53 protein-coding genes and 1 tRNA gene (1 of these 54 running past the window's edge) are annotated in these 56,226 nt (G+C 69.9%); 17 read left to right on the forward strand and 37 right to left on the reverse strand.

What is annotated here, in order from left to right; all coding sequences use genetic code 11:
• On the forward strand, positions 1 to 826 hold the final stretch of the coding sequence (locus tag ACH4RG_RS16570) for a galactose oxidase-like domain-containing protein (RefSeq protein WP_397917046.1). The gene continues 1,112 nt to the left of window position 1, outside the view; 826 of the gene's 1,938 nt are visible here — the last part of the coding sequence; its start codon lies off the left edge, out of view; it ends in the stop codon at positions 824 to 826.
• A gap of 74 nt (positions 827 to 900) precedes the next feature.
• On the opposite strand, the gene ACH4RG_RS16575 is transcribed toward ACH4RG_RS16570, so the two are convergent.
• The 14 genes from ACH4RG_RS16575 to ACH4RG_RS16640 form a co-directional block, all read right to left on the reverse strand.
• On the reverse strand, positions 901 to 1,947 hold the full coding sequence (locus ACH4RG_RS16575) for a glycoside hydrolase family 6 protein (protein ID WP_397917247.1): 1,047 nt from the start codon (positions 1,945 to 1,947) through the stop codon (positions 901 to 903).
• 407 nt (positions 1,948 to 2,354) lie between these two features.
• On the reverse strand, positions 2,355 to 3,080 hold the full coding sequence (locus tag ACH4RG_RS16580) for a class F sortase (protein ID WP_397927971.1): 726 nt from the start codon (positions 3,078 to 3,080) through the stop codon (positions 2,355 to 2,357).
• A 1-nt stretch (position 3,081) separates the two neighbouring features.
• Positions 3,082 to 3,648 (reverse strand): hypothetical protein, encoded by a 567-nt coding sequence (locus ACH4RG_RS16585; RefSeq protein ID WP_397917048.1) that lies wholly within the window; start codon positions 3,646 to 3,648, stop codon positions 3,082 to 3,084.
• A 165-nt stretch (positions 3,649 to 3,813) separates the two neighbouring features.
• Positions 3,814 to 4,659 carry an HAD-IIA family hydrolase gene (locus ACH4RG_RS16590; protein ID WP_397917049.1) on the reverse strand — a complete coding sequence of 282 codons (846 nt, stop codon included), beginning with the start codon at positions 4,657 to 4,659 and terminating at the stop codon, positions 3,814 to 3,816.
• 74 nt (positions 4,660 to 4,733) lie between these two features.
• The gene (locus ACH4RG_RS16595; protein WP_397917050.1) at positions 4,734 to 6,284 is read right to left on the reverse strand and encodes an alkaline phosphatase family protein; all 1,551 of its coding nucleotides are present in this window, start codon (positions 6,282 to 6,284) and stop codon (positions 4,734 to 4,736) included.
• A 225-nt stretch (positions 6,285 to 6,509) separates the two neighbouring features.
• Entirely contained in the window at positions 6,510 to 7,583 is a 1,074-nt protein-coding gene (locus tag ACH4RG_RS16600) for a 2-aminoethylphosphonate ABC transporter substrate-binding protein (protein WP_398539715.1), read from the reverse strand.
• Positions 7,584 to 7,616: 33 nt separating this feature from the next.
• A complete protein-coding gene (locus ACH4RG_RS16605; protein WP_397927969.1) occupies positions 7,617 to 8,414 on the reverse strand; it encodes an ABC transporter permease in 798 nt (265 codons plus the stop codon).
• A complete protein-coding gene (locus tag ACH4RG_RS16610; protein ID WP_398539716.1) occupies positions 8,401 to 9,306 on the reverse strand; it encodes a 2-aminoethylphosphonate ABC transporter permease subunit in 906 nt (301 codons plus the stop codon). The genes ACH4RG_RS16605 and ACH4RG_RS16610 overlap by 14 nt, the downstream gene beginning before the upstream one ends.
• Positions 9,299 to 10,495, reverse strand: a complete 1,197-nt coding sequence (locus ACH4RG_RS16615; protein ID WP_397917054.1) for an ABC transporter ATP-binding protein — start codon at positions 10,493 to 10,495, stop codon at positions 9,299 to 9,301. Before ACH4RG_RS16615 ends, ACH4RG_RS16610 begins: the two co-directional genes overlap by 8 nt.
• Positions 10,492 to 11,256, reverse strand: coding sequence for a phosphonatase-like hydrolase (locus ACH4RG_RS16620; RefSeq protein WP_398539717.1), 765 nt, complete (start codon positions 11,254 to 11,256; stop codon positions 10,492 to 10,494). The genes ACH4RG_RS16615 and ACH4RG_RS16620 overlap by 4 nt, the downstream gene beginning before the upstream one ends.
• A gap of 5 nt (positions 11,257 to 11,261) precedes the next feature.
• Positions 11,262 to 12,386 carry a TIGR03364 family FAD-dependent oxidoreductase gene (locus ACH4RG_RS16625; protein ID WP_398160526.1) on the reverse strand — a complete coding sequence of 375 codons (1,125 nt, stop codon included), beginning with the start codon at positions 12,384 to 12,386 and terminating at the stop codon, positions 11,262 to 11,264.
• A gap of 177 nt (positions 12,387 to 12,563) precedes the next feature.
• Positions 12,564 to 13,334, reverse strand: a complete 771-nt coding sequence (locus ACH4RG_RS16630) for a GntR family transcriptional regulator (RefSeq protein ID WP_397917057.1) — start codon at positions 13,332 to 13,334, stop codon at positions 12,564 to 12,566.
• A 127-nt stretch (positions 13,335 to 13,461) separates the two neighbouring features.
• Positions 13,462 to 14,820: a peptidase gene (locus ACH4RG_RS16635; protein ID WP_398539718.1), complete on the reverse strand. Its 1,359-nt coding sequence runs from the start codon at positions 14,818 to 14,820 to the stop codon at positions 13,462 to 13,464.
• Between the two features lie 293 nt (positions 14,821 to 15,113).
• A complete protein-coding gene (locus ACH4RG_RS16640; protein ID WP_398160522.1) occupies positions 15,114 to 16,235 on the reverse strand; it encodes an ROK family protein in 1,122 nt (373 codons plus the stop codon).
• Between the two features lie 73 nt (positions 16,236 to 16,308).
• On the opposite strand from ACH4RG_RS16640, the gene ACH4RG_RS16645 reads away from it, so the two are divergent.
• Together ACH4RG_RS16645 and ACH4RG_RS16650 are read left to right on the forward strand one after the other, a co-directional pair.
• The gene (locus tag ACH4RG_RS16645) at positions 16,309 to 17,448 is read left to right on the forward strand and encodes a Gfo/Idh/MocA family oxidoreductase (RefSeq protein WP_397917060.1); all 1,140 of its coding nucleotides are present in this window, start codon (positions 16,309 to 16,311) and stop codon (positions 17,446 to 17,448) included.
• Positions 17,445 to 17,924 (forward strand): heme-degrading domain-containing protein, encoded by a 480-nt coding sequence (locus ACH4RG_RS16650; RefSeq protein ID WP_397927960.1) that lies wholly within the window; start codon positions 17,445 to 17,447, stop codon positions 17,922 to 17,924. The genes ACH4RG_RS16645 and ACH4RG_RS16650 overlap by 4 nt, the downstream gene beginning before the upstream one ends.
• Positions 17,925 to 17,979: 55 nt before the next feature.
• Here ACH4RG_RS16650 and ACH4RG_RS16655 read toward each other — a convergent pair whose 3' ends face one another.
• From ACH4RG_RS16655 to ACH4RG_RS16680, 6 genes are all read right to left on the reverse strand, one after another.
• Positions 17,980 to 18,840: a fumarylacetoacetate hydrolase family protein gene (locus ACH4RG_RS16655; protein ID WP_397917062.1), complete on the reverse strand. Its 861-nt coding sequence runs from the start codon at positions 18,838 to 18,840 to the stop codon at positions 17,980 to 17,982.
• Positions 18,841 to 18,977: 137 nt separating this feature from the next.
• Positions 18,978 to 19,748, reverse strand: coding sequence for a YidC/Oxa1 family membrane protein insertase (locus tag ACH4RG_RS16660; protein WP_398539719.1), 771 nt, complete (start codon positions 19,746 to 19,748; stop codon positions 18,978 to 18,980).
• Positions 19,749 to 19,924: 176 nt separating this feature from the next.
• Positions 19,925 to 20,257, reverse strand: coding sequence for a DUF6412 domain-containing protein (locus ACH4RG_RS16665; protein WP_397917064.1), 333 nt, complete (start codon positions 20,255 to 20,257; stop codon positions 19,925 to 19,927).
• An 82-nt stretch (positions 20,258 to 20,339) separates the two neighbouring features.
• Positions 20,340 to 21,947 (reverse strand): sodium:solute symporter, encoded by a 1,608-nt coding sequence (locus tag ACH4RG_RS16670; protein WP_398539788.1) that lies wholly within the window; start codon positions 21,945 to 21,947, stop codon positions 20,340 to 20,342.
• 2 nt (positions 21,948 to 21,949) lie between these two features.
• Complete coding sequence (locus ACH4RG_RS16675) at positions 21,950 to 22,183, reverse strand: DUF3311 domain-containing protein (RefSeq protein ID WP_398539720.1); 234 nt, start codon at positions 22,181 to 22,183, stop codon at positions 21,950 to 21,952.
• A gap of 35 nt (positions 22,184 to 22,218) precedes the next feature.
• Positions 22,219 to 23,013 (reverse strand): class E sortase, encoded by a 795-nt coding sequence (locus ACH4RG_RS16680; protein WP_398539721.1) that lies wholly within the window; start codon positions 23,011 to 23,013, stop codon positions 22,219 to 22,221.
• A gap of 549 nt (positions 23,014 to 23,562) precedes the next feature.
• Here ACH4RG_RS16680 and ACH4RG_RS16685 point away from each other — a divergent pair.
• The 4 genes from ACH4RG_RS16685 (at position 23,563) to ACH4RG_RS16700 (ending at position 29,826) form a co-directional block, all read left to right on the forward strand.
• On the forward strand, positions 23,563 to 24,567 hold the full coding sequence (locus ACH4RG_RS16685) for an SEC-C domain-containing protein (protein ID WP_398160514.1): 1,005 nt from the start codon (positions 23,563 to 23,565) through the stop codon (positions 24,565 to 24,567).
• Between the two features lie 210 nt (positions 24,568 to 24,777).
• Positions 24,778 to 26,307: an ATP-binding protein gene (locus ACH4RG_RS16690; protein WP_397917067.1), complete on the forward strand. Its 1,530-nt coding sequence runs from the start codon at positions 24,778 to 24,780 to the stop codon at positions 26,305 to 26,307.
• A gap of 49 nt (positions 26,308 to 26,356) precedes the next feature.
• The gene (locus ACH4RG_RS16695; protein ID WP_398539722.1) at positions 26,357 to 29,311 is read left to right on the forward strand and encodes a Z1 domain-containing protein; all 2,955 of its coding nucleotides are present in this window, start codon (positions 26,357 to 26,359) and stop codon (positions 29,309 to 29,311) included.
• Between the two features lie 56 nt (positions 29,312 to 29,367).
• Positions 29,368 to 29,826, forward strand: coding sequence for a very short patch repair endonuclease (locus ACH4RG_RS16700; RefSeq protein WP_398539723.1), 459 nt, complete (start codon positions 29,368 to 29,370; stop codon positions 29,824 to 29,826).
• Here ACH4RG_RS16700 and ACH4RG_RS16705 read toward each other — a convergent pair.
• Both ACH4RG_RS16705 and ACH4RG_RS16710 read right to left on the reverse strand, forming a co-directional pair.
• Positions 29,761 to 31,059: a DNA cytosine methyltransferase gene (locus tag ACH4RG_RS16705; protein WP_398539724.1), complete on the reverse strand. Its 1,299-nt coding sequence runs from the start codon at positions 31,057 to 31,059 to the stop codon at positions 29,761 to 29,763. The genes ACH4RG_RS16700 and ACH4RG_RS16705 overlap by 66 nt on opposite strands.
• A 98-nt stretch (positions 31,060 to 31,157) precedes the next feature.
• Positions 31,158 to 31,865, reverse strand: a complete 708-nt coding sequence (locus ACH4RG_RS16710) for an HNH endonuclease (RefSeq protein WP_398539725.1) — start codon at positions 31,863 to 31,865, stop codon at positions 31,158 to 31,160.
• Positions 31,866 to 32,008: 143 nt separating this feature from the next.
• Between ACH4RG_RS16710 and ACH4RG_RS16715 the strand changes: the two genes are divergently transcribed.
• Positions 32,009 to 33,103, forward strand: a complete 1,095-nt coding sequence (locus ACH4RG_RS16715) for a DNA cytosine methyltransferase (RefSeq protein WP_398539726.1) — start codon at positions 32,009 to 32,011, stop codon at positions 33,101 to 33,103.
• On the opposite strand, the gene ACH4RG_RS16720 is transcribed toward ACH4RG_RS16715, so the two are convergent.
• The 4 genes from ACH4RG_RS16720 to ACH4RG_RS16735 form a co-directional block, all read right to left on the reverse strand.
• On the reverse strand, positions 32,989 to 33,762 hold the full coding sequence (locus ACH4RG_RS16720) for a protein NO VEIN domain-containing protein (RefSeq protein ID WP_398539727.1): 774 nt from the start codon (positions 33,760 to 33,762) through the stop codon (positions 32,989 to 32,991). The two genes, ACH4RG_RS16715 and ACH4RG_RS16720, sit on opposite strands and share 115 nt — an antisense overlap.
• Positions 33,737 to 35,572, reverse strand: coding sequence for a DEAD/DEAH box helicase (locus tag ACH4RG_RS16725; RefSeq protein ID WP_398539728.1), 1,836 nt, complete (start codon positions 35,570 to 35,572; stop codon positions 33,737 to 33,739). The genes ACH4RG_RS16720 and ACH4RG_RS16725 overlap by 26 nt, the downstream gene beginning before the upstream one ends.
• Positions 35,569 to 36,996, reverse strand: a complete 1,428-nt coding sequence (locus ACH4RG_RS16730) for a transcriptional regulator (protein WP_398539729.1) — start codon at positions 36,994 to 36,996, stop codon at positions 35,569 to 35,571. The genes ACH4RG_RS16725 and ACH4RG_RS16730 overlap by 4 nt, the downstream gene beginning before the upstream one ends.
• A 92-nt stretch (positions 36,997 to 37,088) precedes the next feature.
• Complete coding sequence (locus ACH4RG_RS16735; protein WP_398539730.1) at positions 37,089 to 37,760, reverse strand: hypothetical protein; 672 nt, start codon at positions 37,758 to 37,760, stop codon at positions 37,089 to 37,091.
• 233 nt (positions 37,761 to 37,993) lie between these two features.
• Between ACH4RG_RS16735 and ACH4RG_RS16740 the strand changes: the two genes are divergently transcribed.
• Positions 37,994 to 38,809, forward strand: coding sequence for a helix-turn-helix domain-containing protein (locus ACH4RG_RS16740; protein WP_398539731.1), 816 nt, complete (start codon positions 37,994 to 37,996; stop codon positions 38,807 to 38,809).
• A gap of 18 nt (positions 38,810 to 38,827) precedes the next feature.
• Here the strand turns inward: ACH4RG_RS16740 and ACH4RG_RS16745 are convergent, their stop codons facing one another.
• Entirely contained in the window at positions 38,828 to 39,415 is a 588-nt protein-coding gene (locus ACH4RG_RS16745; RefSeq protein WP_398539732.1) for an ATP-binding protein, read from the reverse strand.
• A gap of 252 nt (positions 39,416 to 39,667) precedes the next feature.
• Between ACH4RG_RS16745 and ACH4RG_RS16750 the strand changes: the two genes are divergently transcribed.
• Together ACH4RG_RS16750 and ACH4RG_RS16755 are read left to right on the forward strand one after the other, a co-directional pair.
• Positions 39,668 to 40,516: a helix-turn-helix domain-containing protein gene (locus ACH4RG_RS16750; RefSeq protein ID WP_398539733.1), complete on the forward strand. Its 849-nt coding sequence runs from the start codon at positions 39,668 to 39,670 to the stop codon at positions 40,514 to 40,516.
• Between the two features lie 3 nt (positions 40,517 to 40,519).
• Positions 40,520 to 40,729 (forward strand): DUF397 domain-containing protein, encoded by a 210-nt coding sequence (locus ACH4RG_RS16755; RefSeq protein ID WP_398539734.1) that lies wholly within the window; start codon positions 40,520 to 40,522, stop codon positions 40,727 to 40,729.
• Between the two features lie 81 nt (positions 40,730 to 40,810).
• Here the strand turns inward: ACH4RG_RS16755 and ACH4RG_RS16760 are convergent, their stop codons facing one another.
• Positions 40,811 to 41,584 (reverse strand): DUF6879 family protein, encoded by a 774-nt coding sequence (locus tag ACH4RG_RS16760; protein ID WP_398539735.1) that lies wholly within the window; start codon positions 41,582 to 41,584, stop codon positions 40,811 to 40,813.
• 260 nt (positions 41,585 to 41,844) lie between these two features.
• Positions 41,845 to 43,215: a hypothetical protein gene (locus ACH4RG_RS16765; RefSeq protein WP_398539789.1), complete on the reverse strand. Its 1,371-nt coding sequence runs from the start codon at positions 43,213 to 43,215 to the stop codon at positions 41,845 to 41,847.
• 791 nt (positions 43,216 to 44,006) lie between these two features.
• Between ACH4RG_RS16765 and ACH4RG_RS16770 the strand changes: the two genes are divergently transcribed.
• The 3 genes from ACH4RG_RS16770 to ACH4RG_RS16780 all read left to right on the forward strand — a co-directional run bounded on the left by ACH4RG_RS16770 (position 44,007) and on the right by ACH4RG_RS16780 (position 45,731).
• Positions 44,007 to 44,249, forward strand: coding sequence for a DUF397 domain-containing protein (locus ACH4RG_RS16770; protein ID WP_398539736.1), 243 nt, complete (start codon positions 44,007 to 44,009; stop codon positions 44,247 to 44,249).
• Positions 44,250 to 44,427: 178 nt separating this feature from the next.
• Positions 44,428 to 44,790, forward strand: coding sequence for a hypothetical protein (locus ACH4RG_RS16775; protein ID WP_398160506.1), 363 nt, complete (start codon positions 44,428 to 44,430; stop codon positions 44,788 to 44,790).
• Positions 44,791 to 44,831: 41 nt separating this feature from the next.
• Entirely contained in the window at positions 44,832 to 45,731 is a 900-nt protein-coding gene (locus ACH4RG_RS16780) for a JmjC domain-containing protein (RefSeq protein WP_398539737.1), read from the forward strand.
• A gap of 86 nt (positions 45,732 to 45,817) precedes the next feature.
• On the opposite strand, the gene ACH4RG_RS16785 is transcribed toward ACH4RG_RS16780, so the two are convergent.
• The 3 genes from ACH4RG_RS16785 to ACH4RG_RS16795 all read right to left on the reverse strand — a co-directional run bounded on the left by ACH4RG_RS16785 (position 45,818) and on the right by ACH4RG_RS16795 (position 48,724).
• Complete coding sequence (locus ACH4RG_RS16785; protein ID WP_398539738.1) at positions 45,818 to 46,351, reverse strand: hypothetical protein; 534 nt, start codon at positions 46,349 to 46,351, stop codon at positions 45,818 to 45,820.
• Between the two features lie 103 nt (positions 46,352 to 46,454).
• The gene (locus ACH4RG_RS16790; RefSeq protein WP_398539739.1) at positions 46,455 to 48,260 is read right to left on the reverse strand and encodes an alpha/beta hydrolase; all 1,806 of its coding nucleotides are present in this window, start codon (positions 48,258 to 48,260) and stop codon (positions 46,455 to 46,457) included.
• 8 nt (positions 48,261 to 48,268) lie between these two features.
• Positions 48,269 to 48,724, reverse strand: a complete 456-nt coding sequence (locus ACH4RG_RS16795) for a hypothetical protein (RefSeq protein WP_398160498.1) — start codon at positions 48,722 to 48,724, stop codon at positions 48,269 to 48,271.
• A 207-nt stretch (positions 48,725 to 48,931) separates the two neighbouring features.
• Between ACH4RG_RS16795 and ACH4RG_RS16800 the strand changes: the two genes are divergently transcribed.
• A complete protein-coding gene (locus ACH4RG_RS16800; protein WP_398539740.1) occupies positions 48,932 to 49,918 on the forward strand; it encodes an endonuclease/exonuclease/phosphatase family protein in 987 nt (328 codons plus the stop codon).
• A 1,385-nt stretch (positions 49,919 to 51,303) separates the two neighbouring features.
• Here the strand turns inward: ACH4RG_RS16800 and ACH4RG_RS16805 are convergent.
• Together ACH4RG_RS16805 and ACH4RG_RS16810 are read right to left on the reverse strand one after the other, a co-directional pair.
• Positions 51,304 to 51,945, reverse strand: a complete 642-nt coding sequence (locus tag ACH4RG_RS16805) for a nucleotidyltransferase domain-containing protein (protein ID WP_398160494.1) — start codon at positions 51,943 to 51,945, stop codon at positions 51,304 to 51,306.
• Between the two features lie 12 nt (positions 51,946 to 51,957).
• Positions 51,958 to 52,122, reverse strand: a complete 165-nt coding sequence (locus ACH4RG_RS16810) for a hypothetical protein (RefSeq protein WP_397927940.1) — start codon at positions 52,120 to 52,122, stop codon at positions 51,958 to 51,960.
• Between the two features lie 79 nt (positions 52,123 to 52,201).
• On the opposite strand from ACH4RG_RS16810, the gene ACH4RG_RS16815 reads away from it, so the two are divergent.
• Positions 52,202 to 52,275, forward strand: a tRNA-Ala gene (locus ACH4RG_RS16815).
• A gap of 82 nt (positions 52,276 to 52,357) precedes the next feature.
• On the opposite strand, the gene ACH4RG_RS16820 is transcribed toward ACH4RG_RS16815, so the two are convergent.
• Positions 52,358 to 53,353 carry a phosphotransferase family protein gene (locus ACH4RG_RS16820; protein WP_398539741.1) on the reverse strand — a complete coding sequence of 332 codons (996 nt, stop codon included), beginning with the start codon at positions 53,351 to 53,353 and terminating at the stop codon, positions 52,358 to 52,360.
• A 179-nt stretch (positions 53,354 to 53,532) separates the two neighbouring features.
• Between ACH4RG_RS16820 and ACH4RG_RS16825 the strand changes: the two genes are divergently transcribed.
• A complete protein-coding gene (locus tag ACH4RG_RS16825; RefSeq protein WP_398160490.1) occupies positions 53,533 to 54,414 on the forward strand; it encodes an excalibur calcium-binding domain-containing protein in 882 nt (293 codons plus the stop codon).
• A 187-nt stretch (positions 54,415 to 54,601) separates the two neighbouring features.
• On the opposite strand, the gene ACH4RG_RS16830 is transcribed toward ACH4RG_RS16825, so the two are convergent.
• Positions 54,602 to 55,369: a sulfite exporter TauE/SafE family protein gene (locus ACH4RG_RS16830; protein WP_397917087.1), complete on the reverse strand. Its 768-nt coding sequence runs from the start codon at positions 55,367 to 55,369 to the stop codon at positions 54,602 to 54,604.
• A gap of 276 nt (positions 55,370 to 55,645) precedes the next feature.
• Positions 55,646 to 56,101, reverse strand: a complete 456-nt coding sequence (locus ACH4RG_RS16835; RefSeq protein ID WP_398160488.1) for a hypothetical protein — start codon at positions 56,099 to 56,101, stop codon at positions 55,646 to 55,648.
• Between the last annotated feature and the right edge of the window lie 125 nt (positions 56,102 to 56,226).

The following is a 56,226-nucleotide window of genomic DNA, read 5'->3' on the forward strand; positions in this document are numbered from 1 at the left end:
CCTGTCGACGAACAAGTTCAAGAAGATCCCCGGGCTGAGCGACCCGGACCAGATGGAGACCTCCGCGACCGTGCGGCTGCCCCCGGCCCAGGACGAGAAGTTCATGGTGATCGGCGGCGGCGGGGTCGGCGAGTCGGAGAAGTCCAGTGAGAAGTCCCGGCTGGTCGACCTCCAGAAGAAGAACCCCGAGTTCACCGACGGGGCGTCCCTCTCCGAAGGCACCCGCTATCCCAGCGCCTCGCTGCTGCCCGATGACTCCCTGCTGGTCACCGGCGGCTCCAGCGACTACCGGGGGCGCGGCGGCTCGGACGTGCTCCAGGCCCGGCTGTACGACGCGAAGAGCGATACCTACAAGAAGGTCGCGGACCCGGCAGTCGGCCGGAACTACCACTCGGGCTCCCTGCTGCTGCCGGACGGCCGGGTCATGATCTTCGGCTCGGACTCGCTCTACTCGGACAAGGCCAACACCCGGCCCGGCGTCTTCGAGCAGCGCATCGAGATCTACACCCCGCCCTACCTCTACCGGGACTCCAGGCCGGAGCTGACGGCCGGACCCAAGAAGATCGAGCGCGGCGGTACGGGCCTGTTCACCACCCAGCACGCCTCCTCGATCGCCTCGGCGAAGCTGATGCGGCCGTCGGCGGTCACCCATGTCACCGACACCGACCAGCGCACCATCGCGCTGGACCTGAAGAAGTCGAAGGACGGGATCACCGTCACCGTGCCGGAGAACCGGGCGCTGGTGCCGTCCGGTTGGTACATGCTGTTCGTCACCGACGACCAGGGCACCCCGTCGGAGGGCATGTGGGTGGAGGTGCCCGAGTAGGGGCGGGTACACACGACGAAGGCCGTGCCCGGGAGGAACGGCTCCTCCCGGGCACGGCCTTCGTCGTGTCCCGGCTACTTCGTGGCGCCGGCCAGGCCCAGTGCGTACTCCGGCCACCAGGCGCCGGCCTTCGGGCCGCCCTTGCAGTCGCCGTCCGACTCGCCGGGCCGCTTGATCCACAGGTAGGCGTCGACCTGTTCGTCGCCGGTCCGCGTGGTCGGGACCTCGCCCAGCGCGCGGCCCGGGGGGTTGCACCAGCTCTCGGCGGGGTCGCCGCCCGTGTAGGGGCCGTTGCCGTTGCGGCTGGTGTCGATGACGAAGGGCTTGTTGCCGATCTTCTCCGACAGCTTCTTGCCGAACTCCGTGGATACGGCCGTCGTCTGGAAGTTGGAGACGTTCAGCGAGAAGCCGTCCGCCTCGGCGATCCCGGCCCGCTGGAGCGGCTGGTACAGGGCGTCGGGCGACTGCCAGCCCGCGTTGCCCGCGTCCAGGTAGACCTTGGTGGCGGGCTGCTGCTTCAGCCGCTGGATCGCTCCCTTGAGGAGGTCGTAGCGCTCCTCGTGGAACTCCTGCGGGGTGCAGCCGTCGACCAGGTGGAGCAGGGCGTCCGGCTCCAGGATCACGGTGGCGCCGCGGTCCCCGATGCCCTTGGCGACGCCGTCCAGCCAGGCCCGGTAGGCGTTGCCGTCGGAGGCGCCGCCCTTGGAGAACTGGCCGCAGTCGCGGTGCGGGATGTTGTAGAGGACCAGCAGGGCGTCCCGGTCTACGGCGGCCGCCGCCTCGGTGACGCCCTTGACCTCGGCCTCGGGGTTGTCCGGGCCGATCCACTCGCCGACCGGCTGCCGCGCGATCTTCCGGATCAGCTCGGCGTTCTTCTCGTCGCCGTCCTCGCTGTACGCGGCGACCTGACGGGCCGCGTTGCCGTCGGGGTTGACCCAGTACGGATCCTTGTCCTTGGGCTGCTGCTCGACGGTCGGCGCGCTCTTCTTCTCGTCGCCCTCCCCGGCACCGGAGCATCCCGCCAGCAGCAGGGCCGCTCCGAGCGCCGCCGCCGTACCGGTCGTCCGCAGGCCCGCCGCGCGCCCGCGCGTCCGGGACCGGCCGGTGTAACTGCCGTACATCCACTCCCCCTTGGGTGCACTGCCTGCACTGTCGCTCACTGGGGACCGTCCCCGCACGCGCGGGGACCCCTGCTCACTGGTCGCACCGATGTGTGCTGCCGGTCCGATCCATCCTGGCACAGCGGCCGGGCACCCACGCTCCCACCCGTACAACGGTCACACCGGGGCACTGGTTCCGGACATCCTGTTCCAAAGCCGGTCATCCGTGCGGCGGTTCCCCCTACAGTGGCGGGCAGCCGACCCGGCCCACCCCTCACCGCACCGACCTCCCGTACCGCGCCGGGCGACTCCCGCGGCCGGGCGCACGCGGTCGAGGACCGGCCCGGCCCGCACGCCCCGCGAGAGGCGGCCGGCCGGGCCGGGTTGAGCGTGTGCCGCGTGACTGTGGTGCGCGTGGTGCGTCGGTATCAGCCGCGGCTTCCGTGGCCCACGGCCCTTACGCGCTCCCCGTCCTCCCCTGCCTCCTGGGCGTCCTGCGCGCCGGTGAGGTAGGCGGAGACGACCACGTTCGCCGTGTAGGAGCGGGTTTCGTGGTCGTACGTTCCGCCGCAGGTGATCAGCCGCAGCTCGGCCCGGCCGTCCTCGCGGGGTCCGTACGCCTTCCGCGCGTCGAAGCGTTCGCGGGTGACGAGCTGGACATCGTCCACGGTGAACTCCGCGACGCTGCCGTCGGTCCGGGCGACCTCGATCCGGGCGCCCGGCTTCACCGCGCTGAGCCCGTAGAAGACCGCGGGCTTGGTGTCGGTGTCGACGTGGCCGACGAACAGGGCCGCGCCCTCAGCGCCGGGCTCGGTGCCGTCGCCGTACCAGCCGGCGGTCTTCGGCATGCCGTACGGGGGCGGGTCGATGGCCCCGTCCCGGTCGAGGCCGCGCGCGATGACGGGGGCCGTGATCCCCACGGAGGGGACCTCGACGCGTTCGGGAGCCGCGCCGTCGAGCGGGTCGTGGGCCGGGGGCAGCTCCGCCCCGAGGGGGCGGCCGACCGCGGCCACGTCGCCGGTGGTGGGACCCGAGAGGCCGCCGAGCCCGCCGCCGGCCTCCCGGCCCCAGATCCACAGGCCGAGCAGCAGCACGGCCCAGGTCACTCCGGTGAGCAGTCGCCCGTTGCCTGCCGGGCGGTCCGGGGCTCCCATGTCAGCTGTCGGCCGGGCCGCGGCGCCGGCGCGAGGTGCGCAGGGCTACGGCGACGGCCGCGACGGCGGCGAGCACCAGACCGATCACCGCGTGCCGGGTGCCGGGGCCCTCGGCCTCGGTGGACCGTTCGGCGAGGGCGGCGGCGCCTCCGCCGCCCGCCTTGACGGGTGCGGCGGGCGAGGGGCGGTGGTGGTGGACGACGGTGAGGGTGCCGGTCGCCTTCCCCCGGCCGTCCTCGCACGTCACCCAGACGTCGTAGGAGCGTGGTTCGGCGTCGTCCCGGATCCGGGCCTCGGCGAAGAGGCCCTTGTCGTCGGCGGGGCGGAAGTGGGCCTCCGAGGAGAAGGCGTCGGAGTTGCCGGTCGCCTCGCGGCCCTTGCCGCAGACATCGACCCACAGCTCCACCTTCCCGCCGGGGGCGATGGTGGACGGGGTGACCGAGACGGTGCCGGTGCGCCGGTCGTCGTCGCCGGCCGGGGCGGCCGGGGATGCCAGAGCGGCGGGTGCGGGCACGGCTATGAGCGCGGCCGCCGCTGCGGCACAGAACGTGAGGGGCATGGAACGCATCGTGAACCTCCTACGGGAAGGTTCACGCCTGCGGCGGCGGCCCGCATCCGCAGTCCTCCGTTCGAGCGACGTCAGGGCGACGGCTCCGATGACGGTTCGGACGCCGGTTCAAACGCCGGTTCGGACGCTTGCGGATGCGGTCCGCGCAGGTCAGCGGCTGGCCGGCTACGCGGCCCCGTCCGCCTTGCCGGCCTTGTCCGCCTGCTTCCCCTGGTCCACCTGGTCCGGCAGGTCGATGAGGTCCACCAGGTCGGCGATGGACTCGACGACGTGCGAGGGGCCGTACGGGTAGCGGTCGATGTCGGCGACGGACGTCAGCCCGGTGAGGACCAGGAAGGTCTGCATGCCCGCTTCCAGGCCCGCGAGGACGTCGGTGTCCATCCGGTCGCCGATCATGGCGCTGGTCTCGGAGTGCGCGCCGATGGCGTTGAGACCGGTCCGCATCATCAGCGGGTTCGGCTTGCCCGCGAAGTACGGGTCCTTGCCGGTGGCCTTGGTGATGAGGGCGGCGACCGAACCGGTGGCGGGCAGCGGGCCCTCGGCGGACGGGCCGGTCTCGTCGGGGTTGGTGCAGATGAAGCGGGCGCCCGCGTTGATCAGCCGGATCGCCTTGGTGAGCGCCTCGAAGCTGTACGTCCGGGTCTCGCCGAGCACCACGTAGTCCGGGTCGTGGTCGGTGAGGACGTACCCGATGTCGTGCAGGGCGGTGGTGAGGCCGGCCTCGCCGATGACGTAGGCCGTGCCGCCGGGGCGCTGGTCGTCGAGGAACTGGGCGGTGGCGAGCGCGGAGGTCCAGATGTTCTCCACGGGCACGTCCAGGCCCATGCGCTTCAGCCGGGCGTGCAGATCGCGCGCGGTGTAGATGGAGTTGTTGGTGAGGACGAGGAAGGGCAGCCCGGAATCCCGCAGCCGCTTGATGAAGGCATCGGCACCGGGGATGGGGGTGCCCTCGTGGATGAGGACACCGTCCATGTCGGTGAGCCAGGATGAGATGGGCTTGCGCTCTGCCATGTGTCGGGACTCCTGCCGTACGCACTGCGTGCTGGGGGTGCCCGGACCACGCCGTCCCGGCACCCCCAGCATAATTAGGCGGCGGTGACTGTGACCCCGTCGATCACCCAGTACCAGTTGTTGCTTCCGGTGTAGTGGAACCGGAAGCTCACGTTGGCGGCCCCGGACGGGACGTCCAGGGTGAGCGCCTGGGGCTGGGAGATCACGTCGGACGTGTAGCGCTTCACCTCGACGGGCGTGCCGCCGTTCCAGGAGGCGAGGACGCGCGCGCCCTGGCTGCCCTCCTGCCGGTAGAGGGTGGTGAAGCCGAGCGTGACGGTGGACTTGCCGCCGACCGCGTGCGCCGGGGTGACCAGCGTGGAGTCGTACGGGCCCGACGCGGCCTTGTCGGCCCACTCGTCGGAGTCGGCGACCGCGAAGATCCCGCGCGAGCGGACGTTCAGCTCACGGGACTGGTCGCGCTGGCTGCGGCTCCAGAACTCGTCGGTGGCGAAGGACCAGCCGCGCCACTCGGCCACGCCCCCGGTGCCCATCGCGGAGTTCACCACCGACCAGCCGCTGGGCGCGGTGTGGGTCCAGCCGAGGACGCCGGCCGGGGTGCCGGTCTCGTCGGCGCGTGCGGCGAGGGAGGCGTACAGGGCCTCGAACGGGTCGGTGGAGCGCTGCTGGATCGGCTTGCCGTCCAGGCCCCAGGCGGGGTCGGGTGTGATGCCGAGCTGCTTGAAGACGGTGGCGGCGACGTCCACGAGGCGGGTGTCGGCGGGGCGGGCGCCGGCCGCGATGCCGGGGCCCTGGGCGAGGACGAAGGTGCGCCGCTCCTCGATCGCGCTGCCGCCGTGGCCGCCGGAGTCGGTGTGGCCGTGGTCGGTGGTGACGATGACGGTCCACCGCTCGGTGGCGTACGAGGGGCGCGCCCTGATGGCGGTCAGGAGGCGGCCGAGGTAGCCGTCCTGGACGTCGATCGCCGCACGGTACGCGGCACTGGCCGCACCGGAGTTGTGGCCGGCGATGTCGGTCTGGCCGAAGTAGACGAAGAGGACGTCCGGGTTCTGGTTCCGGAGGATCGACTCGGTCTCGGCGGCGATGGTGGCGTCGTGGCCGGTGTAGCCGTCGGCGTCGCCGTCGAGGACGAGCTTGGCGTCGGCGCCCGCGGTGACCGTGCCCTGGGCGTCCAGGGGCTTCCAGTCGACGGCGGCGTAGGTGGAGAGCTGCGGGCGGACCTGGGCGAGGCGGGCGAGGAAGCCGGGGTACTTCCCGTAGTTCTTCCCGGCGAAGGAGTTGTCCTTGACGCCGTGCTTGTCGGGCCAGACGCCGGTGGAGATGGTCGACCAGCCGGGGCCGGAGGAGGTGGCGGCCATCGGATTGGCGTACAGCAGCGAGGTGCCGTACGTCCCGTTCGCCATCATCGCCTTGAGGTGCGGGGCCTTGGCGGCGGCGATGACGTCGTGGCGCAGCCCGTCCATGCCGACGACGAGCACCTTGTCCTTGCTGGTGCCGTCGGGGAGGGTCGGCGCGGCGTGCGCGGCGGTGGCGGTGGCGGTGGCGAGGGAGCCGCCGACGGCGGCGGCCGTGGCCGCGGCGGCGGTGGTGGCGAGCACGGAGCGGCGGGACAGGGACCGGGACACGTGATCCTCCAGGGAGGGGGCGGGTCGGACGGGGCTGGGCGCGAACTGCCTTCGTGAACTGCCTTCGTGAACTGTCTTCTGGACCTTCTGGACCTTCTGGACCTTCTGGAGCTACTGGAGCTGCTGGAGCTGCTGGAGCCCCTTCTGGGCCAGACCCGTTACCTTCGCGAGACAATCGGGCCGAGTCCAGGCCTTCGCAGGAATCCGTGGCGGAGAGGTGACCGGTCAGCTTCCAGTGGCCGACTTCCAGGCGTCGATGTACGTGTCCAGGTTGGCGCCGATGTCCGCCCAGTCGGGCTCGAAGATCTCCACGCCCTCCATCAGCCCGGCCAGTTCGACGGCGTTGGCGTCGGTGGCCTCGATGTCCTTGCGGGCGGCGAAGCCCCCGCCGACCGCGCTGACGTCGCGCTGGGCCTGCTCGGAGAGCATGAAGTCGAGCAGCTTCTTGCCGTTCTCGCTGTGCGGGCCCTTCGCGACGAGGCCCGCCGCGTACGGCAGGGCGAAGCTGGTGGGCTTCCCGTCGCCCTTGGCGGGGAACCAGATGGAGAGGTTGGGCATGTCCTTGGACTGGGCGAAGTTCATCTGGACGTCCCCGTTGGCGGCGAGGAGTTCCCCCTTGTCGACCTTGGGGGCGAGTTTGCCGGTGGAGGCGGACGGGCCGACGTTGTTGGTCTGGAGCCTCTTCAGGTACGCCATGGCCGGCTCCTGGCCGCCGAAGTCGTGCATCGCCTTGATGAGGACGGCGGTGCCGTCGCCCGCGACGCCGGGCGTGGAGTACTGCACCTTCTCCTTGTACGACGGGTCGAGCAGGTCCTCCCAGGTCCTGGGCGGGCTCTTCAGCTCCTTCTTGTTGTGGATGAACCCGAAGTAGTTGTTGACGACGGAGGTCCACTTCCCGTCGGCCGCCCGGTCGGCGCCGTCGACCTGGTCGGCGCCCTTCGGCTCGTAGGCCGTGAGGAGGCCCTTGGCGTCGGCCTGCTGGATGAAGGGCGGCAGGGTGACGAGCACGTCGGCCTGGGTGTTGGACTTCTCGCGGACGGCGCGCTGCACCATCTCGCCGGAGCCGCCCTCCACGTACTTCACCTCGATGCCGGTCTTCTTCTCGAAGTCCTTGAACACCTTGTCGTACCAGCCGTCGCCGTTCTCGCCCTTGAGGCCGTCGGCGCTGTAGACGGTGACGGACTTCTCGTCGGACGCGGCGGAGGAGCCGCCGCAGGCGGTGAGGGTGACGGCGGCGAGGCCGGCCATGGGGAGGGCGAGGGCACGGGCACGGTTGCGGTTGCGGTTGCGGTTGCGCATGAGGTTTCTCCAGGGAGGAGTACGGGGTGGGGATCAGCGGTAGGAGGCGCGGGTCCGGATGCGGGAGACGGCGGCCAGGACGAGGAGCGTCGTCGTCATCAGGACCACGGCAAGGGCGGCGCCGGTGAAGAGCGAGCCCCGGTCGGTGGCGGCGAAGATCTGCACCGGCAGCGGGGTCCAGTCCGGCGGGTAGAGCATCATCGTGGCGCTCAACTCCCCCATGGACAGGGCGAAGCAGAGCCCCGCGGCCGAGGTGAGCGAGGGCAGCAGGAGGGGCAGCCGGATCCGCCACAGGACCCGGGCGGGGCTCGCCCCGAGGCCGGCGGCGGCCTGTTCGTACATCGGGTCCAGGCGGCGCACGGCGGCGGAGACCGACTGGTACGCGAACGCGGTGACGAGGACGGTGTGGGCGAGGATCACGATCCAGCGCGTCCCGTTGAGCAGGACGGGCGGCTGGCTGTAGGCCACCAGCACCGCGAGGCCGACGACCACCGAGGGCACGGCGACCGGCAGGATGAACAGGGCGTCCAGGAACCGCTTTCCGCGCTTGCGGAGAGAGGCGGCGGCCAGCGCCGCCCAGCCGCCGAGGACGAGGGCCAGCACGCTCGCGGCCACGGCCGTGACCAGGCTGGTGGTCAGCGCCTGGAGGGAGTCGCCGCTCGTCGCGGCGGAGTAGCGCTCGATGGTGGGTCCGGAAGGAAAGGCGCCGGACCAGTTCGTGGCGAGGGACGCGGCGAGGATGACGAGCAGGGGCACCGCGAACAGCGGGACGAAGAGGAGGAGGAAGACGGCCCAGGTGGCCCACTTCCCGGCCCGGCTATGCACCAGCACGACGGCTCACCACCCGGTAGAGGCTGTAGAGGCCCACGGAGATCGCGACGTTGACGACGGCGACGACGCAGGCGGCCGCGTAGTCCGACTCCAGGATCGCCTTGCTGTAGACGAGCATCGGCAGCGTCGTGACGCCCTTCGCCCCGGTGAACAGGACGATCCCGAACTCGTTGAGGCACATCACCAGGACGAGGCTGCCGCCCGCCGCGAGGGCCGGGAGCGCCTCGGGCAGGATCACCTGCCGGATGATCCGGACGGGCCCGGCGCCGAGCGAGGAGCCCACTTCGAGCTGGCTGGTGTCGAGTTGGGAGAACGCGGCGAGCAGCGGGCGCATCACGAACGGCGTGAAGTAGGTGATCTCCGCGAGCAGGACACCCCAGGGGGTGGTCAGGAAGTGGAAGGGCCCCTCGGCCGCCCCGGTGGCATCCGTCCAGAGCCCGTTGGCCATCCCGACGGAGCCGTAGATGAACAGCAGGGCCAGGGTGACGAGGAAGGACGGGAAGGAGAGGAACACGTCGATGAACCGGGCGACCGCCTTCCCGCCGGGGAACGGGACGAACGCGATGATCAGCGCGAGGACGAACCCGAGGACGAGGCATCCCACGGTCGAGCCGACGGCGAGCCACACGGTGGTGGTGAGCGCGTCGCGGAAGACCTCGGAGGCGAAGACGTCGGCGTACGGGTCGAGCGAGACGCCGCCCTCGTCGGGGGTGACGGACTGCTGGACGACGAGGGCAAGCGGGTAGAGGAACGCGAGCGCGAGGACGGCGACGGGCGGCAGCGCCCAGACCCAGGCGGGGACGGAGCGGGACCGTGCGGGGGCGGGGGTGGGGGCGGGGTCCGGTTGCCCGGGCCCCGTCGTCCGCTTCCGGTCGAGGACGGCATTAGCCACCGGGAACCACCCCCGCCTTCTCCCGTGCCGACGCGGAGCCCGCGGGGCCGGCCGCGTCCGCTGCTCCCCTTTCTCCCGCTGCTCCCGCTGTTCCCGCCGGGAGCAGCACCGCGTCCTCGGCCGCGAAGTGCAGGGTGACCGGGTCGCCGAGGGCCGGGGGGTCACGCAGTTCGCGGAGGTCGGCCATGAGGCGGTGGCCGTCGACGTCGGCGTGGACGCGGTGGGTGGAGCCGCGCCACTGGACCTCGGTGACGCGGCCGGTGAGCGCGTTGGGACCGTCGCCGAGGCCGACCAGGTGCGGCCGGACGCAGAGGGTCGCGGTGGCTCCGGGAGCGGCGGTGTCGGTGGGGACGGCGAGCGCGTGGCCGCCGAACTCGACGGTGCCCTCACCGGCGACCGTGACCGGGAGGAGGTTGGCGTTGCCGACGAACGAGGCGGTGAACTCGGTGCGCGGGCGGCGGTAGAGCTCCTGGGGGGTGCCGCAGTCCTGGAGCCGGGCCCGGTCCATGACGGCGATCCGGTCGGCGAGGGTGAGGGCCTCGACCTGGTCGTGGGTGACGTACAGGATCGAGACGTCCGGCAACTCACGGTGCAGCCGGGCCAGTTCGGCGAGCATCCCGGAGCGGAGCCGGGCATCGAGGGCGGAGAGCGGTTCGTCGAGGAGCAGGACGCCGGGGCGGATGGCGAGCGCCCTGGCGATGGCGACGCGCTGCTGCTGGCCGCCGGAGAGTTCGCGCGGGTGGCGCTCCGCGTACGCGGCCATGCCGACGAGTTCCAGGGCCTCGGTGACCCGGCCGGGGATCTCGGCCTTCGGGGTGCGGTGGGCCTTCAGCCCGAAGGCCACGTTGTCCTTGACCTTGAGGTGCGGGAAGAGGGCGTAACTCTGGACGACCATGCCGATGCCGCGCCGGTGCGGGGGCAGAGCGGTGACGTCCCGGCCGCCGAGGAACACCCGCCCGGCGGCGGGCTTGACGAACCCGGCGACGGCGCGCAGGGCGGTGGTCTTGCCCGAGCCGGACGGCCCGAGGAGGGCCATCACCTCGCCGGGTTCGACGGTGAGGTCGAGCCGGTCGAGGACGACGTTCCCGCCGTAGGCGACGGTGACGCCCTCGAAGCGGATGCCACTGGGGGCGGCGGGGGCGGCCCGGCCGGGGCCGTGCCCGCCGGCGGCGGGGCCGGGGGCGCTCATGCCTCGGCCCGGGCGGCGGCGGGCAGCCCGGCTGCCTCGGCCCGCGCGATGACGTCGGGCAGCTCGGCGACGGACCCGAGCACGTGGGTCGCGCCGTGCCGGGTCAGCTGGTCCCGGTCGTGGGCGCCGGTGAGGACCCCGGCGACGATCCCGGCGCCGGATCGTACGCCGCTGAGCATGTCGTACGAGGTGTCGCCGGCCACCACCGTCCGCCGGACGTCCTCCACGGCTCCGGTGCGCAGGAAGGCGGCCAGCACCATGTCCGGGAAGGGCCGGCCCCGGCCGCCCGCGTCGGCGGGGCAGAGGGTGAGCGGGACGAGGTCCTGCCAACCGAGGGCGGCGAGGATGGCGTCCTGGGTGGTGCGGGCGAACCCGGTGGTCAGGACGACGGTGCGGCCCTCGGACGCGAGCCGCTCGACGGCCTCGCGGGCTCCGGGGACGGGGGCGATGCGGCCGCCGTCGACGAGTTCTCCGTACGCCTCCTCGAAGGCGATGTTGGCCTGCTGGGCCTTGGCCTCGCCGCCGTCCCCGCCCTCGGCGGCGAAGAGGTGGCGGAAGACCGTGATCTTGGATTCGCCCATGGTGGCGCGTACGTAAGCGAGTTGGCGGGCGTGCGCGTCGGATCCGGGGCGCACGCCGAGGCGTTGGGCGGCGGCGGAGAAGGCCTGCTCGACGAGGCCGCCGTCGGCGACGGTGGTGCCGGCCATGTCGAGGACGACGAGGCGGAAGGGGTCGCGCGTGATGTCGGTCGGGGAAGTCATGTGGTTCACCAGCCCAGGTGGTCGGCGGTCGTTTCGGCGATGGCGGGCGAGCACGTCATGCCGCGCCCCCCGGGCCCGGTGACGAGCCAGACCCCGTCGGACACCTGCTGCCGGTGGACGACGCGCGAGGTGTCGGTGCACTGGGCGTAGACGCCCGCCCAGCGGTGGCGTACGCGTGGCAGGGGGCGGCCGAGGAAGGCCTCGACGACCCGGGTGAGGTGCTCGTAGGGCTCCTCGACGGTGTCGAAGGCGAAGGGGTGCTCGTACTCGTGGGTGTCGCCGATGGTCAGCCCGCCGTCGCGGCGCTGCACCATGAGGAGCTGCATGCGGTGCTCGGCGGCGACCGGGTCCTGGGCCTGTCCGGCGTTGAGGGCGTCGAGCGCCTCGCCCCGGTAGGCGGGGTAGTAACGGAAGCTGTCGGCGTCGGCGACGGAGGTGGTGAGCGGTTCGCCGAGCGGGTCGGTCTGCATCATCTGGAGGCGGACGCGGCGGACGGGCAGCTCGGGCCCGGCGAGTTCCCGGACCAGCCCGCCGAGCCAGGCGCCGGTCGCGAGGATCACGGCGTCACCGGTGTGGACGTCGCCGTGGTCGTCGCGCACGGAGGCGGTCCCGACGACGTCACGCACCTCACGGCCGGCGAGGTAGGTGTACCGGCCGGAGGCCAGCAGGTGGTCCTTCAGCGCGAGTTGGGCGGTGCGGGGTTCGACCGCCGCGTCCCGCTCGCACCACAGGGCGGCGGTGAACGCTCCGCGCAGGGCCGGGTTGAGCGCCCGGGCCTCGTCGGCGGTGAGCAGCTTGTAGCCGCGCGCCGCCGCGTCGGGCCGGGCGACGGCCGCCTCGGCGACGGCGACCTCGCGTGCGGTGCGCAGCGGGGTGAGCGAACCGCAGGCCCGGAAGCCGAGTCCGGGCACCCGCTCCCCGGCGGCCTCCCACAGCTCGCGGGCGCGCAGGGCCGTCTCCAGCTCCTCACCGCCGGCCCGGCCGCTGACCCATATCTGTCCGAAATTGCGGAGCGATGCCCCGCGCGCCTCGCTCTCGCGCTCGATCTGTACGACCTCGTGGCCGCGGCTGACTGCGTGCCAGGCGTGCATGGTTCCCACCACGCCGGCTCCTACGACGATGACTCTCACGACGGCCACGCTCCTCGGGACGGGTGTCCCGCACGCGTCCGTTCACCGACGGGACGGTGAACGACCCCGCAAGTTTGGACCAGACCCGTTATGTTCTCGTGACCTGAAAGGAGATCGGGCCGCGTGGTGGAGCGGGCAACGGCCCCCTCCTCTCAGCACCCCTCCTCTCAGCCCCTCTCAGCTCCGCTCCTCGCCTCGCAGACGGGCGGAGAAGGAGAAGCGGTCGCCCCGGAACAGGGTCCGCACGCGCTCCAGCGGCCGGCCGTCGGCGTCCCGGGAGAGCCGGTGGATCAGGAGCATCGGCAGGGCGGGCGGGGTCCCGATGAGGAGGGCCTCGCGGGGGGTCGCGAGCACGGTCTCGATCCGCTCGTCGGCGTCACCGAAGGCGATCTGGAGGCGGTCGCGGAGGTAGGCGTAGAACGAGGAGTCCGGGTCGAACTCCGAGTCCAGGTCCGGGACGCGGGCGACCCCGACGTACGTGCTCTCCAGGCCGACGCGCTCGTCGTCGGCGAGCAGCACCCGCTCCAGGTGCCAGACCGGCTCGCCCCGCTCGACCGCGATCTCGGCGGCGAGGGCCTCGGGGCAGGGGAAGCGGTCCAGGCCGATGAGGTGGCGGCCCGGCCGACGGCCCTGGCGGCGGACGCCCTCGGTGTAGCTGGCCAGCGAGAGCGGCTGCTCCAGCTTGGGTCCGGCGACGACCGTGCCGCGTCCCTGCCGCCGCAGCCGCCCCTCCAGGAGGAGTTCCCGCAGGGCCTGGCGGACGGTCTCGCGCGCGACCTCGTGCCGCTGGGCGAGCTCCCGCTCGGTGGGCAGCAGCCCGCCCTCGCCCAACTCGTCCAGCAGCACCGCGATACGGGCCTTGACCGCGTAGTACTTCGGGATACGGCCGTGCTCGGGGATGCCGGAGCGGATCGGTGCGCCAGGTGCCTGGTCGTTCGGGTAGTCCACGGCCCGATGGTTGCAGACGCGGATGAACGGGCGGCGTTACGGGCTACGCCCCGGCCGCCGCCTCCGCCGGGGCCGGGGGCGGGCCGCACCACGGTGCCGTACGGCGACGGCCGGCCGCCACAGCCGGTCAGTCCGTGGTGCGGCGGGCCCTGCGGGCACACCCCAGCAGGGCGGCCCCGCCGAGGAGGAGCGCCCCGGCGGCGGCCCCGGTCCAGGCCAGTGACTCCGGTCCGGTGCGGGCGAGTTCGGGAAGCGGGCGGCCCAAACCGTCGCGGGGCGGGCGTCCGGGGCGGTCCTCGTCGGCGCCCCTGCCCTCCTCCCCGGTTCCGGGGCGTGTCGGCGGCCGAGTGCCGGGGCCGCGGTCCGGGGACGGGTCCCGGCCGGCGCCGGGGTCTGTGCGCGCATCGTCGCCCGGGTCCGTGCCGGCGTCGTCGCCCGGGTCGGTGCGGATGCCGTCGCCGGGGTCGGCGCGGGTGCCGTCGCCGGGGTCGGCGCGGGTGCCGTCGCCGGGGTCGGCGCGGGTGCCGTCGCCGGGGTCGGCGCGGGTGCCGTCGCCGGGGTCGGCGCGTTCCGGATCGGCGGGTTCGGGGCGTTCCGGCTGCGGGCTCTTCGACTGCGGTCTCTCCGACTGCGGGCGCTCGGACCGGGGCTGATCCGGTTCGCGGATGCCGCCCGTGGCGCCGTCGACGATCACGAAGGGGTACTCCTCCGACTCCCCCACCCATTCGCCGTCCTCGCGCCCGCCGCCCTTGGCCTTGTCCTGGTGGCGGCGCTGGACGACGGCGGCGTGGGCGGTGACCGGGCCGGGGGCGGTGTCGGAGGTGAAGGCCATCCGGACGCGCACGGAGACGGTTGCGCCGGCGGGAACGGTGAACCCGAGGAACGCGTCACCGGAGGCGTCGACGCCGGAGCCATCGGCATCGACATCGGGGCCTGTGGCTGTGCCTGTGTCCGTGCCCGTGTCTGTACCGCTCGATGTCCCCGCCTCGCCGTCTACCCCTCTCTCCGCCTTCTCGCGCCGATCGTCCGGCTCTCCGCCGAAGACGCCGATCTGCTCGTCGCGGTCGGTGCGCTCCCAGACGACCCGGTGCTCGATCCCGGGGCGGCCGGGCTCGGAGAACGCAAGCTGGATCTGGTCCGACGTCAGCCTGCGGTCGCGGTCGGTGAGGACGAGGACCGGGTGCAGGGCCCGGCAGGACGTGTCGGTGGTGTTGGTGAGGTCGAGGAACCAGGTGCCGTAGCCGCCGCCCGAGGCGTATCTGTCCGGGGCGTCCTGGATCCGGGTCTCGATGGGGAAGTCCTTGGCCTCCGGGTCGCCGCAGACCGGCTGCTGGTCGGCGGACCAGGAGGCCGGGGCGGGCGAGGACGTCAGGGCGGCGGCCTGCGGACCGCCCAGGAGCGCGGCGGGGACGGTGATCCCGGCGGCCAGCCCGAGGGCGGCGAGCGCACGGGCGTCGCGCAGCCGTGCGCAGGAGGTGGGGGGCATGGGGTCACCCTTCGCTGCTCGCGGCCGACCGGGGCGGGGGCCTCGGTGGTGGCCTTCGACACCACCACGCGCGCGCGGACTCAGAGAGTCGACATGCCGACTTGATTCATAGGATCACCCGACTGCATCTCCGTCTCGTTCCCTTCCCTGGACCGCTACCTGGACCGCTACCTCGACCCCTGCCTGTTCCTTGCCCTGTTCCCTGCCTCGTTCCCTGCCTCGTTCCCTGCCTTGCCCCCCCACCTGACTCCCCTGCCTGACTCCCCTGTCTGGCTCCCCGGCCCGCTGCCCGGCTACCTGTCCGGCCCGCGCCCGACCCGCCCGAACACCGGCGCGAGCACCAGTTGCGCCGCGCCCTCCGCGACCGGCCGGTCACCGCCCCGGGCGACCGTGACGGTCACGCCCGCGCCCGCCCCTCCCCGCGCGGCCCGCTCCTCGATCACGGCCCGGACGCCCCGTACGTACGCGTCCTCGTCGGCAGCCACCACCCTGCCGCCCAGGACCACCCGGTCGATGCCGAGCAGGCCGACCAGGTTCGCCGCGCCCGCGCCCAGGACCCGGGCGGCCTCCCCCCGGTCGCCGCGCGCCTCGGCGGCCAGGCACAGCGCCTCGATGCAGCCGCGTCCGCCGCAGCCGCAGAGCGGGCCGTCCAACTGGAGGGTCTGGTGGCCGAATTCGCCCGCCCCCGTCCGCGCGCCCCGGTGCACCTCGCCACCGAGGACCAGGCCGGCGCCGAGCCCCGTACCGAGGTGGAGGTAGGCGAAGTCGCCGCGCGGCTCGTCGAGCGACAGGGCCAGGGCGAGGGCGGCGGCGTTGGTGTCCTTGTCCAGCACCACCGGCAGCCCGGTCCGTTCGGCCAGGGCGGTGCGCAGCGGGTACCCGTCCCACTGCGGGAATCCGGTGACCCGGCGCAGCACGCCGTCCCGGTGGTCCAGCGGGCCGGGCACCGCGACGCCGACGCCGAGTACCGGTTTGTGCGGTTCGGCCGCGCACAGGTCCCGTACCGCGTCCGCCGCGTCGGCGAGGACCCGGTCCGCCGGAGCCCCGAGGTCGAGCGGCGCGCGGGTGACGGCGACCGGCCGGCCCGCGAGGTCGACGAGGACGGCGGTGAGCCCGTCGCGGTCCAGGTGGAGCCCGACGGCGAACTGCGCGTCGGGGACGAGCCGCAGCACGGTGCGCGGCTTGCCGCCGGTGGAGGGGCGCAGGCCCGCGCCGGCGGCGAGCCCGTCCTCCCGCAGCCGGGCGGTGATCTTGCTGACGGCCTGCGGGGTGAGGCCGGTGCCCTCGGCCAGCTCCAGCCTGCTGATGCCCTCCGCCCCGGCGGCCCGCAGCAGGTCCAGCACCAGCGCGGCGTTGTGGTGGCGCAACGCCGGCAGGTTGACCCCTGTCTGGGCCTTCGTACGGCTCCCGTTCACGGTTCGCTCCTCTTCACCGCACCATTGTGCCGGTCGCTTGCACTTTGGCAACAGCGTTGCTTAAGTGGAGCGCATGACCTCCAACGCCCCCAACGCCTCCGGCGCGCCCCTCCGCGTCGCCCTCGTCGGCTACGGCCTGGCCGGATCCGTCTTCCACGCCCCGCTGGTCTCCGCGACCGACGGGCTGGTCCTCGACACGGTCGTCACGTCGAACGAGGAGCGCCGGGCCGAGGCCCTCGCCGCGTTCCCCGACGTCCGCCTCGCCGCCTCGCCGGACGAGCTGTGGGAGCGCGCCGACGAGCTGGACCTCGTCGTGATCGCCACGCCGAACCGGACGCACGTCCCGCTGGCGACGGCCGCGCTGAAGGCCGGGCTGCCGGTGGTCGTGGACAAGCCGGTCGCCGGGACGGCCGCCGAGGCGCGCGAGCTCGCGGCTCTCGCCGAGGAGCGCGGGCTGCTGCTCTCGGTCTTCCAGAACCGCCGCTGGGACAACGACTTCCGCACTCTGGCCGGGCTGATCGCCGAGGGCGAGCTGGGCGAGGTGCAGCGCTTCGAGTCCCGGTTCGAGCGCTGGCGACCGCAGCCGAAGGGCGGCTGGCGCGAGTCGGGCGACCCGGAGGAGATCGGCGGTCTGCTGTACGACCTGGGCAGCCATGTCGTCGACCAGGCGCTGGTGCTGTTCGGCCCGGCGGTCCAGGTGTACGCGGAGTCCGACGTACGGCGCCCCGGCGCGGCGGCGGACGACGACACCTTCGTCGCGATCACCCACGCGGGCGGGGTCCGCTCGCATCTGCACGTCAGCGCCACCACCGCCCAGCTCGGCCCGCGCTTCCGGGTGCTGGGCTCGAAGGCGGGCTATGTGAAGTACGGCCTGGACCCGCAGGAGGCGGCCCTGCGCGAGGGCCTGCGCCCGGTGGCCGGTGAGCCGTGGGGCGAGGAGGACCAGGAGCTGTGGGGCCGCCTCGGCTCCGGCGAGTCCCCGCTGACGGGCGGCGGCGCCCCGGTCCGTACGCTGCCCGGCGACTACCCCGCGTACTACGCGGCCGTCGCCGCCGCCGTACGCGGTGCCGGCGACAACCCGGTCACCGCGCTCCAGGCCGCCGCCGCGCTGGACGTCCTTGAGGCCGCGCGCCGCTCGGCCCGCGAAGGCGTCTCCGTCACCCTTCTCCCCCACCACGACGAGGACCGGCGGGCGAAGGAGCAGCGCGCATGAGCACCGTCTCCCCCGCCGTCTCCGAGCTGATCGCCCAGGAGCGCCGGCTCACCCTCCCGCACTTCTCGTACGACGACGCGTTCGCGCTCGGCAGCCTGCTGGTCGCGCTGGCCAGGGAGCGGCACGCACCGGTCGCGATCGACATCCGGCGCGGCGCGCAGCAGCTCTTCCACGCGGCGCTGCCGGGTTCGAGTGCCGACAACGACGCGTGGATCGACCGCAAGCGCAGGGTCGTCGAGCGGTACGGCGAGAGCTCGTATCTGGTGGGCACCCGGTTCCGGGCGAAGGGCACCACGTTCGAGGAGTCCTCGCGCCTGGACCCGGACACGTACGCGGCGCACGGCGGTTCGTTCCCGATCACGGTGGCGGGCGCGGGCGTGATCGGCACGGTCACGGTGTCCGGGCTGCCGCAGGCCGAGGACCACGCGATGGTGGTCGAGGCGCTGGAGCGGTTCGCGGGGACGGCGGGGACCTGAGGAGCGTACGTACGGGGCCGGGGCGCGGTCACAGCGCTCCCCGGCCCGTTGCGGCTTACGCCCCCTTCAGCTCCTGGCGCTGCCGGCCGAGCCCCTCCACCTCCAGCTCCACCACATCGCCCGCCCTCAGGTACGGCTTCGGTTCGGGCTGCCCCATCGCGACCCCGGCGGGCGTGCCGGTGTTGATCACGTCGCCCGGGTAGAGCGTCATGAAGTGGCTGAGGTAGCGGACGACCTCGCCGACCGGGAAGATCTGCTCGGCCGTGGTGCCGTTCTGCTTCAGCTCGCCGTTGACCCAGAGCCGCAGCGGCAGGGTCTGCGGGTCGGGCACCTCGTCGGCGGTGACCAGCCAGGGCCCCAGCGGGTTGAACGTCTCGCAGTTCTTGCCCTTGTCCCAGGTGCCGCCGCGCTCGATCTGGAACTCGCGCTCCGAGACGTCGTGCGCCGTCGCGTACCCGGCGACGTGCGCGAGGCCCTGCTCGGCCGTCTCCAGGTAGCGGGCGGTGCGCCCGATGACGACGGCCAGCTCGACCTCCCAGTCGGTCTTGCGGCTGCCGCGCGGCACCAGGACCGTGTCGTCGGGCCCGACGACGGTGTCGGGGGCCTTGAAGAACAGGATCGGCTCCGCCGGGATCTCCGCACCCGTCTCGGCGGCGTGGTCGTGGTAGTTCAGCCCGATGCACACGATCTTGCCGATGCGCCCGAGCGGCGGGCCGACCCGCAGCCCCGTCGCGTCCAGGGCGGGCAGCACGCCGGGCGCGTCGGCGGCCGCCCGTACCCGGGCGAGCGCGGAGGCGTCGGCGAGCAGCTCACCGTCGATGTCGGGGACGATCCCCGACAGATCACGCAGAGTCCCGTCGCGGTCGAGAAGTGCGGGGCGCTCGGCGCCCGCCGTACCGACTCGAAGCAGCTTCAACGGTCCAACTCCTCTTGGTCGAGGTGGTGGCCCTCCGGCGGGTTGCGGCCGACGGAGGACTTGGCCGATCGTCCAAGAGTTGCGATCACTCCGCAAGACCTCGTTCACACACTGGACCGGCGTGGCGGGCGGACCGATCACGCCGCCGTGGTCACGGCGCTGCCGGTGACCGGCAGGTCGCGGTACAGCCAGGCCCGCTCGGCGGCGGTCCAGGCGGTCGTGGTGACGACGTACAGGGCGGCGGCCAGCGGCACGACGGCCACGGTGATCAGCGTGAAGAACGACATCAGGGGCATCACCTTCGCCATCGCGCCCATGCCGGGCACGGTCTGTCCGTCCGGGCCGGCGGCGGGCGTCATCGGGTTGGCGGCCAGCTGCCGCTTGGTGCGTGCGTAGGTGAACGTGGCGACGGCGGTGACGATCGCGAAGAGCCCGAGGTACACCCAGCCCTGGCCGCCGAACACGCCGCCGTGCGCCAGCGCGTCGTGCCAGCGCCCGCCGAGCGGTGCGCCGAGCAGGTCGTGGCTGAGCAGCGCGTTGGGCTCGCCGCCGATGGAGCTGCTGGAGAACAGGTGGTAGAGCAGGAAGAACGCGGGCATCTGGAGCAGGCTCGGCAGGCAGCCGGAGAGCGGCGACACCTTCTCGGCGGCGTGCAGCTCCATGATCGCCTTCTGCATCCGCTCCGGGTTCCTGCCGTGCTTCCTGCGGAGTTCGGCGATCTGCGGCTGGAGCCGGCCGCGGGCCTTCTGCCCGCGTGCGGCGGCCCGCGACAGCGGGTGGACGGCCAGCCGGACGATCGCGGTGAACAGGACGATCGCGGCGGCGGTGGACGCGGTCTGGAAGAACGGCTGGAGCAGGTCGGCGAGGGAGCCGACCAGGCTCGCGAAAGCGGACATGAAGGCGGACATGGGTGAGCCCTCCGGGGGTCTCGTCGTGCCGGGAGGTACCTGCGAGGAGGTACGGGGTGATCACTCGGCATGACGACCGGCGCGGGGGCACCGCCCGTACGGAACCTACGTACGCCAGAGACGCGGGAGGCGCGGGAGGTACGTACGGGAGGACGTGCGGGGGCGGTGCGGGTTCGCTACGCGGCGGCCGTCAGGAGGGCGTGCCCAGGTGCCCGGGGTCGCGTTCGGCCCCGGGCGTCGGGGTCGCGTTGCGGGAGGAACGCGGTGCGCTTCTCCCGGTCCCTGATGGCCGTACGGACCCGGGTGCGGGGCACCGGCGACGCGCAGCGGGCGCTGATGACGGAGCAGGCGAGGAGCGCGGATCCGGCGGCGGCGGTGGCGGCGAGCGCGACGGCGGCGGAGAGGCTGCCGCCCTCGGCGAGGAGGACCTCGGTGAGGAAGAGGACGAGGAGCCCGGCGGGCCGGAGCAGCCGGGCGAAGGCGCGGCGCAGGGCGTCGGCATCCCGCACGGTGCGCACCTCCTGCCCTTCGTCAGCGCCCCTGTGTGAGGCTCATTCCCACCGTACGAGCACGCGTACGGCACTCCGTTCGTTATACACGATGATCGGATGCGCCATCCGACGCGCTGTCGGATGCGCTTCGGGCGTCCCGGGCGGCGGCGAGGGGCTCGTCGTCCTCCCCCAGCGGATCTGGGCCGTCGTCCTCCCCCAGCGGATCATGGGCCAGCACCTCGGCGTCGGGCCGCGGGTCCGCGTCGCGGGGCCCGGCGAAGGTGACGGCGAGCGCGACGGCCAGATTGACGGCGAGGGCGACGAGCCCGGCGTTCACGCCTCCCACCGGATCGTTCCCGCTGAAGACGAGGACGCAGACCACCGCGACGCCGACGGCCAGCCCGCTGAACGCGCCCCGGAAGGTGAGCCGCCGCCAGACCAGTGCGAGCAGCACCATCGGCAGGAGCTGCGCCATGCCCTCGTACGAGATGAGGGAGAGGCGTACGAGGGTGTTGGGGGCGGTGTACGTGAGGAGCAGCGCGAGTGAGCCGGCGATGACCACGACCACCTGGGCGGCGGGCTTCTGCCGCTCGGCGAGACGCGGCACGAGCGACAGCACACTGCGCCCCCACATCGTCCCGATGACCAGCATGAAGATCGCCATGGGCACGATGGAGGAGAGCCCCGCGGCGACCCCGATGACGCCGACCGCCCACGCGGGCAGCGAGTCGACGACCAGCTTGAAGAGCGCGAGGTTCGACTCCGCGCCGGCCAGCCCCGGCACCACGAACAGGGCGGCGAGGCCGAGCAGCATCGGGACGAAGAGCAGGACGTTGTACGCGGGCAGGTACATGGCGTTGCGGCGCAGCGCGTCGGCGTTCCGGGCCCCGAGGTATCCGGCGACGGTGGTCGGGAAGATGACGACGGTCAGGGAGTTCAGGAACGTGGTGCTGATGAACCACAGCTCCCCGAACCCGCTGCCGCCTCCGTCCCCGCTCCCGCCGCCCCCGTGTCCCGGCAGGGTCAGCCAGTCGCTCTTCTCGGTGACGAGCCGGTCGAGGAAGGGCCCGTACCCGTCGAAGTAGTGCAGCGGGACGTACAGCGCGAGGAACCCGAGGGTGACGATGACCAGGACGTCCTTCAGCACGGACACCCAGGCGCTGCCGCGCAGCCCGCTGACCACGACGAAGCCGGTGGTGACGGCGAAGGCGGCGAAGTAGGCCCAGTTCAGGCTGACGGCCCCGTAGGAGATGACGGAGAGGACCACGCCCATGCCGGTGATCTGAAGCTGGATGTACGGCAGCAGGAAGACGGTGGCCAGCACCGCGACCACCGCGCCGAGCCAGGGCCGGCCGAAGCGGTGGGCGACCATGTCGGTGATCCCGACGAGGCCGTGCCGGCGGGCGTACCCCCAGAGCATCGGCCCGACGACGTACCCGATCGCGTACCCGCACGACATGTACGCGACGACGTACAGCACGGGCGCCCCGTAGTTGTAGCCCCAGCCCGCGGCCCCCAGATAGCTGAAGCTGGTGTAGCCCTCGCCCGCCATCAGCACCCAGATGAAGACGGGCCCCAGACTCCGTCCGCCCACGGACCACTCGGCGAGCCCGCCGCCCTTGCCGCGCCCGCGCAGGGCGAGGAGGCCGAGGGCGACGGTGGCGACCATGAAGACGGCGAAGACGGAGGTGGCGACGGCGGCGTTCACGTTCACGCGCGACCACCCCGGCGCCGGTCCCGGTCCCGGCCTCGGCGGTCCCCTCTCCGCGCGAGCCACACGGCGACCGGCGTGAGGAGGGTCGCCCCGAGGAGCCACACGAAGAGGAAGGGCACGCCGAACACGAGGGGCGTGGCCCGGTTCACCAACGGCAGCGCACCGAGATACAGGGCATAAGGGACGAGCAGCCACAACAACTGAGGGCGTCGTCTGATCACTCCGAACACCCGGGGACCCTACTCCCGGCAGCCCGGGGTCTCCGTCACCGCGGGCGCATCGAGGTGAGCTTCCCCCAGACGATGAGCCGGTAGCGGGAGCTGAACTCGGGGGTGCAGGTGGTCAGCGTGAGGTAGTGGCCGGGCGCGCTGTAGCCGACGGAGGTCGTGATGTTGCTGCGCGGCACGGGCGCGATGACCCCGCTGTCCGAGGGCGTGGTCCGCGCGAGACGTTTGCCGACGGTGTACGTGTAGACGGCGTCCCGGGTCTCGACGGTGATCCGGTCGCCGCTCCGCAGCCGGTCGATGCGCCGGAAGGGCTCCCCGTGGGTGTTGCGGTGCCCTGCCAGCGCGAAGTTCCCGGCCTGCCCGGCCTGCGCGGTGCGGGCGTAGTGCCCGACGTACCCCCGGTCGAGCACCCCGCCCTTGCCGGTTCCCTCGGCGACGGGGGCGGTGAGCCCGATCCGGGGGATGCGCAGCACGGCGTACGCCTGGTCCCAGCGGGGCGCGGGCCGGGTACGGGCGGGCGCTTCGGACGTCACCGGGAGGCCGGACTCCACCGGGGCGGCGGGCGCGGCCTCGGCCCCACGGCCCGAGGCCGAAGGAAGGGGGCTCCCCTGGGGGCTCCCCTCCGCCACCTCGCCGTCGACGACCGGCCCGTCCCACTCCCGCTGGAGGCTGCGCACGGCGCTCCCGGCATCGGCACGGGCCTCGCGGTTGGTCCACCACAGCTGGTGGACGACGAGGAGCAGCAGCACGACACCGAGGGTCACGACGAGCTCGGCCGACACCCAGAGCCCCCGGGCGATGAGCCGCGCCGCGCCCCCGCCACGGCTTCGCACGACCGGCCGCATCCGGGCCCCCCGAAATCGTGGACGCCCACGCCCCATTCGGTACCCCCGCCGCCGTCCGCGCACAGCACCCCACCCCCGCAGCATCGACGCCACCTCTCCGCTTCGCCCTCCTCCCGCCGCTTCACCCTCCTCGGCGCGCACGGCCCCGAGCCAGCCCGCGCGGCCCCGCGCGGCCCCGCACGGCCCCGAGCCAGCGCGCAAGGCCTCGCACCGACCCCGCAGAGCCCCGCGCAGTCCCGCACGCCCCGGCAACGGGCACTCCTGCGGGTCGAACAGGCCCCGTGCCCGCCGCACGGATGCCGCACAGCGAGCACGGCTCCGCACGCCGCACACGAGCCCCCGCACACGGGCCCCGCAGACGAGCCCGCAGACGACGGGCGCGGCCGCGCACACGACGCCGTACGGGCCTGGCGCGCACGGTAGGGGCAAACCTCACAACTCTCCAGACTTCTCCCCCTTCTCGTCCCCGTTCCCATCCCCCGTCTCATCCCCGCCCTCTCCTCCACGCCGCCGCCGTCCGGCAGTACCGTGTGGTCCATGCGCCCCGACACGCCTGCCGACCACACCACCGAAGCCGAGCGTCTGCTCCGCACCGCGGCGCAGTACCCCGAGGACCACGAACCGCTGGTCCTCCAGGCCGCGGCTCATCTGGAACTCGCGGGTGACCGCGCCCGCGCGAGCACGCTCTACGACGACCTGCTCGGGGCCCCCGAGGCCACCGTCGACAACCCGTACCTGATCAAGTCCCTGAAGGCGGCCAACCTCTGGGAGTACGGCCACGAGGCCGAGGCCCGGGCGATCATCGACGGCATCCGTGCCGCGGGCCCGCTGGACGCGGCACCGTGGCAGGTGGCCGCGGAGACCCTGGAGGCGCACGACGAGCTGGAGTCGGCGCACGACTTCCTCTCGACCGCGCTGACCCTGCTGCTGGCCCCCGGCGAGGAGGTCCCGTACGCCGTCCAGTCCCTGCTGACCGGCCGCCATCGGGTGCGCAGGCTGATGGGCCTGGACCACGACGCCTGGGACGAGCTGGCCGGCGAGCTGCACACGTCCCCGGTCCCCCTGGACGAACTCCACGACCCCAAGCGCCTGTGGTCGCTGGGCTCCTCGGACCCGGTCGAGCTGAAGGCCGAGATCACCCGCCTCCGCGCGGAGCTGGGCACCTACCGCACGGCGCTCTCCCGCCCGTTCCCGGTCGCCGTCCTGCACTGGCCCGAGGACGAACTGCGTGAACTGCTCACCGCGTACCCGGCGTTGACCGAGGAGTACGTGGACCGCGCCACGCACCTGGACCGCCTGGAGACCGCGCTGAGGGACCTCCACGCGACGGGCACCCCGAACCTGGGCATCGTCACGGGCACGGTCCCCTCGTACGAGGCGTTCGCCGCCTCCGAGGCCACGCCCCCGGCCACCCCCGGCCTCCTCCCCCAGTACGCCACCACCCTCGCCGCCCGGGGCCGCGCCATCCCCTGGCCCCCGTCGCGCACGGCTGCTTGCTGGTGCGGGAGCGGGGAGACTTATGGGCGGTGCCACGGGGTCTGAGACCTCGGTCCGGCGACCTGCGGCCCGGAACCAGGCGCACCAAGGTGCGGGGTTGCGGGCCGCGGTCGTGCGCGCCCGCGGCCCGTCGGCCGGGACGGTTCCCACAACGTTTCCCGGATGTCAGACCTTTCCCATACGATCACATTTCAACAGTCAACTCAGGGCCGACGTCCCCACACGGGCCCCGTTCACGTGTGTGAGGAAGTCTCCATGCCGCCCTATCAGCCTTCCGCGGACTGGCAGTACGAGATCCCGACCGCGGGAAGCAAGCGCCTGCCGCCCGCGGCCCGTTACGTCGAGTCGCTGACGCACCAGGGATACGGCTTCGAGGCGGCCGTCGCCGACCTCGTCGACAACTCCATCGACGCGGACGCCCGTAACGTCGTGATCAGCTTCCTCCGCGACGACCAGCGGCTCGTGGGGCTGCTGGTCGTGGACGACGGCTCCGGCATGAACGACGAGACGCTCGACACCGCCATGACAGTCGGCGGACGCCAGGTGTACGGGGACAGCGCCCTCGGTCACTTCGGCGCCGGACTCAAGGCCGCCTCGCTCTCGCACGCCGACTCACTCACCGTGATCAGCCGCACCAGACGCAGTCCGTCGACCGGCCGCCGCTGGCTGACCGCCAGCGCCCGGGCCGACTTCACGTGCGACATCGTGGACCCCCGCTACTGCCAGGCGCTCGTCGACCGCTACGACGGCCTGATCGAGTGGCACGGCACGATCGTCCGCTGGGACCGGGTCCGGGCCTTCGAGACGATCACCACCGGCCAGGCCGACCGTTTCCTGAACGACGCCATCGAGAGGCTGGAGACCCACCTCGGGCTCCACCTCCACCGCTTCCTGGCCCGCGACGACTTCAACGTCGACATCGTCGTCGAGGACGTGACGACGCGGGAGGAACTCGACCACCGCGGCGTCGAGCCGATCGACCCGTTCGGCTACCGGGTCTCCGGCCGGGCCGGCTATCCGCGCACCTTCACCGCCCCGGTGGAGGGCGTCGGCGAAGTCCCGCTGACCGCCCACATCTGGCAGCCGAAGTCCCCGCTGGTGAGCTTCCGGGGAATCGGCCCGCTCGCCGAGCGGCAGGGGTTCTACATCTACCGCAACGACCGGCTCGTCCAGGCGGGCGGCTGGAACAGCACGCGCAGCCCGGAGGGCCACCTCGCCCTCGCCCGGATCGCCGTCGACCTGCCGGCCGAGACGAACGACGTCTTCAGCCTCACGGTCAAGAAGGACGGCGTGAGCGTCACCCCGGCCTTCGCCCGCGGCCTGGAACAGGCCCTGGACAGCGCGGGGAACGACTTCGCGTCCTACGTCAAGGAGGCGGAGGCGACCTACCGGGAAGCCGCCCGGCGGGCCACCGAACCCCAGCGCAAGGCGGTTCTCCCCGCCGGCAAGGGCCTGGATCCGCGGCTGAAGCGCACGTTGCGCGACGAGCTGCCCGAGCTGGAGGGCGAGGACCCGATCACGTTCCGCTGGGACAGCCTGCGCTCCGACGTGTTCTTCGAACTCGACCGCGAGGAACGGGTGGTGAAGCTCAACAAGGAGTACCGCCAGGTCTTCAACGGCGGGCGCCGGGGCGGTCTGAACGATGCCCCGGTGGTGAAGAGCATGCTCTACCTCATGGTCAACGAGATCTTCCAGAAGGAACGGGTCCGGGCCACCCACATCGACAACATCGCCCTCTGGAACAGCGTCCTCGTGACGGCCGCGCGCTGCGAACTCGCGCGCTGACCCGTTCCGTCCCGACAGCCCCGTTCCCGCCGGAGAAGAGATCCGCCACATGACCGACCACCTGCTCCACCTCCATGGCGACGTCCTCGCCGCGATGCGCCGGGGGCCCAGGGACTTCGCCAGGCTCGCCTTCGCCCTCGCCGACGAGGAAGAGCCCGCCGACACGGAACAGAGCCGGTTCCGGGACCGTGTCGCGGCCTCGGGGCCGGGCGACGAACTGACCACGCTGTGGCACCGGACGCTCACCGCCTGGGACCTCGCGGAGCAGACGGACTGGTCCGCGGCCCCGCCCCGTACGGACGAGCGGCGGGCGGACGCGTACGACCGCCTCGGCTTCGACGCCGACCTGCGCAAGGTGCTGGACCATGCGGTACCGGTGTTCAAGGAGCCCCGCCCCACGATCATCAGCACCACGCCGACCTCGTGGTACTCCCGCGACACGGCAGCGGTCCGGTCCTTCTACTGGCCCGCGTACGAGCGACTCCTGCGCCGCAAGGGCTGGTCGGACGCCGCCGTGACGGGCCTCGACGAGGCGAGCCACGCCGTGGTCGAGCGGCTCGCGGACCCGATGCGCCCCGACGCCTACGGGGCCCGGGGCCTCGTCGTCGGATACGTCCAGTCCGGCAAGACCGCCAACTTCACGGGCGTCACGGCCAAGGCCATCGACGCGGGCTACCGCCTCGTCATCGTCCTCGGCGGCACGCTGAACCTGCTGCGGGGGCAGACCCAGCGCCGCCTGGACATGGAACTGATCGGCCAGGAGAACATCCTGCGCGGCGCGGACCCCGACGACCCGGATGCCCTGATCGGCGTCGACTACCAGGACGACGAGGACTGGCCGGAGAAGTTCGTGAGCCACCACGGCCGCCCGTCCACGCTCGGCGCCTTCGACATCGAGCGCCTCACCACCCGGGACGACGACTACCAGAGCCTCGCCACGGGAATCCGCGCCCTCGAATTCGACAAACAGGTCCGCACACAGCCCCTCCACGTGCCGGACAACCTCCACCGCGCCGCCGCCCGCGTGATGGTCGTGAAGAAGAACAAGTCCGTCCTGAGCAAGCTCATCAAGGACCTCAAGAAGATCGGCGGCCCGCTGCTCTCCGAGATCCCGACGCTGATCATCGACGACGAGTCGGACCAGGCGTCCGTCAACACGACGGACCCGAAGAAGTGGGAGGAGGGCAAGGTCACCCGTACGGCCATCAACCGCCAGATCTCCGAACTGCTGGGACTCCTCCCCCGCGCCCAGTACGTGGGCTATACCGCGACGCCGTTCGCCAACGTCTTCGTCGACCCGGGCGACGGTGAGGACATCTTCCCGCGCGACTTCCTGATCTCCCTGCCGCGCCCGACGGGCTACATGGGCGTCCAGGACTTCCACGACCTGGACCGTACCGACGAGTCGGTCGTCGGGAGTGCCGAGCGGGCCCACGTACGCGGCATCCACGACGACGCCGACGGAGACCGGCTCACGGAGGCCCTCGACGCCTTCGTCCTCTCCGGCGCGCTGAAGCTGTACCGCGCGGCCCACGGAGTGGACGACGCCCCTTACCGCCACCACACCATGTTGGTCCACGAGTCCGTGCGCATGGCCGAGCACACGCTTCTCGCTCGGCGGATCAGGTCGCTGTGGCAGGAGGCGGCCTACACGAGCCGGGAGGGGCATGAGCGCCTCGCCGCCCTCTTCGCATCCGACTTCCGGCCCTTCGCCGACGACGGACTGCCCACGCCCTCCTCCTACGAAGAGCTGAGGTCCCACGTCTCGCACGCTCGCCAGAGGATCAACTCGGGCGGCTCGCCGGTGCTGATCGTCAACGGCGACACTGAACGCGACTATGACCAGCCCGACCTGGACTTCGACCGCACCCCACACGTCTGGAAGATCCTCGTCGGCGGTACGAAGCTCTCCCGCGGCTTCACGGTCGAGGGCCTGACGGTGACGTACTACCGCCGCAGGACCCAGCAGGCCGACACCCTGATGCAGATGGGCCGCTGGTTCGGCTTCCGCCCCGGCTACCGCGACCTGGTACGCCTCTACATCGGCCGTGCGGAGCCCGCGGGCAGGACCAAAACGGTCGACCTGTACGAGGCCTTCGAGGCGATCTGCCGCGACGAGGAGACGTTCCGCGCCCAACTCACCCGCTACGCCACCCTGATCGACGGCAAGCCACAGGTGACCCCGGCCCAGATCCCGCCCCTGGTCTCCCAGCACCTGTCCTGGCTGAAGCCCTCGGCCCGCAACAAGATGTTCAACGCGGAGCTGGTGGAGATCCGCTCCCCGGGCGAGTGGGTCGAACCGACGGCCTACCCGACCGCCGCGGCGGACCTGCGCCACAACGCGGAGGTGTGGCGGCCGGTGCTGGCGTCACTGGATCCTGACCCCCAGGTGTTCGTCACCCTGTCCGAAGGAGACCAGGGCAGCTACATCCGCTATCCGGCCAGGACCGCCGTGCTCAGCCACAGCCAACTGCTCGGCGTCATGCGGGAACTGGTCTGGGGCCGACCCGATCTGCTCGCCCCGCACATGGAATACCTGAGCGATGCCAGCGACGCCGGCTGCGCGACGGATGACTGGGTCCTGATCCTCCCCCAGACCTCCGGCGTCACCAGTGTCCGGGCGGAGTTGCCTGGAACCGAGGCGCTCACTCTCGTACAGCGCAAGCGCAACGCGTTGGGAGTGTTCAACCGCATCTCCGGCGTCTCTCACCGTCAGTCCGCCGAACGGATCGCCGGCCGCCAGCCACTCTGTGAAGACGACCCGTTCGCCACCCAGTTCCACCAGCCACGACGCGGCGCGCTACTCCTTTACCCAACGGTGGATCCCGCACTTGGAGCCCCAGCGAGCCTGGTGACGCACGGGGCTATCGATCCGGCGAAGGTGGTGTTGGCAGCTGCCCTGATTCCTGCCGTCGGCTCGGCGCGTAATCAAATGACCAGCGTCCGGTTCCGTGCCATCGACTCATCCCGCCCAGGTGATGCTGTCGTCAACACCGTGAGATAACGGAGATCAGACCCCAGGCGTGCCAGCTCAGGCGGACCGGTAAGGAGCGAGCAGTGGTGCCCCAGCCAGATGAATGGACCCCTCCAGAGGGTTCGTGGGCATCATCGGCCGCGCGGCGGCGGAACATGCAGGCGATCCGGAGCAGGGACACGAAACCGGAACGTCTGATCCGCAGGCTCGTTCACGCGAACGGTCTGCGCTATCGGGTGGCCGCAAGGCCCTTGCCTGACCTTCGCCGGACCGCTGACATGGTCTTCCGTCCGGCGAAGGTGGCCGTCTTCATTGATGGCTGCTATTGGCACGGCTGCCCGGAGCACTACGTTTCCCCGAAGACCAACCCGGGTTACTGGTCAGAGAAGGTAGCCAGGAACGTCGCCCGTGACCGGGATACCGACCAGCGGCTCTCCGCCGCCGGCTGGCTCGTCCTGCGATTCTGGGAGCACCAGAGCTCAGACGCCTGCGCCCTGTCGATCATCAGCGCTGTCCGCGAGCGCCGGAACGACCTGCTCGGGTAGCGGCTTCTGCTGAGGTGCGCCATTCTTGGCGTCACGCTCGTCGGCCGCGCGCAGCACATCCGCGATGGCCTGGCCTACCGCGGCGGCGACAGGGGGCGGGAAGGCGTTTCCGATCTGCCGGTACTGGGCGGTCTTCCCGCCCGTGAACTCCCACTCCTCCGGGAACCCTTGGATGATTGCCGCTTGCTCCACCGTCAGCATGGGGCCGTCAGAGCCGAACAGATCCCGCCCCTGGCTCTTCTTCTTTTCCCCTTGCTCGTGGTTGTTCGCCACTCCCATACCGGAGACTCCGAGAGTCTCCCAGGCAGCCTTGGCCCTACTGGGGCCGAGGTCAGCCCCACCGTGCTTCTTCGAGCCCCCGACCAAGGTCGGAGCGATTCCCCCATCTCTCTTCGCCCGGGCCTTGAATGCCTTGTCCATCCAGCGGTCGAGTGAAGCCTGGGCGATCGCTCCAGTTTCGCCACCCATCGAAATGTACGGCGCATAACGCTCTTCCATGCTCTTCTCCAGAGCATGGAAGACGCTGCACACGTCCCCCACAGGACTAGGCCAAACAAATTTGATATCACCGAGCACATCTGCGCGGATGGCCACAAGAACTGCACGCGGACGCAATTGGGGTACCCCAAAATTGCTAGCTTCCAGGACTTCCCACTCGCAGATTTCGTAGCCCATGCCAGCGAAATCTTCCTCAAGCCCAGTTTCCGGCCTCTTCGCCCGGCCGCCCGCCAGGCGCGCCTCAATATAAGTCCGGTAGTCCACAAATTTTGCGTCCTTGATCCCACGGACATTCTCGATCATCACCGCTTTAGGGTGCAGCTCGTCAACCAGTTCCAGCATTCGCGGGAAGAGGTCTCGCTCGTCATCCTTCCCCAGCTGCTTACCAGCATGCGAGAAGGGCGGGCAGGGAACGCCACCAGCAAGGAGGTCGAGCTCGCCGCGTCGCAGCTGCCGTCCAAGAAATTTGACCGGCTTATTCAGACCAGCGCCGCGACTATCCTCCGACGGAATGGGCCGAAAATTATTGACGTCATCAGAAATGACATCACAGTATTCCCGTTCCCAGCTCCATTTATCCCGGCGCTTGATATTCCATTCCAGCGTCTCCACCGCATGCTTATCGATCTCCACGAGCGCGAGATGCTTGAAGCCTGCCTGGTGGAGGCCGATGGCCTGTCCGCCGGCCCCTGCGCAGATCTCGATGGAGGTCAGCGGACGATCACTAGGGGCCACGAGGCTCCTCCTGGTGCGACTGATACAGACACGCAAGTGTCGCATCCGCCAGTGACAACAGGAGTCCCCCTAGACGAGCCCCGCCCCCTGCGACCCGTTCAGCTGTCCATCAGGTCCCGCAGATCGTTCTTCATCTCGTCCCGGAGCACGGCAGGCAGTTGCCTGTACATACCCCAGGCGCGGTCCACTGGCCGCAGCGGCCGGGCATCAGCCCCCATCCACTCCATCAGCTCACGCTTCTGCGCGAGGGGTAGCGCCTTGACCCTGGTCCACACCTGACCAGCGTCCATCTGCACACCAGTGAGGTTCTTGACCAGCTCGTTGCAGCGCGCGCACTCGATGAGGAGATCCTCAGCCCCCGCGGAGCTGCCTGATGCATGCGGATTGACATGTCCGAGGGTAAGCCGGGCCGCGGAACCCGGCTCGCCCGGATAGGCCTCCGCCGCGCCGACCCCACACCGGCGGCACCGGTGAAGGTCCCGCTCAAGAACGAAGCGCCTCGTCTTCGCACTGATCTGGCGCAGCCCGGCCGCCCGGTACTCCTTCTCCCACACCGGTGCCCCGATCTCCTCAAGAAAGAGCTGCTCGGGCTGGAGGCTGGGCTTGTCCTGGTTCGTCCTGATCACCCAGCCAGCGGGGCGGAGATCACGCATCCTGCGGTCGACCTGTTCGGTACCGGTGATCGCGGCACGCAGCGCCGCTTTCGAGAAGACGTTCCCGACGCCGACCTCATCGCGCAACCACAGCGCCACCCGGACCCTGGCCCCAAGTGACCCGTCACGCCAGTCCAGACCATCAGATGCCATGCGCTTCCTCCATAAAATTTCGAACGCGCGAACGGACTTAACCCTTTCGAGTGACGAGGCTATCTTGCCGCCACTTGCCGCGGCAAGTGGCGGCAAGCTCTCTCTGGGTGGAGCGTCGCCCGTCACCGGAAGATCGGACCTACATGACCACCAGGGCCGCTGGCCAGAGCCTGCCGCCCGCCACGGCCAGCTGCATCGAGATCTGCGCAGGAGCGGGAGGACAGGCCCTGGGACTGCAACGTGCGGGCTTCGAGCACACGGCTCTCGTCGAGCTGGACCCCGACGCGGCACAGACGCTCCGGCTGAACCGGCCCAGCTGGAACATCACGCAATCCGATGTCCGTGACATCTCAGCGAAGGACCTCACCGTGAACGACCAGCCAGTAGGACTGCTGGCAGCAGGAGTGCCATGCCCGCCCTTCTCCCTGGCGGGTGAGCAGCGGGGACCTGCGGACGAACGGGACCTGTTCCCCGACCTGCTCCGGCTCACCGGCGAGCTTCGCCCGAGCGCGGTGATGGTGGAGAACGTCAGAGGCATCCTTCAGGCGAAGTTCGCCGCCTATCGCGCGGACGTGCTCAGCGTACTGACGCGCCTGGGCTACACGGCCGACTGGCGGCTCCTGCGCGCCTGCGACTACGAGGTTCCGCAGTTGCGGCCCCGTGCCGTCCTGGTGGCCATGCGACCAGAGGTGTTCAAGCGATTCCGCTGGCCCTCACCGACCAGCAGTCCCGAGACGGCGCCCGCAGTGGGCAGCGTCCTCTATGAGTCGATGGCTTCCGCCGGCTGGGAACTGGCCCGGCAGTGGGCCGACGGTGCGATGACCATCGCACCCACGATCTGCGGAGGCTCCCGAAAGCACGGCGGCGCCGACCTCGGACCGTCTCGCGCCAGGAAGGCATGGGCGCAACTCGGTGTGAACGGATCCAGCGTCGCCGATGATCCCCCGCAGCCGGGTACCGCCCTTCCCGTCCGGCTCACGGTCCGGCACATGGCCTTGCTGCAGGGGTTCCCGGATGACTGGTACTTCGCCGGCAACAAGACCTCCGTCTACCGCCAGGTGGGCAACGCCTTCCCGCCGCCCGTGGCGGAAGCGGTGGGCCGAAGCCTGGCTGCCGCTCTTGGTCAGACGGGCACCACTTCGCGACCCCGCATGCCCCAGACCCCACGACAGCCAAGCGATGTGCCGGACAGCACACTCTTCCCGCCTTCCATGATCAATCCGGGCGTCAGAGCCTGAGAGGGCACGACCAGCCGGGCTGACTCCCACCTGCCGCGGGACGACCGGTCATGCGGAACAGCTGAGAGCAGCCACGACCGGCTCACGGTGGCGACACTGAGCGCCTCCCCCTGCTCGCCTACGAGGACAGCGCCCATGACCCATGCAGGATCGGCGTTCATCACCTCACTCTCATGACGAGTCAGGTGGACGACGAGGCGGGTCGGGTCCGTCGTCGCCTTCACTTCAATATGTATCCGCTCTTCAGACGGGGTCGTGGCGCCAATGTCGTACCCAAAGGCGTCAGACACCGCTGAAACGTGCTCCACCGCCGTCAGGCCTGCTTTCCGCAGAAGCGCAAGCAGACCCCTCTCCCCCGCGGTGCCGATCGCTCTCCTCTTTTCGTCATCGGCCGCTTTCCATAAAAGGCGGGGAACCACGGCGCTGTTCAGCGGAGAGTGATCACCGACATCTACGACCGGAAGGTCTGCTGCGGTGATCAGGCCCGTCCGGCGCAGCCATTCCAGAGCCTCGGCGTACTGGGCAGGGGTGAGGTCGGCGTAGCGAGGGTGATGGGTAAAGAGCGTGCGCACCCGGGGAACGTCAGCGAACCGCAGATATCTCAGCCAGCGCAGTGCCGCCTCGCGGGTGCCGTCACCGGGCAGCGACAACATCGACATGCCTCAGCAGCGCTCGGACGTCCGCCATGTCCATCCCTCCAGCGACCGGAGCCTCCTCCTGAAGGTCAGCGAGCTGCTGGACAGATGGATCATCAAGGATCCTGCCCATGAACTCCAGCTTCTGTTCGAGGCGCAGAGCGACCACCTCGTCCACCGTTCCGCGCGAAGCCAGCACCGTGACATTGGTTTCCGTGCCTGGCGCGAGCCCGAGCCGGTGAATACGGTCCAGGCTCTGCAAGAATCGGCCCGCCATGAAGTCCCGGTCCACGTACACAGCGTCGTGGCAGACATGGTGAAGGCTGATTCCCTCTCCCAGGGTTGCCGGATTGGACAGCAACACCGAACAGTCAGGGTCCTCACGGAAACGGCGGATCTCCTCTGCCCGGTCGGGGGTTCCTCCGTGGACCACGGCCGGCTGGTAGCCCGCGAACATCCGCTCCATGGTGCTGAGGCTGCGCACGAACGTCGTCCAGACCAGCGTCTTCCTCCCCTGCTCAGCGTTGGCCGCGACGATGCTGAGAGCCTCCTGATACTTCGGGGACAATTCGTAGCTGGGCAGGTCTCTCATCAAGGTGTAGAGGGAGTCCCCGTGCGGCACATCCAGCGGCGGTACCTGATAGATCAGCGCTTCGTACCGGCTGGTGCCCTCAGCGAGCAGCGCGGGACTCGTCGCCGCCATCAGAAGCCGCAGCATGGCCTTGCCCAAGGCATCGAAATCGTCCCGCGTCGCCTCCGCGCGAGCTGAATACCGGCCCACAAGTGCGTCATAGATCTCCTGGTGCAGGCTGGGCATGTCGACGTACCGGATCTTCGGGTCGAAGGGCGGCAGCCCGAGTTCAGATTTCGTGGTGCGGGTGAACAACGGGCGCAGCACTTGGCTCGCGTACGCCAGGTCGCCGCCGGCCACAGCCCCTGTGACGACGCGGCGACCGTGCCCGGGCCAGACGAAGGAGAGCAGGTTCTCCAGGTCCCGGGCACCGTTGGGCGCCGGTGTACCCGTCAGGATGAGGCGGCGTCTGCTGAGCGGTCCGAGCGCCATGCAGGCGGAACCGTAGATGCCCCGCGTTCCCAGCTTCATGCGATGCGCCTCGTCCAGGATCACCATCGACGGCGCTGCTCGCAGCCAGGAGGCCAGCGCCGCCAGCGAACGGTCGAGCCGCTCATAGTTGATCACCATGATCTCCGCTGTGGCATCGGGGCTGCTGCCCATCACACCGAAGCGGAGCGGCTCCTTGAAACAGACGGAGTTCTCGAACTCCCACGATTCATAAGCCGATTTGGGGCTCACGACGAGCAGTCTGAAGGCTTCTCCGCGCTCTCTCATCGCGGCGAAGACCGCTAGCCCCACGCGGGTCTTGCCAGCCCCCGGCACACTGAAGTTCGCTCCGTGGCGGAGGGACAGCAGCCGGGCGATGTCACGCTGCTGGAAATCAGTGAGCGGCGCGGCCCATTCAGCTCCGAGAAGGGCCGGAATCTCCTCGTGAGTAATGGTCTGGTGGGAGCCGTCGCCGGCCCCCTCCAGCTGTTGCTGAGCAGCGTCCGCGTCATCCAGGACCCCGCCCACCAACTGGGCGAGTTCGTCATCCCACTCAACGTCCTCGGGCGATGGCCAGGTCCCGAGTTCGCCAAGGCCGACCAGAAACGCCTCAAGCTCGATTTCCGCGGACAGCGGGCCTCTCTGACCGCCACCGGGAAACCTGGAAGCCAACTGGGCAAGATCAGACTGACGCCCCTCTTGAGCGTGGAGCACCGCACGTGTACGGGTGACGTCGAAGGCGATCCGCAGAGACGGTTCTGCCTGGCCCGTCACGCCCCGCCCTCCTTGCCTGCGGCATCGAGCAGCCAGGTGACCCCGTCCCCGGGCTCCTTGATGCTGCGGGCCGCCTCCACCGCCAGCTTGCCCAAGCTCTCGCGCAGTTTGAGTACCGCTTCGTCGAAGATCTCCTCGTCGAGACTCCGCGAAGCGCGGGAAAGGACGAGGTCGGTGATGCACTGGTCGATGTCGTGGCAGGCATCCACGATCCGGTCAGGCGCAGCCTGCTTCCGCTTCCGGACTCGGGCATCCTTTCCCGCAGGTTCCAGTGCCTCTTCCACTGCCGCCGTCACTGCCGTGATGGTCTTGGCGGCCTCGGCAACCTGTTCCAGTGAGGCGTTGTCGCCCGCAGCCTCCACGGCCTTCACTCTGAGAACGGAGTCGGTGAGTGCACGCGCTTCGGCGACCTTGGGATCAGCAGCACGAACCGTACGGTTCAGCCCCGGGATCGTCACCGTCGCGGCAGGAGCAGCGGCCGGCACCTGAGACCTGACGGCCTCGGGAAGACGGGTGTCGAGGTACCGCGATTTGAAGTCCGGCTCGATGAGCCGGACATCAGTCTTCGAAAATCCGAGGATGATCGCGGTCAGCCGGCTCTCCTTCATCAGGTCAGCCTTCTCCTGGCTAGACGCCGACTCCTTGACCCAACGTCGGTGAAGCTCCTTCAGCTTCTCCTGGTGGTCTTCGAAGTCGAGCAGCCGCAACTGCGCACCGCCGGTCCTGCTCCGCTCGACCAGGTCGTTGAGCGTCGCGAGAATCCACTGATCCTGCTCGCAGACGCGCGCGGTCGTCCGGAACTCCCGAGCGATGTCGGCAACCGTACGGCCCAGGCCGATCTGCTCGTCGATGGCCAGCAGGCGGTTGATGTAGGAGTAGTCACGCCGATGGTCCTTACGCAGCTGAAGCGCCAGCTCGACTCGGTTGATGTCGTCCCACGTGCAGGAAGAAGGGAGGACTCCGACTCGGATGTTGGCTTCGCCCAGGTCCTTGAGCGCTGCCCGCCGGGTGTTGCCATTGACGAGAATGCCGTCCCGCGTGATGAGCCCGGGGTCGTTCTGCTTGAAATCGCGGAGGCTCTCCAGGAGAGCGTCGAAGTCCGGGTCCCGCTTGGACGGGTCTGACGGCAGCGCCTTCAGCAAAAAGTGGAGGTACTCCTGGCTGTCCGTACTGAACGCGTCCTCGTCCAGACCCCGGTCGCGAACCGGGTCGTGGGTGCGCTGAGCACGGATCCGGTGCGTACCCGGGTTGTAGTACAGCATGTTCACCGGCATATTGATGACTTCAACCTGGGTCGGCTGGCCCCGCCATTCGATGCGGAGCGTTTCCTGGACACCGCCGGCGTCGAGCAGCTCCTTCAAACGGCTCTCCACAAGTTCCTGGTTCTCGGCGGCCAGAGGCGGGCGCCCGAAGTTTTTGCTCATCGTCAGTTCTCTTTCTGTGCTCAGGGGAAGCAGCTCAGGCGCCGGTCAGCGTGGCAGCGCCGGTCGTTCGCCATCCGTCACGTACAGGCGGGCTAGGACAGTGCCTCACGGAACTTGGCCCGCGACTCAGCCGGAAGCGTCCGGTAGACGGCCCAGAGTTCTTCGGCGGCGCTGAACTCGCGCTTGTCCTGATCGATCCAGCGCAGGAGAAGGCCGCGTTCCAACGACCCAAGGCGGCCCGCGCGGCCCAGAATCGCACTCAGATCGGCTGCCTGCCCACGGCCACCGACGCGGCACCGCTTGCATTCCGCGACCAGCTCGACCTTCTCGCCGCCGGCCGGCTGCTTCACCACCCGGCGGGCGATGTCCAGCTGTGCGGCTTCGTAGCTGCCGACGTACACCTCTCCGGGGGCGATCCCGCAGGAACGGCACAGGTGTCCGTCGCGCGCCAGAACATCCCGGCGCTGCGTCTGCGTGACGGAGGTCCCGGACTTCGCAGCCTTGCCGGGTTCCCAGACCGGAAGCCCCGGCTTCACGAAGCGCTGCTCGTGCTGCCCCAGGCCCGCGTCCTCACGGTTGGTATCGATCTGCCAGCCGTGGTCGCGGAGATCTCGCACCCGCCGATCGGCCTGACTCACCCCCGGAAAGGCGCCCTTTACGTCTTCCTTCGTGAAGACGTTGCCCTCGCCTACGACGGTGACCAGCCACAAGGCGGCGCGCTTCATGGTGCCGAACTTGGGGTCCGTCCACGACGGCAGAGTCATCAGGGTCTCCTCGCTTCAGACTTCAGGTGCTTCGACAGGCGTCGAGTCCCGAGCGGCAAGTCCGCGAGGGTCCTCGTGAGAAACACCATGGAGGTTGTGGGCACCCCAGTGCCAGCCCTGACGGAGTTTCGAGGGCAGACGGAAAACCCCCTCCGCTTCCCCAGCCGCACCGTGGCACGGACAATCGCACTGACCTGTACTAGTGGCCCGGCTGCGCTCTTGAGGAGCAGAGATTGCCGAAGAGATCCCACAAGTGGAAAGAGCTGCGCAGCTCGGTTCCCCCCGCTCAACGCGCCTTCGTTCTGATGCTGCGAAGAGTTCGCGAGGTCAGCGACCGCACTCAGGCGCAGATCGCAGGGGACGTGTACCTGGCTCCGACATCGCTCTCGAACCACTTCAACGGGGGCCGGATTCCCGAAGCCGAGCACGTCGAGAAGCTCTACAAGATCATCGATGACGAGGCGGCCACGTCATCGAGACCTATGCCCTGTTCGTTGGCCTTGTTGTTGGAGCTCCGCGACAAAGCGCTGGTGAAGCACTGTGACTGCTGCGCTGCCGGTTCGCCCGAAGCCGCTACCAGTTCCCCTGAGCCTCAGCCGACGGTGGCAGGTTCGCCGGCCCCTAAGCCCGTCCGCCGCCGACCGCGCCGACCCCGTGTCCGGCTTTCGACTCTGCGCCACAGCATTCCGCGGGCATCGGCACAAGCAAAGGTGCCGGTCCCCCTCCGAGGGGGAGACCGGCACCTCACTACACCTGCTGATGCCGCCTGGCCTGAGATCAGAACGCTCGCCGAGAGCCTGTCCGCTGGCCGGTCGAGAGACGCCGACATCATGATGTGGAGCGCCGCGACCACGCTCTCTGCCCGTGATGTCCAGATTTTCGTCGGTCAATGCCGAGCGGCCGGCATGGGGGAAGCAGCAGATCAAGTGATCACGAACGCAGCCCGTCGCGACGCACAGGCGGTTCTCAATATCGCGTCCGCACTTCACAACAGCGAGCAGTACGCGGACGTCGGCCTCCTGCTCGCAGCGGCGGCTCAGGAGGACTGAGCTTGACTCCCCGTCACCTCAGGCCGCCTCGGCGTCGTAGTGCATCTGAGCGCGGCCAAGGGCGCCGCTCGGGTCTCCTCCCTGGGCAGCAAGCCAATGGAGCAGGTCCGTAATGACGTCGGTAACCGTGTCGTCAAGCGCGGCAAGGTCGAGGAGGCTCGAGGTGCTGCTGCGCTGGCCGTACACCGACAGCACCGCGGCCACACGCCCCACGCGGGCCTCGCACCCTGCCGTCTTCAAGGAGAGCTCACACCAGATGACCTTCCCGGTTGACGTGCGGACTGCCCCCCAATCGTGCGCCATCGCGGCGATGAGGTGCAGACCTCTGCCGCTCTCAGCACTGTCCGCACAGGCCTCACCCAAAGGCGCTGCGGGCAGGGCGGGACTCCGGTCATGGACCTCAAGCCGGACTCGCCCCTCCCTCAGTTCAAGAACGAGCGAGGCGGCAACGTCCCGACCGACATGCTTGATGACGTTGGCTCCCAGCTCGGTAGCGACGAGTTCAGCCTCCTCCGTCACGGCTGACGCACCCCACGAGCCGAGCTGAGATCTCACCGCCCGGCGCAGCTCGGACAGCTGGGCCGGCGCCGCTTCGAACGGCACCACATAGCGATGACAGGCATCCTCGCTCTCGCAGTGACACATGCCGACTCTCCCCTCACATCAGGACGGATCCGCGCCCACCGCATCCGAACGGCGACGCTGCGTAGTGTTCCGAGGTTGAGTATGTCAGCGAGAAGTTTCGCTATGTAACTTCTCACGGACCTCGATCGGGTGAATCCACCGTGCCTAACCTCGCCTGGCTTTAGCCTTGTTGCACGCGCAGCCCGTGGTTTGCAGCCAGGAAATGAGCCTTCGATGCCCGTCAGGACGACCACCACGCGTCGCCGCCAGCTCGGCGCGATGATGCGGAAGCTGCGAGCAAGTAAAGGCATGACCCTTGAGGAAGCTGGCCGACTGGTGGGCGTATCGAAGGCCACCGTCAGTCGGTACGAGACTCAGGAGGGCCCAGTGAAGTGGCCCATCGTCGACGCCCTGTGCCGACAGTACGACGCGACGGAGGCCGAGCGGTGCACAGTCGTGGCTCTCGCCAAGGACGCGAAACGGCGGGGCTGGTGGGGGCCGTTCAGCGGTTCGATCCCCGCCGACATGAACCTCCTCCTCACGCTGGAAGACGAGGCGGCACGCGAGGACCACTTCTCCTGCATGTACGTACCAGGACTCTTGCAGACGCGGGGGTACAGCACCGCGATTCAGCAGGCCAACGAGATGCGCCTGGCGCCAGAGGAAGTCGAACGGCTCGTCGATATCCGTATGAAGCGCCAGGAGATCCTCGCCCGAGAACGTCCTCCCCACCTCTGGGCCATCCTGGACGAGTCGGTCATCCGACGCGTGGTCGGCTCGCCCGCGATCATGCGGGAGCAGCTCGAACACCTCCTCAGGGCGAACGAGTCGCCGGGCGTCACCCTCCAGGTCCTCCCGTTCTCAAAGGGCGCACACGCGGCGGCTCTGGGAAGCTTCGTCATCCTGGGAGGGGCGGAACCCTCGCTCGATGTCGTCTACGTAGATCTCCATGTCGGCTCTGTTTTCATGGAGAAGGACCACGAACTCGACCGGTACCGGCTTGCGTTCGACTACCTGCGCGCGCAAGCGCTGGACATGGGCGCGTCATCGGCTGTGATCGAACGCGTCTGCAAGGAGATCTGAAGCATGCCTTCCACCTCGTCCAGCGGTACCCCGACCTGGTTCAAGTCCTCGCACAGTGGCGGTAATACAACTGAGTGCGTAGAAGCCGCGCGCCTCAGCGAGGCAACGGCGATACGCGACTCGAAAGCCGTCGAAGAGGGCTCTCTGCTCTTCCGGCCGACCTCATGGGCTTCTTTCGTGTCGGCCCTTCAGGATGGACACCTTGAGGCATGAACCGTTATTGATCACGCCATGACGGTTGATCTGCCGACCCAGCGGGTGCCCTTCGGATGCATGCGGGCGCGTTCCGTGCGTCTACGCCTTCTGCCCCTGCCTGCTGTCGCTCAGCTTCGCCGCGAACTCTTCGTACGGCACGGCGTGGCGCCATGCCGCATCACGGATGGCGGAGTATCGGACGACTTCGGCCGGCTCGGTGATCAACTCGACGACCACGAGGTGGTCCTCGTCGTCGAAGCGGAGCTTCGCGGCAAGCCGACTGTCGAACAGCCAGTAGTCCTCGGCCGGGAGTTGGAGACGATCGGCATCCACTCGCCATACGTTCCGAATGTTCTCCCCCAGACCACTGTTCCGCTTCGCGTTGTTGAGGAGGTAAAGCTGTCCTGTGGTCGGCGGCTGATCAACGATCCGCACCCGCTCGACACGCTTTCCCTGCGCGGTCTGGGAACGGATCAGCTCGCAGTACGGATCCTCCACGGACCAGTCAACACTGCCGGTCTCGACGAACTGGCGGTAAGTGTCCGTGGCTTCGTCACTGGCGAAGCGCCGCCGGGTCTCCAACCGCCAAGCCGAGTGCCGAAACGTACGGAACAGACCCTCGAACTCGTCCAGGCCGATGATCCGAGCCTGACAGGTCGCGCCCTTTGGCGACCGGTCAACCAACAGTTCACGCGGGACGACCACCGCCACCTCGGCCTCGGCCTCGGCCAGGCGCTGGTGCTGGGCGATATCGTCGGCAGCGGTCGACGGCGGTCCGTAAACGATGGCCTCTCCACTCGCCGCGTCCTCATGGACAGATGAGCTTCCCGTGCCACCGCTACCCGTGCCGCTGGGCCTCAGATGCCGTGCCATTACAGCCTCCTCTCACTTCGAAGGGTGTTCCGCCCGCCGTTCAAAGGTTGGCGGCCGGACCGCATGAGTGTCGAGGGGATCACCGGCATCACCACGCCGCTCACGAAACTGTTCGCGAATATCGGCCGCAGCCGTCGAATCGGCCACCCGACCATGAACGGCATGACCGAGTCGGCCACGTACAGCGCCCCTTCCGAAGCATTCAGTGCGCGTGGAAGCCGAGCTGAACAACCGCAGTCGGCCATCGACCGGCAGGCGATCTACCCCTTCATCCCCGCCACCTGCCGCGACCGCTCCTGGAGCTCGCGGGCGGCTCGGATCTTGCCGTACGGCGCGATGCGCTTGCGCATGGTGGTGAAGTGCTCGTCACCGCGTGCCGAGGAGAGCCCTACGTAGTCGTCCAGGAAGGTGCCCCACGTGGTGCAAGCCTCCTCGATATGGCCGAACTCGAACTGCCGTTGAGCCATGACCGCGTTGGCGTGGAGTCGCCCCTGCCTCTCTTGCTTGGGCTGCGCGCGGAGTGAGGCCTTCAGCGCTGCGATAGAGCCCGGCAGGTCACGTGTCTCGTACAGAACGTGGGCCACGTGGAACTGGTAGGCGGCCTGGTCGTAGCCTCCGATCGACTGCCGCCTGGAATCGGCTTGGGAGAGCGCGGACTCCGCCTCGCGCAGCCTCTGAAAGGCGGCGCGCCGGTCTCCGACCATCGAGGAGGCGTGGGCCTGCTGTCCGCGGAGGAAGGCCACCAAGCGAGGCCCTGCGTCCGGTGCCGCCTCAGCTGCCGAGTCGGCGAGCTCCAGGGCCCTCTGGCCGTACCGCAGATGGGATGCCTGGAGGCTCATGCCTCGCAACGTACGGCAGTACGTCACGTGGTCGGATGCTTCCTGCGCGAGGCGCAACGCCTTCACGTAATACTGCTGGCCGAGACCGTGAGCCCGCTCGTACATGGCCATCCAGCCGGTGAGGTAGGTCAGGTCGGACGCTGCGGAGAGCATGTCGCGTCGTACCGGTCCGGTCGCGGAAGCGCGCAGGTACGGCGCGACGGTGTTGACGAGAAACGCAGCGGCCATGGGACGAGCGTGTCCGGCGCCGAGCTCGTCGAGAATCTCCGCGATGCGGTCCGTCATCGTGCGGACGGTCGCCACCTCTGCCGCGCCGATGCGGCCGGTCGGCCGGACCGCGCGTTCCCGTTCCTCGGCGTAGGCCTCACCCGCGAAGAGAGGGACGGCAAGGGCAGCCGAGTACAGGCCTGCTGCGACAACTCCACGCCGTGAGGGGTCCATGTCAGCCCTTCCGAGGTCCAAGAGGGAGTCTGTGGTGTCCGCGGAGTTCGCTGCCGGGCCCGGCGCCGACAAGCGCAGGCCCGCTTCGGCGTAAGTCACCGGGCGGCCGAGCTTCCGTTCGAGCACTTCGACGATCACTGGCCGGACCTGCGCTCGCGGCTGCGTCCCGCTCAGCCAGTGCGAGACGGCGGACTGGTCGCACTTCAACGCCAGGCCCGCTTCTCCGGCCGTGCGGTTCACCGCGTTCGCTAGCTGCGTCCGGGACCATCCAGCCTGTTCAAGAAGGTTCTCAAGGCCTGAGTTGCGGTTGCTCCTAGGTGGCACGGGCACACCAACTCCCCGGAAATTCATGGCTTTCACGGTTACGCCTGTCTCCAACGGTACCGGGATGAGCACGGCGCGCAGTTAGCTCTACACAGAACGCGATCAAAAGCGGCCATGAGCGGAGATTCCTAGTGACCGACGTGATGAAGACAGGCGCAGGCCGCCCCAGGGCGGTAGCGGCAGGCGAGAAGGCGGACACGGAGGACGAGGTGCGACGCGTCCTCGCCTTGCGGCTCGGTACGACCACCCGCGCGGAACTCGACGACGCGGCAGTCTCCTTGCGCCGCCGTGCGGTAGCCGTTGCCGGCGCTCTGTCGGTCGGAGCGCGAGGCATGAGTGGGGCTGACCGCGGCTACCTCCTGGAGGCCACCCACCTCCTCGACAACCCTCCGGCTCCGGACGCCCTGTCCCATGAGGTCCATTGCCATGTCCGAGCGCTGGCCCGGGTTCTCCGGAAACTCGCCGCGATGAACGACGCCGGTGATGTGGGAAGGGCGGTCTCGTCCCGACCTCCCCTTCCCGTACGGCCGGTACCAGGGCGAGGGCAAGGCACTGGCCGGTGAGCGAGCGGACCCGGCAGATCGGATACGTCGTCTGCCTCGCCGCCATCGGCTCGTCGATCATCGCTGCGGTGTGGTCAGGCCGGTAGCCGGGCACCGCGCCCCTCCACGCGCCGCAGGCCTGAACAGCACACCCCATCCAGCCTCACAGACTCCCGCCCGGCTGTCTCCATGGACGGTCGGCAGCCGGGCGGGGCCAGGAGCACGACGGTGCGGAGACCGAATCTCCGCGACATCAGCACCGAAAGGGACTCTCCCATGAACGGAAACCTCTACGCACTGCCGATCCCGCCGGCCGACGCCTTCGCCACCTACTGCGGCGGCAACGCCGGCGGCTCCAACGAGACCTGCGTCAGCCTCGCCGCGATCCCCGGGGCAGAGGCCTCTTTCGTCATCCGTGACAGCAAGCCCGAGGGTGCGGGCAAGGAGCTGCGCTTCACCGAGACCGAGCTCGACGACTTCGCCACCGGGTGGGTCAGGACGAGGGGTCTGACGCTCTAATCTGGCTCCCTTCCTGAGCACGAAGCACCACGTAGTGGGCCGGACCGGACAGGCTCCGGACCGGCCCTTCTCCCCCCAGCGAAGGGCGCAGATGACCTGGTCAGGACATTGGCACGGATACGGTCCGTGGACCGGCAGCAGGGACGCGTACGGCCAGGAGGCACTACGCCGTCCGGGTGTGGAACTGAACTCCGAGCAGACACGGGCCTTCGTCGCCTCGACGCTGCCGCCCCTCATGACCGGGCACTGGCTCATGCGACAGGATCAGACGGCTACGGACCGCACCTGGACCCGTGTCGTGGCCGCCGTCACGTGGCTGAAGACCACGTACGAGGTGAATCCTCCTGCCGAGAGGGACGACGGCGGCCGCGCCTACGTCACCCTCGAACACAAGATCGCGCACGCGATGGACTCCCTTCCCCGAGGGGTCGACGTCTGCTGGGTGCACTACACCAAGTCCCAGAGCCTGATCTCCTTCTCGGTGGTGTGCTGCCTCAACCACCACCACCCCGGTCTCCCGTGCCCTCTCCCGCCCTCCTGACCTCCGTACCCCTCCGGTGACGTGAAGCGAGGAAGCCATCCGTGTCACTCAACCTCTTACTGCCCGAACCGGGCGTGACAGCGCTCCTGACCTCCTGGCCGGACGAGCCATGCGTGTACGAACGCGAGGCCGGCGAGCTCGACCGTGTGATCAACGCGGAGACCGTCGACCACTACCTGGACACCGGGTGCGTGCCCGCCGACGAGGTCGCCGTCGTGAGTGACGGCACGGCGCTGCACCCCGATCGCCATCGCACGGCGGGCCGGACCGACCCGGCGAAGTTGCAGAGCCTCTACGAGGACGGCCACACGATCCGGCTCGGCAACCTCCAGCGGGTCGTCCCCTTCCTGGCGGACGTCTCCCGCGGCATTCAGCAGGAGACCGGTTACAGCAACTACTCCCACGCCTTCGTGACCCCGCCCGGGAGCCAGGGGCTGCTCCACCACTGGGATCAGCAGATGGCCGTGATCGTGCAGATCGCCGGCGTCAAGCGATGGCAGCTCTGGCGGCCGAAGTTCCCCGCGCCGATGCGCGAGCACCAGGAGTCCTTCCGTGTCTGGCAGCACGACTTCATCCCGGAGTGGGAAGCCGTGGGGCCCGATCTGGAGGTTGACCTCCGGCCGGGTCAGTCCCTGCTCCTGCCACGCGGGTGGGTGCACAACCCTCATACGCTCGACGCGCAGGACCGCAGCATCCACCTGACGTTCGCGATCCGGGAACGTACGCCGCTCTGGGTCGCGGAGAAGCTCGTCAGCTGCGTGATCGAGAAGGACGCCTTCCGACGCGTCATCCTTCCTCGCGACTTCACGGGGCCACAGCTGCCCCGACATGTGCGGGACATCCGGCAGGCCCTGGTCGAGCACCTGGCCGGTCTCGACGTGGACGACTTCGCTCGGCTCTTGGTGCGAACCGCCGTATCGGAGAAGGAGTACGCGACGTGAGCTGCTGAGCGGGGCAGCGACCGGCCCGGGCGGCGCGATCGGCAGCACGAGCTGCCTCACGCCACTCCGGTGTCACTGCGGCGTACTCAGAACCGGTCGACCTTCTCGCCGGCCGGGACCTGATAGCAGCCGGACACGACCATCAGGTTCAGGCTTGGCGTCTTGCCTTTCGCGAAATGAGTGATCTTGACGCTGTGCTTTTTCTTGTCGTTGTCGGCTGTGAGCTGCATGCTCTTGTTCTTGCTCGTATTGGGTCCGTACTCGACGATGTTCCAGCCGCGTTTCGGAAGTTCTTCCTTGAGCCGCTCCATCACGCCATCAAGTTGGTCGGCCGATGCCGGAGTGAAGCTCCACGGGTGGAAGATCTGGAAATATTTTTCCGGATCCTTGTTTCCACACTCTGTGACGCCCGCTCCGCTGTTGGACGCCTCGCCCTTGATTCCGATCAGATCGTAGAGCTCACTGGAAACCTTCTTGGTCGTTTCCACAGCTTCCCTCGACGTGCTGGTGCCCGCGGAGGGGAGGGAGTCGGAATCCTTTGCATCATCCATGCTGCATCCAGTGAGAGTTGTAAGAGTGATGGATCCGAACAGCGCCAGTGCGCCCAGTCTCGTCTTCACGTCGAAGAACCTCGGTGAGTCGGACCGGATCGCAAGCCGGTCATTTCGGTTGAGTGACGGGGAGTCACACGTTCTATTCCCTCTTCGGAAACGCCGGACATCGCTACCGCCCCCTTGAGTGTGCCGGGGGAACTGGCTTCAACTCGACTTCATCACCGTGGCCTGCCACAACCATGCCTTGATTCCACAGGCTCTCCGTTCCCTCTTTCCAGTAATCGCTGTGTCCGTTTGTGTCCGTGGTCATCTGGTTGGCACCGAAGATCGGGTCGCTGGGGATGACCCAGGCGCCGTCCCAGTCGGTTCCACCGTGCCCGAATCGCCCGATGTCCGGGACCACATCCCAGTCGGCCTCCTGGTTCCAGACGTGTCCTTCGGGAACATCCAACTGCTCGGCTTTGCTCACTTGGACTCCGGGACTGCCTGCAAGGATCACGTCGTCCACGTTCAACTCGCCCTGTCGAGCCGCGGACCCGATCAGCGTTGTCCCATACGAGTGGCCGATTGCTGTGCGGTGCGGGTCCGATTCGGCGGTACGCGAGGCGTCCAAGCCGTCGAGGAATCGATGGTAGGCGGGAGCGCAGTCATTCGCGTAATGACTGAACGGGGAGTCCTTCACGATGCTCTGCGGCGCGTCGTAGCCGAGCCAAGTGATCGTGGAAACGGAGTCATTTCCAGGCGCGCCGTCTGCTGCGCGCCACACGTTGACCATTCGGTTGATGTCACCATCGATGCTGCCCAGGTTCGACGTCGTACCTGGCACATAGACCGCCTGGTGGTCAGCTGTGTCCGGGTTGCCGTTCGCAACGATCGCCCTGCCATTGCCTTCCGAGCTGAATCCCAGCAGGTACGCCTCCGGCAGGCCTTCCTCGCCCGTCTTGTCGAACCGTGCCTGAATGCTCTTCATGCCCTCGTTCGACTTGGTGAGCTCCGCGTGCCGCTCACCGTGCTTCTCGTTCCACTTGGTCCAGCTGTCGTTCTGGACGACAGCTGGATACTGCCCATCGGGGTTGGGCGAGTACCTGGCTGGCTCTGGGATCTTGGCGAGTTCCGTCTCCACGTGCCCCCTGGTCTGTGCCAGCACCATGCGGTTGGCCTCGTCACGCGTCACGGCGGGCAGCCCGTCCAGTGCTCCGATCGAAGCAGCGTTCAGGGCGAGATGCGCCGACTGATCCTCCGCGCTGAGGCTCTTCCACCAGGCCGCGTTGTCCTTCGGGCTGCCGTCCTTCGGGGGCTCCGGCAGGGAGTCGAGATAGGCCTTGCCCGCCTCGCGGACGCCGCCCGTGTCCGACTGCGCGTCCGCCCAGTCCCGGGGGGAGACCGTCAAGTCGTCGTCGGCCTTCAGTGCGCGCAGCTTCGGCGCCCACTTCGTATCCGCTTCCGTGGCCTCTTCCAGGGCGTCGGCGATGCGGTTCGCGTAGGCCATCGCCCTGCCGTAGTACGGGTTCGGGTGGATGTTCATCGCCTGGCGCTCCAGCGCGTCGGACGTCGGGCTGCCCCCCGCGCTCCCGGTCACCGTGCCGCCGTCCGCCGTCTTCTCGTCGCCGGGCTTCCTGCCCGCCGGATACGAGACGGAGCCGTTCGCGTTCACCGTGCAGCCGTCGGCTCTGGCGTCCTCCATGGCGGCTTCCAGTTTGCGCTTGGCCACCGCGATGTCGAAGGCGAAGCCGTTCAGCGCGGTGCTCACCAGGCCGCACTCGGTCTGCGTGTAATGGAAGTTCTTCGAGAGGCTCTTCAGTTCCTCGACTGCCGCCTTCGCCGCTTCGCCCTCCAGCTGGTTGCGGAGTTCCACACTGATCCGGTTGTCGAGCGCGTCCTTGGCCTCGGAGGCCATGTCACCGGTCGTCCGATAGCCGTTCGCGGCCTCTTCGTACTCCGACGGCTTGAAGCCCTTGAGCGTCGCAAGGTCCATGACCGGGCTCACTTCTCCTTCGCCTGGCCACCGACGGGCTCGGTGTCCCCGTATTTCACCTTGAGCTTCTCCAGCTCCGCCTGGGCTTCCTCGTCGGACTTCGACAGATCGTGGCCCGCTCCCCGCAGAAGTCCACCCAACGCTTCACAGCGGCCGCTCACATCGCTCACGTACTTCTTCCACGAGGCGTAGAGCTCCTTCTGTGCCGCCGCGCTCTGCGACCCGGTAGTGTCCCCCAGCCCCGTCTGACCGTCGGCAAGCTTCGTCAGCGCCTTACCGACACCGTCCTTGAGGCCGGTGACTCCCTCACCGGCCTTGACCCACGTCTTCCTGTTCGACTTCAGATCCCCCGAAGTCGCGCCGCCCGTGGTTCCGCCCTCCGCCGGGGCCTGGTTCAGCTGCATGTGCGCCGAACCATTCACCGCGACGTCAGCCTTGATTTGCTCCCATTCATCCCACGCCATCGTAGAAACTCTCCCGGTGTCCCCGATATCCCCGTTCCCCGCAGTTCCGTCGCCGGACACCGCGGGGTGATCCGACATGATCTCCGGCTGCTGTGGGCCAAATCAAATGCGGCCCCGTTCTCTCCCTGTTCCAGATCCTGGTGGTGGGTCGGAACCCTGTCCGCCCGGTCACTCGTCCTGTAAGCGGGACCAAGCGGATGGGAAGACATGGTGGAGCAGGCAGCCCCCGGTGTGGCGTCGGTGGTGGGGCAGGAGGTTCCCGGGGCAGGAGACGGCCGGCGGGGGCGTGTCCTCGCCGTGCTGGCCGTGGTGCTCGCCGGGGTGTTGGCGTTCCACCGGGGTGTGCCGAACGCCGTCGGGCGGGTCGGGAGTCTGCTGGAGTCCTTTCTGCCGTGGCTCGGCGTGATCGTCGTCCTGCTGCTGGCGCTCGCCCTGGTGCGGCGGTCCGCCGTCGCGCTGGTGGCGGTGCTGCTGCCCGTCGGTGTCTGGGTGCATCTCTTCGGTGGGCTGCTCCTGCCTGGGGCGGAAGGCGGCGGGCGGGAGCTCGTCGTCGTGCAGCACAACGTCAGCGACGAGAACCGTGATCCGGCGCCGACCGCCCGGGCGCTGATCGAGGCCGGGGGCGATCTCGTCGCACTGGAGGAGCTGGTGGTTCCGCAGCTGTCCGCGTACGAGAAGGCTCTCGCCGCCGACTATCCGCATCACGTCGTCCGGGGCACCGTCGGGCTCTGGTCCAAGTACCCGCTCACCGGGGAGCGGGTCGTCGACATCAAGCCGCCGAGCATCGCGGAAGGGTGGAGCCGTGGCCTCCGTGCCGTCGTCGATTCGCCGTACGGGGACGTCGCGGCGTACGTCGCCCATCTGCCCTCCGTCCGGGTCGGCCCGGGTGGGCTGGCGTCCGAACGGAGAGACACGAGCGCCGAGTTGCTCGGGCGTGCCATCGCCGCAGAAAGCGTCGATACGGTGATTCTGCTCGGGGATCTCAACGGGACCGTGGAGGACCGGGGGCTGGAGCCTCTCACCTCACGCCTGAACGTGGCGGAGCGCGGCTTCGCCTTCAGCTTCCCCGCCTCCCTCCCCGTGGCCCGGATCGATCAGGTCCTGGCGCGCTCCGCCACCGTCGACCACATCCGCACCCTGCCCGCCACCGGCAGCGACCATCTGCCCGTCGCCGCCCGCGTCGCCCTGGGGTGAGTGCGCGGCTCGAAGCGCGTCGGCCCGCCGTACCGCCTCGACGCGTTGCCTCCAGGTCATGTCCTCGGGGAAGTCGTACGTGTCCGTGTCGACCATCCAGCTCGCGTACGCCGCCGCCCTGCGGCACTCCACGCACAGCGTCTCGTCGCCCACCGGGCGGAAAACGTGCTCCTCCCCCTCCCCCGCGCAGGCGATCAGCTCCCTGACGGGCGGTGGGGGCGGCGGAGCCGGCAGCGGGGGCACCGGGCATTTCTGGATCAGGCGGTGGCGCAGGAAGCCCACCGCCGAGTGCACCCCTCCCTCGCGCCTGGCGGCCAGGAGCGCGTGCCGCACATCCTCTTCCGACAAGCCGCCCTCCAGCCACTTCACCGCCTCCGGCGCCAGCTCACGCGCCTCCCGCACCCCCAGCAGCAGGTCGCGGCGGGTGTGGCGCAGCGACAACAGCAGCCGTTCCGCCTTGGCCAGTCGGGAAGCGGGGTGGGGTGCCGGGGGGAGGTGAGGTACCGGGGGTGCGTGGGGTGCCGGGGTGGAGTCGGCTGCGGCGGGTGGGAGTTCGGGTGCCGGTGTCGGCTCCCGTGCCGGCTCCGGCTCCAGTTCCGGCTCCGGCCTCGGGTCCAGGTCCGGGTCCGGTTCCGGTTGCGGTTGCGATCGGTGCTGCTCCGGTCGTTCCGCTTCGGAGGGTGGGCGGGGAGTGGTCTCATCACTGTGGTCTTCCTCCGGTCCATAGCCACCGGCCGTCCGGGAAGTCGGTCCGCCGACCGTCGGATACCGCTTACTCGGCGGCGGCGGAGCGGCAGCCGCCACTCCCGGCGTGCGCCCGCCGTCCGGCTCCAGCGTCGCCCGTACGATCCTGGCCTCGGCGCTCGTCAGCGGCGTGTTCGTGAACAGCTGCTCCGTCACCCAGCGTCCGCCATCGGCCTGGGCCCGCCACTCGTGGACGTAGCCGTGCTCCACCAGTTGCTTCTTGGCCAGCTGGTACGTGCGGCCCTTGATCTCCAGTTTCCGTGCCAGCTCGCCGAGCGGACGGTCCGTGGCGGAGTCGGGGAGGCCCTGGACGTACAGGAGGAGGACTTTCGCATCGCTGTTCATCCGCCGGTCGCGTACGACCGTGTGCGGGGCTTTGGTCCAGCCCGACGAGGGCGCGATAACATGACGCAGCATTTCTAGTGGCTCTTTCCACTGGGGGTGTAAGGCCCTCGGGTGGGTGTTCGCGCACCTCCGGGGGCCGCCCTATGCCCGCCTACGTGCGCGCACAGAGCGTGATGTTGACGTCACGGTATCGCATGGTTTTGGCCTACAACGACGTCCGCGAAAAGTGCGCCCCCTCGCACCACCCGGTTCGCAACCGGACTACCGGTGTGCGCTGTTGCACCGGTCGACCCCTGCTACAGATCCGTGAGCCAGGCGTGCCCTGGGTGTACGCGGACGAGCAGCTCCGCCAAGGTCGCGCGCTGCGCTCGGGTCAGGTGCGGGACGGTCGCGTCGAAGTCCCTTTGATCTTTTGGGCGGGCGTGCTTGGCCTTGAACAGGAGCACGAGTTCGGGTGCCAGATACGGGATGCCGTTCTGGGTGTGGTGGACGATCTCGCGGTACGGGAGCCGGACCCCCTCGTCCCGCCGGCAGATCCAGGTGTCACCGTCGTGCGGTTCCCGGAACACGTCGAGCAGGTAGTTGCCGGTGGCCGGATCGCGGAGCCATGTCTGGTGAACGGCGGCCAGCGTCTCCGGCGAAGCGTCCTCCCAGATCCGGCCGCTGCCCGCCGCGTCGAAGACGTATCCGGGGAAGCGGCTGCGGACCTGGGGAAAGCCTGCCTCCGGAATCGCGATCTCGATGTCCCCGTGAACGCGCGTCTGCTCGCCCCGGAACAGGTCCAGCGCCCAGCCCGCGGCCACACACCAGGGCACGCCGACCCCGGCCAGCCGCTGCGCGACCTCGCTCGGAGTCCAGCTGGACGACCACCGGGCGTCGAGGGCCTCGATCTCGTCGGGTGACAGTTCGGTGCCGCCGCTCGGCACATGCTCGCTCATCGCAGGAAACTATCAGCGGCCGTACACACCCCGGCCCTGATGGATGAGCTCGCCGTTCAACCTCGGTACGGCGGAGACTTCGTCCGGCGCTCCCAGGGCCACGCCACCCATCTCGACTGTCGTGAGATCGAGGTTCCCCTGATACAGCACGTCCAAGTCGTCGAGGATCTCGATCACCGGCAGACTCCCGTCTCGTCATTCCCGGGTCTGGCGCAGAACGCCGGGTGCCGGACGCCCGTATGATCGCGTGCGGGATGGGGCTCGTAGCGCAGCGGTTGTCGCGCCTTCACCGCATGTGGGAGGACGCCGGTTCGAATCCGGCCGGCCCCATCCCGCCTCAAGCTACGCCGACAGGGACTGTGCGTGCCGCAACGCTCCTGCTGGTCCGCCGTCGCCCTCCGCGCTCAGTCGGCTAGCTCTCCTCCGCCAGCGCGGTCACCGCGTCGACCAGGCCCTCCCACGCCTGCCGCGTGTCGGCCGTGTCCGGGTGCCGGGTGCCGAAGACGTCGAGCGCGGCGGCCATGTCGTCCAGCGACCAACGGAGTTCGTAGTACGCGAGCAGCTCCGGGTCCGGGCGGTGGCCGGTGAGTTCGGCGTAGTGCGACAGGTCCTCCGGGGCGTCGGTGGCGAGCCAGAGGTCGCGCTCCGGCGGCGCGAGGGCGACGGTGTCCCAGTCGACCAGGAGGGTACGCCCTCCGGGGTCCAGGACGTTGCCGGGGTGGGGTTCGCCGTGGGTGACCACGGTCGCGGCGGTCGACGCGTCGGACATGAGCTGCGCCGTGCCGCTGTCGTAGCGCTCCAACGTCGACCGCAGGGCCGCAGAGTTGGCGGTCAGCAAGGCTCGGCAGCGTTGCGCGTACGGGCCCGCGTCCGCGCGGAAGCGCTGCGGGTCGGCCAGCGCCGCTCCGATCGCCGCGCGGCCCGGCAGCACCGGGGCATGGGACGGGGTCGTCAACGGGGCGCGCACGGCATGAAGTCGGGCCAGCCGCTCCACCAGCATCCCTCGCGCCCCGGATTCCAGCACCTGGCCGAAGTGGCCGGTGGGCGCGTCCACGTACGGGAAGACGCTCACGGCGTACGGGCCGGTCAGGCGGAGCAGCGTCTCGCCGCCGCCGGTGCGCAGCGGTGCCACCAACGCCGCGCCGTCGAGGGACGATTCGAGCGTCGCGGCCGTGTCCATGGCGCGGCTCAGGCCCGTCCACGCCTCGGCCGCGTCTCGACCGCAGTGCGGCTTGTGCGCGAGGTCGGCGACCGTGACGAAGGTCCGTCGGCCTTCCGCGTCGGCCGCGACCCAGTGGTGGTCGCCGAAGCCGACCGGGGCGTGGGTGAGCACGACGGGTTCGATGCCCCAGGCCCCGAGGGCGGCGGCCAGGACGGTTTCGTCGATATCGGTCGGACGGTCCTTCATACGGGCCACCGTAGTGGCCTTCCGGGCAGGGCCGGCTGGTCGACCTCCGCCCCCTTACACGCTTTGTACACGCTCTCATCACAATTCCGCTTCGCTTCCGACATGCCCCTGATGTACGCCCGGCCGCGCTGCGAACATCGGCTGCTCCACAGCACAGCGTTCGGCCTTGGGGGCAACACATGCAGACGAGGAAGCAGTCACGGCGGCCCGGGCGCGGGTTCCTCCGCATACGGATATCGGCCGGAGCGGGCGCGCTCGCGCTGCTCCTGACGGGGTGCGGAGGCGATGACGGCAACGCGGACGACCAGGGCGGGAAGGCCGCCGCGTCGGCCGGTTCTGCGGCCTCCGTGGATCGGGCGCTGGCGCTCATGGACGACGAGCAGACCATGGACGCGGGCAACAGCCTGGACGTGGACGTCCTCGACAACGACTCCGTCACCCTGGAGAACGGGGACCGGGCCGCGCTGCTCCACACGTACGATCCCGCCGAGCTGACCCTGAGCATCGACACCGAGCCCGCCCACGGTTCCGCATCGGTGTCCGGGACCACGGTCACGTACACCGCCGGGGACGGGTACGCCGGCGAGGACAAGCTCACGTACGAGGTCGTCGTGAAGGGCGCCGAGGTCCCCGCCGCCACCGCGGTCGTCCGCATCACCGTCACCGCCGCCCCCGAAACGACTCCGACTCCCGCCTCGAACGCCTCGAACTCCACCCCGGAGGCGGCGGACCCGAAAGACCCGGCGCCCGCGTACTACAAGAACTGCGACGCCGCCCGCGCCGCAGGGGCCGCCCCCGTCGAGGAGGGCGATCCCGGCTACGCACCCCACCTGGACCGCGACGGCGACGGCGTGGGCTGCGAGCCGTGGGGCGAGTCCTCCTCCGCCTCTTCCGCCTCCTCCGCCGACGGAAACGGTACGAGTGGTGGGGGTGGTGGCGGCAGCGTCTCCTACGCGAACTGCACCGCCGTACGGAACGCCGGGGCCGCCCCCATCCGGGCCGGAGACCCCGGCTACGGGCGGCACTTGGACCGTGACGGGGACGGCGTCGGCTGCGAGTGAGCCTCGATGCCCGCGCGGGGGCGTGAGGCGGGCGGGCGGGCGGACCGGGGTGCGCCGGTGTGCCCGCCCGGACCCGCCGGGCCCCGAGCGTCAGGCCCCGCCGGGCCCCACATGACCCGACCGACCCCGTGTCAGGCCCCGCTCGGACTCGCCCCCGCCCGGACCCGTCAGCAGCCACCAGCTCCTGTCAGACGAACTGGTCGAATCCCATCTTGGCCACCATGCCGGTGACCACGAGCACCAGAACGACCCGCACGAATCCGGATCCCCTCTTCATCGCGGTGCGCGATCCGATCATCGCGCCGACGATGTTGCCCACCGCCATTCCCAGGCCGAGAGCCCACAGGACGTTCCCCTGCCAGGCGAAGACCGCCAGGGCTCCCAGATTGGAGGAGGCGTTGATCACCTTCGCCATGGCCGCGCTCTCCAGGAACTGGGTAGCGAGGAGCGTGGTGAAGGAGATGATGAGGAAGGTGCCGACGCCGGGCCCGAAGACCCCGTCGTAGAAGCCGATGCCGACGCCCGCGACGAGGATCGCGGCGTTGCGGCGGCGCGGGGTGACGACGATGGTCCGCTGCTGGACCCCGAAGTCGGGCCGGAAGGCCACGAAGAGCGCCACCGTGATGAGCAGGCCCATGATGACGGGCCGGAAGTAGCTCGTGGGAACGCTCGACGCGGACAGGGCGCCCAACGCGCCGAAGGGGATCGCCAGTGCTGCCGCCGGCAGGAGGACCGAGCGGTCCAGTTCGGTGCGCCGCTGGTACATGTACGCGGCGGTCGCGGTGCCCATGACCGACGCGATCTTGTTCGTGCCGAGCGCCACCGCGGGCGAGTACGTGGGGAAGGCCAGCAGCAGTACCGGGATGAGCAGCACCCCGCCACCGCCGACCACCGCGTCCACCCAGCCCGCCGCGGTCGCGGCGGCGAGCAGGCCGAGCACTTCGTACAGGTCCACTCTTCCCTCCCTCGCTCACGTGACATGGCCCCGGCCCTCGCGGAGCGGCCGGGGGATCCGGCCGGGCGGGGCGGAGGGTCTCGCACGTTCTCGTGTTCCGGCGGGGCCGTCGGAGCCGGCCGGCGGATCCGGTGGGACTCGTGGGCCCGGTGGGACTCATAGGCCCGGTGGGGCTCGTAGGCCCGGTGGGACTCGCAGGACCGGCGGGACTCGCAGGACCGGCGGGACTCGCAGGACCGGCGGGACTCGCAGGACCGGCGGGACCGGTGGTTCCTGTCAGCGGTAGTCGTCCGGGTGGTCCTGCATCCACGTGTTGATGCCGTCACGGGTGCCGACGATCTCGGAGAAGTACTTCTCCAGGTGTGCCTCGGACCGGTCGTCGCCCAGCGTGTCGAACAGGACCTTCATGTCGGCGAGCGGCTGCTTGAAGTGGCCGGGGCCCTTGTCGTCGGCCCGCATCGCCTCGTCCAGCTCGGTGAGTTCCCGGGTGACCCGGCCGAGGAAGTAGGCGCAGTCACCCGCGCCCGGGGTGCAGGTGTCGTCGAGCGTCGCCTGGAGTGTCGCGAAGGCGCTGCGGACCAGTTCGGGGCCGGGCGTGGCCACGGCGTTGGGCTCCTCCGCGGCGGCCTCCCGCTCGGCCTGGTCGGCCGCCTGTTCCACGGACGCGGCCGGGACGTCCCCACCGGGGCCGCCGCTGGACGCCTGGGTACAGGACACCAGCGCCGCGGCCATGACCGCGGCAAGTACCCCTCCACGCCAACCGGTTCGGGCCGGACGGTAAGCGCCACCACGGTCATTCGGGCCGGCGGCGGTGCGGGCAGCGTTGCGGAACGGCATGAGACCCCCCTCGTGCGAAG

It is taken from the genome of Streptomyces sp. NPDC021019 (assembly GCF_044333295.1).
Lineage (GTDB): Bacteria > Actinomycetota > Actinomycetes > Streptomycetales > Streptomycetaceae > Streptomyces.

Bases quoted from the DNA above. Each gene is read 5' to 3' on its own strand.
- ACH4RG_RS16800 (WP_398539740.1), top strand. From the start codon at position 48,932: ATGGTGGAGCAGGCAGCCCCCGGTGTGGCGTCGGTGGTGGGGCAGGAG.
- ACH4RG_RS16795 (WP_398160498.1), bottom strand. From the start codon at position 48,724: ATGGCGTGGGATGAATGGGAGCAAATCAAGGCTGACGTCGCGGTGAAT.
- ACH4RG_RS16820 (WP_398539741.1), bottom strand. From the start codon at position 53,353: ATGAAGGACCGTCCGACCGATATCGACGAAACCGTCCTGGCCGCCGCC.
- ACH4RG_RS16730 (WP_398539729.1), bottom strand. From the start codon at position 36,996: ATGAGCAAAAACTTCGGGCGCCCGCCTCTGGCCGCCGAGAACCAGGAA.
- ACH4RG_RS16600 (WP_398539715.1), bottom strand. From the start codon at position 7,583: ATGCGCAACCGCAACCGCAACCGCAACCGTGCCCGTGCCCTCGCCCTC.
- ACH4RG_RS16735 (WP_398539730.1), bottom strand. From the start codon at position 37,760: ATGACTCTGCCGTCGTGGACGGACCCCAAGTTCGGCACCATGAAGCGC.
- ACH4RG_RS16720 (WP_398539727.1), bottom strand. From the start codon at position 33,762: ATGTCGATGTTGTCGCTGCCCGGTGACGGCACCCGCGAGGCGGCACTG.
- ACH4RG_RS16710 (WP_398539725.1), bottom strand. From the start codon at position 31,865: ATGGCATCTGATGGTCTGGACTGGCGTGACGGGTCACTTGGGGCCAGG.
- ACH4RG_RS16585 (WP_397917048.1), bottom strand. From the start codon at position 3,648: ATGCGTTCCATGCCCCTCACGTTCTGTGCCGCAGCGGCGGCCGCGCTC.
- ACH4RG_RS16590 (WP_397917049.1), bottom strand. From the start codon at position 4,659: ATGGCAGAGCGCAAGCCCATCTCATCCTGGCTCACCGACATGGACGGT.
- ACH4RG_RS16615 (WP_397917054.1), bottom strand. From the start codon at position 10,495: ATGAGCGCCCCCGGCCCCGCCGCCGGCGGGCACGGCCCCGGCCGGGCC.
- ACH4RG_RS16645 (WP_397917060.1), top strand. From the start codon at position 16,309: ATGACCTCCAACGCCCCCAACGCCTCCGGCGCGCCCCTCCGCGTCGCC.
- ACH4RG_RS16765 (WP_398539789.1), bottom strand. From the start codon at position 43,215: ATGAATTTCCGGGGAGTTGGTGTGCCCGTGCCACCTAGGAGCAACCGC.
- ACH4RG_RS16635 (WP_398539718.1), bottom strand. From the start codon at position 14,820: ATGCCCCCCACCTCCTGCGCACGGCTGCGCGACGCCCGTGCGCTCGCC.
- ACH4RG_RS16685 (WP_398160514.1), top strand. From the start codon at position 23,563: ATGCGCCCCGACACGCCTGCCGACCACACCACCGAAGCCGAGCGTCTG.
- ACH4RG_RS16770 (WP_398539736.1), top strand. From the start codon at position 44,007: ATGAACGGAAACCTCTACGCACTGCCGATCCCGCCGGCCGACGCCTTC.
- ACH4RG_RS16790 (WP_398539739.1), bottom strand. From the start codon at position 48,260: ATGGACCTTGCGACGCTCAAGGGCTTCAAGCCGTCGGAGTACGAAGAG.
- ACH4RG_RS16650 (WP_397927960.1), top strand. From the start codon at position 17,445: ATGAGCACCGTCTCCCCCGCCGTCTCCGAGCTGATCGCCCAGGAGCGC.
- ACH4RG_RS16715 (WP_398539726.1), top strand. From the start codon at position 32,009: ATGACCACCAGGGCCGCTGGCCAGAGCCTGCCGCCCGCCACGGCCAGC.
- ACH4RG_RS16760 (WP_398539735.1), bottom strand. From the start codon at position 41,584: ATGGCACGGCATCTGAGGCCCAGCGGCACGGGTAGCGGTGGCACGGGA.
- ACH4RG_RS16660 (WP_398539719.1), bottom strand. From the start codon at position 19,748: ATGTCCGCCTTCATGTCCGCTTTCGCGAGCCTGGTCGGCTCCCTCGCC.
- ACH4RG_RS16825 (WP_398160490.1), top strand. From the start codon at position 53,533: ATGCAGACGAGGAAGCAGTCACGGCGGCCCGGGCGCGGGTTCCTCCGC.
- ACH4RG_RS16755 (WP_398539734.1), top strand. From the start codon at position 40,520: ATGCCTTCCACCTCGTCCAGCGGTACCCCGACCTGGTTCAAGTCCTCG.
- ACH4RG_RS16805 (WP_398160494.1), bottom strand. From the start codon at position 51,945: ATGAGCGAGCATGTGCCGAGCGGCGGCACCGAACTGTCACCCGACGAG.
- ACH4RG_RS16620 (WP_398539717.1), bottom strand. From the start codon at position 11,256: ATGACTTCCCCGACCGACATCACGCGCGACCCCTTCCGCCTCGTCGTC.
- ACH4RG_RS16695 (WP_398539722.1), top strand. From the start codon at position 26,357: ATGACCGACCACCTGCTCCACCTCCATGGCGACGTCCTCGCCGCGATG.
- ACH4RG_RS16750 (WP_398539733.1), top strand. From the start codon at position 39,668: ATGCCCGTCAGGACGACCACCACGCGTCGCCGCCAGCTCGGCGCGATG.
- ACH4RG_RS16575 (WP_397917247.1), bottom strand. From the start codon at position 1,947: ATGTACGGCAGTTACACCGGCCGGTCCCGGACGCGCGGGCGCGCGGCG.
- ACH4RG_RS16835 (WP_398160488.1), bottom strand. From the start codon at position 56,101: ATGGCCGCGGCGCTGGTGTCCTGTACCCAGGCGTCCAGCGGCGGCCCC.
- ACH4RG_RS16690 (WP_397917067.1), top strand. From the start codon at position 24,778: ATGCCGCCCTATCAGCCTTCCGCGGACTGGCAGTACGAGATCCCGACC.
- ACH4RG_RS16580 (WP_397927971.1), bottom strand. From the start codon at position 3,080: ATGGGAGCCCCGGACCGCCCGGCAGGCAACGGGCGACTGCTCACCGGA.